This window comes from Streptomyces sp. NPDC002994 (genome assembly GCF_040611155.1).
Taxonomy (GTDB): domain Bacteria; phylum Actinomycetota; class Actinomycetes; order Streptomycetales; family Streptomycetaceae; genus Streptomyces.
Map to the genome: position 1 here is coordinate 1 of NZ_JBEXNQ010000011.1, position 57,407 is coordinate 57,407.

Sequence of the window (57,407 nt, forward strand, 5' to 3'; positions counted from 1 at the left end):
GTGGGCCGGGGCGGCGGGTCAAGGGTGGGCCGAAGGCACATCGCGCAGCGACGCGACCGTAGGGAGCGCCCTTGACGCGCCGCCACGGCCCACCGACACTCGAGCGCTCGGGACGGCCCGAAACCCCCAGAAGCAAGCCTTGCGTCGCGTCAACCCGGCTACGGCCGGTCGGCGGCTTTCCTCCGGGAGATAGGGGGGTTAGCACCACTGCCACAGGCCTTCCCCCCTCCGTAGCGTTGACACCATGGAAGCCCGCGACCCTGAGCTGAAGAAGGAACTCGACGCTACCTTGCAGGCGCGCAAGGAGCTGGGGGGCGACTACGAGTCCGCGCTCGTCGAGTCGTTCCTGGAGAAGGTCGAGCAGCGCCTCGACGATACGGTCGACCGCCGCGTCCGGCGCCAGCTGGCCGAGCAGCAGGTGGTTGTCGCCCGAGGCGGCACCAAGTCGCCGCAGGGCACGTCGAGCTTCGGCGAGCGGTTCGGGTTCGGCGCGGTGTCACTCGTCCTCGCCATCCCGCTGTCGGCGATCGGCGTCGCCAACGCGGGCATCGAAGGCCTGGTCGTCGCCTGGCTCGGCATCGTCGGCGTCAACGCCGTCCACGCCGCGCGTGGCCTGCCCTGGCAGCGGAGGAACCGTCAGAAATCCGACTGGGAGGACTGACCCAAACTGACCCAAAACTAACCCAAAATGTCGCGGGGACCGCCGCACCCCCGGTCACCCAGGGGGCGGGACGACGGCGGTCCCCGCGAGGGGCGCGGGCCGGGTTCAGGGCCTCGCGTCCAGGCGTCCGTGGAGGTCCGGGAGCCGCTCCGGTTGTCCTTGACGCCGACAACAACCAATGTGCCCCAGCCGTGTTAAGCCGGTGCTGCGCGAACGTGTCGCCCTCGTACCACTTTTGCGAAGCCGCGGCTAAGCCAGCACCACGCCACGACTACGGCACGACTGCGGCACGACTACGGCACCGCTAAGCCACCACTACGCCTGCGGCTTCGCCAGGAATGCCAGCAGGTCCTGCCGGCTCACCACACCCGTCGGCTTCCCCTCGACCAGCACAATCGCCGCGTCGTGCTGCCCCTTGCTGCCCAGCACAGCCATCAGGTCCTCCACCGGCTCCCCCGAACCGACCTGCGGCAGCGGCGCGCTCATGTGCTTCTCCAGCCTGTCGCCCAGCTGCGCCCGCTGCGCGAACAGGGCGTCCAGCAGCTCGCGTTCGACGACCGAGCCGATGACCTCCGCGGCCATGACGTCCGGGTGACCCGCGCCCGGCTTCACGATCGGCATCTGCGAGACGCCGTACTCGCGCAGTACGTCGATCGCCTGGCCCACCGTCTCCTCCGGGTGCATGTGCACCAGGTTCGGCATGTCGCCCTCCTTGTACCGCAGGACGTCCCCGACGCTCGCGTGCGGCCCCGACTCCTCCAGGAAGCCGTAGTCCGCCATCCACTCGTCGTTGAAGATCTTGCTGAGGTAGCCGCGGCCGCTGTCCGGCAGCAGTACGACGACCACGTCATCCGGGCCGAGGCGCTCCGCCACGCGCAGCGCGCCGACGACCGCCATGCCGCAGGAGCCTCCGACCAGCAGGCCCTCCTCCTTGGCGAGGCGCCGCGTCATCTGGAAGGAGTCCTTGTCCGAGACTGCGACGATCTCATCCGTCACGGTCGCGTCGTACGCCGACGGCCAGAAGTCCTCGCCGACGCCCTCGACGAGGTACGGCCGCCCCGAGCCACCCGAATACACCGAGCCCTCCGGGTCCGCACCGATGACCTTGACCTTGCCGTCGCTGACTTCCTTCAGGTAGCGCCCCGTACCCGTGATCGTGCCGCCGGTGCCGACGCCCGCCACGAAGTGCGTGATCTTCCCGTCCGTCTGCGTCCACAGTTCGGGACCGGTGGTCTCGTAGTGCGAGCGCGGGTTGTTCGGGTTGCTGTACTGGTCGGGCTTCCAGGCGCCCGGCGTCTCGGTGACCAGACGGTCGGAGACGTTGTAGTACGAGTCGGGGTGCTCGGGGTCGACTGCCGTGGGGCATACGACGACCTCGGCGCCGTACGCGCGCAGCACATTGATCTTGTCCGTGGACACCTTGTCCGGGCAGACGAAGATGCACTTGTAGCCCTTCTGCTGCGCCACGATGGCGAGACCGACACCGGTGTTGCCGGACGTCGGCTCGACGATCGTGCCGCCGGGCTTGAGGGCGCCGCTTTCCTCCGCCGCTTCGATCATGCGCAGGGCGATCCGGTCCTTCACGGATCCGCCGGGGTTGAAGTACTCGACCTTGGCCAGGACTGTTGCCTGGATGCCGGCCGTCACGCTGCCCAGCCTCACAAGCGGGGTGTTGCCGACGAGGGTGATCATCGAGTCGTGAAATTGCACGATGCGCTCCGGGGTCTCCGTAATGGTGCTGCCCAGCGTAGAGCGCCGACGACGGCGTGTTCACGTTCGGGCGCGATTGAAGAGAGGCCACTACCGGGCAGTAAGCACTTGAGCGGAGTGAGCGGGTGGCTCGAGGCCTGGAGGAGGTGGCTGCGACTGTGTCGAGAGCAAGGGTGGCACGGCGGATCGCCGCTGGCGCGGCGTACGGCGGGGGCGGGATCGGTCTGGTCGGCGCGGCGGCGGTGGGGATTTTCCTTGCCGAGGTCCAGCTGGCCAAACGGTCGGTGGGCGGCGGCCGGGCGCCGGTACCACCACTGGCGGACGGGCTGTACGGGATGCCGCTGGCCGGGTATCCCATGGACGCCCCGCTGCGGCTCGCCATGCTCGGCGACTCGACGGCGGCCGGACAGGGCGTACGCCGGGCCGGGCACACGCCTGGCGCGCTGCTCGCGTCCGGTCTCGCGGCGGTGGCGGAACGTCCGGTCGTACTCCGCAATGTGGCGCAGCCCGGGGCGCAGTCGGACGACCTGGAGCGCCAGGTCACGGCGCTGCTGGCGGACCGTGAGCGGCTGCCCGACGTCTGCGTGATCATGGTTGGCGCGAATGACGTGACGCACCGGATGCCGGCCACGCAGTCGGTCCGTTACCTCGCCTCGGCGGTACGCCGCCTCCGTACGGCGGGTGCGGAGGTGGTCGTCGGCACGTGCCCCGACCTCGGCACGATCGAGCCGGTCTACCAGCCGCTGCGGTGGCTGGCGCGGCGCGTCTCGCGGCAGCTCGCGGCGGCGCAGACGATCGGGACGGTGGAGCAGGGCGGGCGGACGGTGTCGCTGGGCGATCTGCTGGGGCCCGAGTTCCTGGCCAACCCCCGTGAGCTGTTCGGGCCGGACAATTACCACCCCTCGGCGGAGGGGTACGCGACTGCGGCGATGGCCGTACTGCCGACGGTTTGCGCGGCGCTGGGCCTGTGGCCGGAGTCGGACCGGCTGGACGCCTCGCGCGACGAGGACATGCTGCCGGTCGCCAAGGCGGCGGCGGAGGCCGCGTCGGCCGCCGGTACGGAGGTGACGGGCGCCCGGGCGCCCTGGGCCCTCCTGAAGCACCGCCGTCGCCGCCGCCTCCCGACCCCGGCGGAACCGGCCGCCCAGCGGGAGCCGCGCCGGGCGCTGTGAGGGGTGCGCTGTGAGGGGTGCGGGGGCGGGTGAACCGGGGCTCCGCCCCAGACCCCGCTCCTCAAACGCCGGAGGGGCTGGTTGTGCCGGTGGGGAGGGGTGGGTAGAAGGGAAGGAAAGACCACCGACTGAGCGGGCGCTTAGAAAAGAGGCCCGCATCACATCACCAGGTCGGTGACCCCGGGCATACGTGCGGGTAACTTCCCAGCTAGCCCTGCGTACCGCCTTCTCGCCCTCATGGAGCCGTCATGCCCGAAGCCGTGATCGTTTCCACCGCCCGTTCGCCCATCGGCCGCGCCTTCAAGGGCTCGCTGAAGGACCTGCGGCCCGACGACCTGACCGCCACCATCATTCAGGCCGCCCTCGCCAAGGTGCCCGAGCTCGACCCCCGTGACATCGACGACCTCATGCTCGGCTGCGGCCTCCCCGGCGGCGAGCAGGGACACAACCTCGGCCGCATCGTCGCCGTACAGATGGGGATGGACCACCTCCCGGGCTGCACCGTCACCCGCTACTGTTCCTCCTCCCTCCAGACCTCCCGCATGGCGCTGCACGCCATCAAGGCCGGCGAGGGTGACGTCTTCATCTCTGCCGGTGTCGAGATGGTGTCCCGCTCCGTGAAGGGCAGCTCCGACGGCATTCCCGACACCCACAACCCCCTCTTCGCCGACGCGGAGGCCCGTACCGCCGCCGTCGCGCAGACCGAGGGCGCCGAGTGGCACGACCCGCGCGAGGACGGCCTCGTCCCCGACGCGTACATCGCGATGGGCCAGACCGCCGAGAACCTCGCCCGCCTCAAGGGCATCTCCCGCGCCGAGATGGACGAGTTCGGCGTACGGTCGCAGAACCTCGCCGAGCAGGCCATCAAGAACGGCTTCTGGGAGCGCGAGATCACCCCGGTCACCACCCCCGACGGGACCGTGGTGAGCGCGGACGACGGCCCCCGCGCCGGCGTCACCCTCGAAGGCGTCCAGGGCCTCAAGCCCGTCTTCCGCCCCGACGGCCGCGTCACCGCCGCCAACTGCTGCCCGCTCAACGACGGCGCCGCGGCCCTCGTCATCATGAGCGACACCAAGGCCCGTGAGCTGGGGCTGACGCCGCTGGCGCGCATCGTTTCGACCGGTGTCTCCGGGCTCTCGCCCGAGATCATGGGTTACGGCCCGGTGGAGGCCAGCAAGCAGGCGCTGAAGCGCGCCGGGCTGAGCATCGGCGACATCGACCTCGCCGAGATCAACGAGGCCTTCGCCGCCCAGGTCATCCCGTCCTACCAGGACCTCGGCCTGGACCTGGACAAGCTCAACGTCAACGGTGGCGCCATCGCCGTCGGCCACCCCTTCGGTATGACCGGCGCCCGCATCACCGGCACGCTGATCAACAGCCTCCAGTTCCACGACAAGCAGTTCGGCCTGGAGACGATGTGCGTGGGTGGCGGCCAGGGCATGGCCATGGTCATCGAGCGCCTCAGCTGAACCTGAGCTGCACCTGAGCACGCCGACCGCACCCGGTTCGTAACCCAATCTCCCCCAGGATGTGATCTATCTCCTGGGGGAGAGGCATATCCCCAGGTCAACGGCGGTTACGGGGCGAACGAGCGGCGGAAAGAACTGTCCAATTCGTGACGTAATGCACTGACAGATGGCGCGCACTCACCTCAAGCTGATGTAGGAAGTCGGGGGATCGATGAAACCGGGAGTAAGTCAGTGAGCGCCATGCCTCTTGCCCTGCTGCTTACCACGGCCGCCGCCACGGCCGTGGGCGCCGCTGCCCTGCACGCAGTCCACGGACTGCGCAAGCAGGTCGCCGCTCTGCGCACCGAGCTGACGGCCGCAGCCGTCAGCCGTTCCGGGGCCGCCGTCCCCCAGCAGACCCGTGCCGCCGAAGCGGACGGGATACGGGCCGCGGTAGCCGAAGCCCTCGCCGAGGAGCGTGAGCGCGAGCTGGCCGAGGCGCGTGCGTTCTGGGCCGCGCAGGAGGCCCGCGACGCCGCCGACGCCCCGTCGCTGCTGGGCGGCCTGCCCGGTCTCGGCGACGAGTCGCCCCCGTTCTTCATCCCGCGCCAGGCGGACTTCACGGGCCTGGAGTCGTTCGACGCGTACGAGGCGCTCGAGGCACTTGACCGCGCCGACGGCGCCGACAGCATCAACGCTCTCCATGGGCTGGACGGACTGGACGGGCTGGACGGACTGGACGGTTTCGATGGGCTCGACGGCGTCGACGACCTCGATCAGGCCGACGCGTTCCCCGAGGACTCCCCCGAGCTGGCCGCCGCCCGCCGCCGCCACCCCTCGCACCCCGACTTCGTCCCGGTTCAGACCCCGGTCGTGGCCGACCACGAGCGCACCGTGACGCGCCTCCAGGAGCTCGCGGCCGCCCGCACCGCCCTCACCGACGTACGCCCGGGACCGCTCGGCACCCTCGACGTGTACGTCTTCATGGACGGTACGACGCTCTGCATGACCCCCGGCCACCGCGAGACCGCCGAACGCCTGGCCGAGTCACTGCGCGTCGGCGAGTCCCCGGTCCTGCTCGGCGGCTCCGGCATCTCCGGGGCGTACGCCCTGACCTTCTCCTGCGGCGAGGAAAGCGTCTACATCCTCGCCGACCGCGTCATCGCGTCGATCTAGCCCCGGGCGTCGATCCAGCCCCGGGCGTCGATCCAGCCCGCGCTCAGACCCCGGCCCGCGCCGCCGCCGCCTTCACCAGCTTCACGGCCTCGTCCAGCTCGGCCTCCACGGCCTCGACGGACGGGGCCGTTCCCCGTTGCCTCGCCCCCGCCATTTCCGGCGCCGCGACCATTTCCAGCGCCCCCGCCAGATCGTGGCCGGCCACCGCGAGCTGGTCGGCCACCGCGAACGCGCCCGCGTCCGGCATGATCCGCGGTTGCGCCTCCGGCTCCTCGATCCGCTGTGCCCGTACGGACAATTCCCTGGCCAGGGCGAGTCCTTCGGCGGCCGCGCCGCGTTGCAGGCGGCTCTGCGGGGCGGCGCGCAGCCGGTCGGCGAATCGGTCCACGGCGGCCGTCAGGGGCGTTGTATCAAGCACGCCGCGACCCTACGCGCCCTCCCGGGACTGTTGCCAACGGGCGAACACTCAGGCACGGTGACATGAAGGAGCACTCGCGCAATGCGTCCGGAGGCGCCGAATGTCCCAAGTTTTCTCCGAAGAGACCCATCAGAACCTGCTCTCCCGAATCCCTCACTGCACCGGTCGTGAAGTCTCCGACTGGCTCCGCGCCGTAGACGACGGCCCAGCCCTCTTCCGCTTCGAGGAGAAGGTCAGCTGGCTCCGGAGTGAACACAATCTCGCCTACGGCCATGCGAAAGCGATCATCCACGAGTACGACCTGAGGCGCGCCGCCCGGCGATTGCTCTAGACGTAGACATACGGGTAGACATGCGGAAGGGCCCGCCCGGCATACGCCGGGCGGGCCCTTCCGCATGTGCCCAGGGGCGACTGTCGTTCTAGTCGTCGCCGCTGAGGATGGAGACCAGTCGCAGCATCTCCAGGTAGATCCACACCAGGGTCAGGGTGAGGCCGAAGGCCGCCAGCCAGGACTCCTCGCGCGGAGCGCCGTACGCGACGCCGTCCTCGACCTGCTTGAAGTCCATGGCGAGGAAGAACGCGCCGAGCAGCACACCGACGACACCGAAGACGACGCCCATCCAGCCGCTGCGGAAGCCGAGGCCGTCACCGCCCGCGAACACCATGAACAGCAGGTTCACGGCGGTCAGCACCATGAAGCTGATCGCGGCGATCATCAGGTAGCGCGTGAAGCGCTGCGTGACCCGGATGATCCGGGTCTTGTACAGGAAGAGCATGGTGACGAAGACCGCCATCGTGCCCAGCACCGCCTGCATCGGCGCACCCGGCGACACCATCGTGTTCACGAAGTTGCTGAGCGCGCCGAGGAAGATGCCTTCGAAGCCCGCGTACGCCAGGATCAGCGCGGGGACGGGCGTCCGCTTGAAGGACTGGACCAGCGCGAGCACCATCGCCACGAGAGCGGCGCCGATGGCCAGGCCGAGGCCGATGTTCATGACCCAGGCGACGGTGGCGCCGGCGATCACGAGGCCGAGCGTGATGCCCGTCCGCGCGACGACGTCGTCCATCGTCATGACATCGCCGCGTACGGGCGCCTGCGGGGCGCCGTACTGCGTGTCCTGCTGGGCGTAAGGGTTGGTGGCGTACGGGTTCGCGGGGGCGCCCTGGGCGTACGGGTTGCCCTGCGCCGTACCGACGGCGGGGCCCCCGGCCTGCGGTGCCGCGGTGAAGCCCGCGGTGCCGTTGTCGCGGCTGAAGCCCCGTCGCGAGAAGACCGGGTTGCTGCTCCTCATCTCACTCCTCCATGGCCACCCTGCGTGGCCTTGGGTCAAGAGTAATGGGAAAGCAAAAGGAAGACCCTAGTGCCAGGGGAGGATCTTTGGTGACGGTTCGGGATCACTGGGGCTCGGGGGCTACAGCGCCACCAGCACCTTGCCCCGGTTTGCGGCCCGGTTGACATAGAGGCTGCGGTAGGCGCCCGGGATCGAGTCGAATCCCTGGTGCAGCGTCTGGTGGTGGGCGATGTCGCCGCGCCTGATCAGGCCCCCGACCTCCGTGCGCAGTGCCGCCAGATGCTCCTCGTCGTACCACTCCTGCGCGAAGATCCCCCGGATGGTCGTACGGGGAAACATGATGTGCGGCAGCAGGCGCGGCCCGACGGTCTCCCTGCCCACCTGGGTCGCCCACTGCCAGCAGACCGCCACCTGGCTGCCGACGTTGAGCATCGTGAACACCGCGTCGGTCACGGTGCCGCCCATGTTGTCGAAGTACTTGTCGACGCCGTCCGGCGCGGCCTGCGCCAGCGCCTCCCGTACCGCGTCCGCCTCGTCGCCCTGCCGGTAGAGCACCACGGCGTCGAAGCCGAGGCCGGTCAGGAACTCCGCCTTCTCGGGCGAGCCGGTGGTGCCGACAACCCGTGCGCCGGCGTGCTTGGCCAGCTGGCCGGCCAGGGTGCCGACGGAGCCCGACGCGCCGCTGATCACGACCGTGTCGCCGGGGCGCACGGTCAGGAACTTGGTCATCGTGCCCCAGGCCGTCAGGCCGGCCACGCCCATGACGCCGAGCACCGAGGAGAGCGGCAGCGCCTCGTCGTAGTGGGCCAGGTCCAGCCTGCGGAAGGCGGGAAACACCATCGGCAGGAGGCCGTCCCGCCACACCACCGGTCCGCCGTCGCCGACCAGGTGGCTGCGCCAGCCGCCGTAGCCCTGCACCACCTCGCCGACTCCGTACGCCGCGTCGGGTCCCGCCGCGACCACCTCCATGACGGAGTCCGCCGTCATGTGCGCGCCGATCGGCGTCTCCAGGGCGAGCCCGTGCAAGTAGGGGTCGACCGAGACGTACCGCGTCTTGAACAGCATCTCGTCGTCCTTGAGGGCGGCGACATCGACCTGGTCGACCACCTTCTCGTACATCCGGTCGACGTCCGGCACCCCGTCGACGTGCTCGCGCACCACCCACTTCTCGATCTTCATGCGAGAACCCCTGTCGTGGTCGGCCTGTCGGTGGATGTGGTGCCGGTGGATACGGGCACGGTCCGGTGCGTGGGCGGTGGTGCGCTGTCGTCGATGCTCGCCGTGAATTCACGGCCGTCGTCGCGGCAGATGAACTGCATGACGTGCCTGCCCGCCGCGGCCGCCCTGATCAGGCCGCCGATGGTGGCCCAGACGCCGGAGAGGTAGAAGTTCTCCAGGCCGGGCAGCACCGGCCCGTTCTTCTTGATCTCCTCCTCCAGCGTCTCGCTGCCCTCGACGAACGGCTGCCAGCCCGGGAACGCCCCGTCGTAGGTGCCGGTGTAGCGGACCTGAGTGAGCGGCGTTGATACGTCGGCCACCTTCACGGCGTGCTTGAGCCCCGGGTAGCGCTCGTCCAGGAAGCCCACGATGCCTTCGCGCACGCGGCGCTTGGCCACGCTGTACTCCCGGCCATGCCGCACCGGGAGGGTGTGCAGCTCCTGTCCGCGGCGCTGCCTGCTGGCCTGCTCGGGGCCGTCGCGCAGTGGCCGCCAGGAGTCGATGGTGGAGAAATACGTCGCGAAGACTACGGCCGTTCCGTCGGGCGACAGCTCCGGATAGTGCCTGCTGCGGAACTGGACGTTGATGCTCGGCGTACGCATCCCGGGCAGCCGGGCCGCTTCCGCGTCGGTGAGCAGGTACGTCGTACAGGGGTCCGCGTCCGGGAAGGGACGGCGCAGGCCGAGGAAGAGGCTGACGTAGCCGGGGGACAGCATGCCCGGCTCGTCGATGACTCTCGTGTAGAGGTCCCGGTAGGTGTCGTTCAGGTACTGGCCCTTGAGGAGCTTCATCGCCGTGGTGTGGCCGTCGGCGGCCGAGACGACGATGTCGGCGTAGAACTCCCGGCCGTCGCTCAGCCGGACACCCACCGCCCGGTCGTTCTCGACCAGCACCTCCTGGACCTTGGCGTTGTACTTCACTTCACCACCGAGCCGCTCGTAACGCTGCGCGACGGACTTCGCCAGGCCGAGCGAGCCGCCTTCCGGCACTCCGGCCGACTGGTTGGCGTGGGCGGCCAGCTGGAAGTAGAACGGCAGCACCGGGAACGCCGAGTGGTTCTCGTACAGGATGAAGTTGAAGGCCTCGCGCAGCAGCGGTTCCTTGAACCGCGCCGAGTAGTCCGACATCAGCTCCGTGATGGACTTGCGGATGGTGTTGAAGTACGGGAGGAACCCGGCCAGCATCCGCCAGCGCTCGACCGTCCCCATCAGGCCGACCGGCTTGAGGAACGGGTAGACGGCCAGGGCTCTCTGGAATTTCCGTACGCCGTCGCAGAAGTTGCGGATCGGGCGGGCGTCGGCCGGTGAGATGGCCAGTAAGTGGGCTTCGAGGCGGTCCGGGTCGGAGTAGAAGTGGACGGCTCGGCCGTCGCGGCCGCGCACGATGTTGAACGCGTCGAAGTGGCGCATCTCCTTGCCCTGGAGGGCGCCCAGTTCGAGCCAGATCTGGTACATCTGGTTGCCGGGTCCGTTGCCGAGCAGCCAGCTGATGCACCAGTCGAAGGTGAAGTCCCCACGGCCCCAGCCCGTGCAGGAGCCGCCGGGGATCTCGTGCATTTCCAGGACCTGCGAGCGGTAGCCGTTCATTTGCGCGTAACAGCCGGTGGACAGGCCGCCGAGGCCGCCACCGATGATGATCATCGTCTCTCTGGTCTGCTTCAACCGCGCCATCGTGGGGCCTCCTCGGGCTCGTGAGTTGCCTTGCCGTTCACCAGCTGACGGGCAGTGCGTTCAGGCCGATGATCATCGCGTCGGTCTTCCAGCTCAGTTCGTCCTCGGGGACGGCGAACCGAAGGCCCGGCATCCGGTGCAGTACGCGTTCCAGGGCCACTTGCAGTTCGAGCCGCGCCAAGTGCGCGCCGATGCAGTAGTGCACGCCGTGCCCGAATCCGACATGGGGGTTGACGGGGCGGTCGAGGACGAGCCGCTCCGGGTCCGGGAAGATCTCCGGGTCCCGGTTGGCCGCCGCCGTCGCGACCAGCACCGCGTCACCGGACCGGATCAGGACTCCGCCCAGCTCGACGTCCTCGGTGGCGTACCGGGGAAGGGTGAAGCCGACCAGCAGCGGCACGTACCGCATCAGCTCCTCGACCGCCTTGGGGATCGCCTCGGGGTTGTCCCGCAGGCGTACGAGGTCGGCGGGGTCGGCCAGCAGCTGGTAGAAGAAATTTCCGATCTGGTTCGTGGTGCTCACGAAGCCGGCGATGAGCAGGTCGGAGGTGAGGGCGAGCAGTTCCGTCTCGGTGATCTGTTCGTCCTCGTCGCAGGCCTGGACCAGTCCGCTCAGTACGTCGTCGCCCGGCTCGCGGCGGCGCAGTTCCAGCACGCCCGCGAGGTAGCCGAAGAGCTCCTTGCCGCGGGTCATCAGTTCCTGCTCGGAGGAGGTGTTGGAGAGGACGGACTGCGCCCAGCCCCAGAGCCGCCGGTGGTCGGCGCCGGGCACGCCGAGCAGTTCGCAGATGATGGTGGTCGGCAGCGGGATCGCGAAGTCGTCGACCAGGTCGGCGGGGGCTCCCTTCGCCTCCATGGCGTCCAGCAGCCCGTCGGCGACTTCCCTGGCGCGAATCCGCAGCCCTTCGACGCGGCGGGCGCCGAACTCCTTGGCCACCAGGGAGCGCAGCCGGGTGTGCTCGGGCGGCTCCTTGGAGAACAGCCCGCCGCCGTCGCGGGTCATCGACCGCAGCCGTGGCTGGTCCCGCCCCACAGCGGCGGCCAGGCTGAAGCGCGGGTCGGCGAGGACTGTCTTCACGTCGGCGTGCCGGGTGACGAGCCAGGCGCCCTCTCCGTAGGGCAGCCGGACACGGGCGAGCGGGAGGTCGCGCAACTCTCCGTATCGCGGATGGACCTCGAGTCTGGACGGGGGGAAGGGGTAGGGAATCGGCTGCTGCTGCGTCACCACGATGGGCACACCTCTCGCCGTAGGCCGCGACCGTACGACGGACGGTTCCCGTACGGTCACCCAGCGTTATCGAGAGTATGCAGTGCGTAGTCGCCATGTCATCGGCGCAGGCGCTCACGTGGGGGGCGCGCTCCGCCGGGGGTGCGTCACCGGGGCGCGATCGGCTCGCGGCAGCCGCCCTGGCGCCGGTCACTGGTCGGGCGGCCCCTCGGCCGTGCGTGGTGCCCGGAGCCGGACTTGAACCGGCACGCCCCGAGGGGCAGCGAGGTTTAAGCTCGCCGTGTCTGCATTCCACCATCCGGGCAAGGTGCGCGGCTCCACAATTCGCGGGTCAGAGCCTATCCGGACGCTTCCCCCGTACAGCGGAATGCCGGGCTGATGTTGTCTTATTTTATTGACGCCTGAGGGTGTGTCAGTGCGCGAATGCGCTGTCGGCACATGCCGGGAGGGGTGGACAGGCGTAAAGGACCGCGTACGGGAAAGGCGGAAACTCGACTGCCCGCGCCACTGTCTGCGGTCCTTGCCGGGCCCTGGGCGCGCCTGCCCCGACTCGGGGGCGGCCTCAGGGACGGCGTCATACCAAAGGAGGACGGGCATGCCCGGCGATGCGACTCAAGACGGCCCCGGGAACGGGCACGAGGGCTGATCCGCGGGCGCCGATCGGACGGGACCATGAAGGAGTCCCTTTAAACGTCCCCGACAGGAGTGCCCTCTCGTGACCACCACCCCCACCGCCACCGCCCACCGCGCCACCGCGGTGGCCGCACGCGCCACGGAGCTCTCAAAGGTTTACGGGCAGGGCGAGACGCAGGTGGTCGCTCTGGACCGGGTCACCGTGGACTTCCGCCAGGGTGAGTTCACCGCGATCATGGGCCCGTCGGGTTCCGGCAAGTCGACGCTGATGCACTGCGTCGCGGGTCTCGACTCGTTCAGCTCCGGCTCCGTACGGATCGGCGAGACCGAGCTGGGCACCCTCAAGGACAAGCAGCTCACGCAGCTGCGCCGGGACAAGATCGGCTTCATCTTCCAGGCGTTCAACCTGCTGCCGACGCTCACCGCCGCCGAGAACATCACCCTGCCGATGGACATCGCGGGCCGCAAGCCCGACAAGGAGTGGCTGGACACGGTCATCGGCATGGTCGGCCTGGCCGACCGGCTGAGCCACCGGCCCGCCCAGCTCTCCGGCGGCCAGCAGCAGCGCGTCGCCGTGGCCCGCGCCCTGGCGAGCCGGCCGGAGATCATGTTCGGCGACGAGCCGACCGGAAACCTGGACTCCCGCTCGGGCGCCGAGGTCCTCGGCTTCCTGCGCAACTCCGTGCGCGAGCTCGGCCAGACCGTCGTCATGGTCACGCACGACCCGGCAGCCGCGTCGTACGCGGACCGCGTGATCTTCCTGGCCGACGGCCGGATCGTCGACGAGATGCTGAACCCCACCGCGGACGGCGTCCTCGACCGGATGAAGGAGTTCGACGCCAGGGGCCGCACCAGCTGATCTCCGGCTGACCGCCCCGTTCGTTCCCCTCCGGCCGACCCCCACCCCAGGACTGACAGAAATGTTCCGTACCGCCCTGCGCAATGTGCTCGCGCACAAGGCCAGGCTGCTGATGACCGTGCTCGCCGTAATGCTCGGCGTGGCCTTCGTGTCCGGCACCCTGGTCTTCACCGACACCCTCTCCAACGCCTTCGGCAACCAGTCGGCGAAGAGCTACAAAGACGTCGCCGTAGCGGTCACGACGTACCCGGACTCCGAGAACAGCAAGAAGGAGCTGGGCATAGACGCCCGGACCCTGGAGAAGATCCAGGGCCTGGACGGTGTCGCCGCCGCCACCGGGCGCGTCTCCGGCTTCGCCGGTGTCGCCGACCCCGACGGCAAGCTCATCGGCAACGGCTGGTCCAACACCGGCGCCAACTTCGAGCCGGGCAAGGGCGGCAAGAATCCCAAGGATCCCGCGTACGACTTCACCGACGGCTCCGGCCCGGCGAAGGCCGGCGAGATCGCCCTCGACAAGGCCACGGCCGACAAGGGCAAGTACAAGACCGGTGACACCGTGCGGGTCGCGACCAACGGGCCGGTGAAGGAGTACACCCTCTCCGGTGTCTTCACCACCGAGGACGGCCAGGTCAACGCCGGCGGCTCGCTGGTGCTCTTCCAGACCCCCGTCGCCCAGAAGCTTTACCTGACGCCCGGTCACTTCAAGGACGTCACCATCACCGCCGCCTCCGGCACGTCCGAGCAGCAGCTGCTCGACGCCGTGAAGCCGCTGCTGCCCGAGGGCGCCGAGGCCCAGACCGGCAAGGAGCTCGCCGACGACCAGGCCGAGATGATCGAGGAGGGCCTGAGCGCGCTCAACCAGGTGCTGCTCGCCTTCGCCGCGATCGCGCTCTTCGTCGGCATCTTCCTGATCTCCAACACCTTCACCATGCTGGTCGCCCAGCGCACCAAGGAGCTCGCCCTGATGCGCGCCGTCGGCGCCTCCCGCCGTCAGGTCAAGCGCTCGGTGCTGCTCGAAGCGATGGTCGTCGGCGCGATCGCGTCGGTGGTCGGTTTCGCCCTCGGTCTGGGGCTCGCGACCGGGCTGCGCTCCGCGATGTCCGCCTTCGGCGCGAAGGTGCCGGCCGGTCCGCTGATCGTCTCGCCCACCGCCGTAGCCGCCGCCTTCGCGGTCGGTGTGCTGGTCACGATGCTCGCCGCCTGGCTGCCCGCCCGCCGGGCCGCCAAGATCCCGCCGGTGGCGGCGATGAGCAGCGTGCACGCGGTCGCCACCACCAAGTCCCTGGTCGTACGGAACTCCATCGGCGGCTTCATCACGCTGCTGGGCGCGGCCGGCATCCTCGGCGGCGCCGCGGTCGGCAAGGACGGCCGGATGCTCATCGGGGCCGGTGCCTTCTTCGCGCTGATCGGCATCATCGTGCTGATCCCGCTGCTGTCGCGGCCGGTGATCGCGCTCGTACGTCCGCTGATCAGCAAGCTCTTCGGGGTGTCCGGCACGCTGGCGGGCCAGAACGCGGTGCGCAACCCGCGGCGTACCGGAGCCACCGCCTCCGCGCTGGCGATCGGCCTCACCCTGGTCACCGGGCTGTCCGTGCTCGGCGTCACCATGGGCCGTGCCGTGGACAAGATGACCACGGACAACATCAAGGCCGACTACATGTTCACGATGGCGAACAGCGGTTCGCTGGACAGCTCGGCGCTCAGCGCGCTGGAGAAGGTGCCCGGCGTATCAGCGGTCTCTCCGCAGACGGCCGCGAACTTCGAGCTGAAGGGCGAGTGGGCCGCGGCTTCCGGGGTCACGCCGGGCGACATCGAGCGGGTCATCAACATCACGCCGGTCTCCGGCTCGCTGGACTCGCTGGCCAAGGGCGCCATCGCGGTCGACGACAAGACCGCGAAGAGCGGGGGCCTGAAGGTCGGCGACAGCGTGCCCGTGAAGTTCGCGGACGGCAAGAAGTCGAAGCTGACGGTCGGTGCGACGTACAAGGGCAATGAATTCCTCTCGCCGGTCCTGATCGACCAGAAGACCGTGGCCAAGCACGAGGCCAAGCCGTACATCCGCGAGATCTGGGTGAAGACGGACGGCGGCGCGAGCGCGGCGAACGAGAAGGCGCTCGTGGACGCGCTGGGGCAGAACCCGGCGATCAGCGTGATGGACCAGCAGGACATCCGCAACCAGTTCGGCGGCATGATCAACACGATGCTGAACATCATGTACGGGCTGCTGGGCATGGCCCTGCTGATCGCGGTGCTCGGTGTCATCAACACCCTGGCGATGTCCGTCTTCGAGCGTCAGCAGGAGATCGGCATGCTGCGGGCGATCGGCCTCGACCGCCGCAAGGTCAAGACCATGATCCGGCTGGAGGCCGTGGTCATCTCGGTGTTCGGCGCGGTGATCGGTGTCGGCCTCGGTACGTTCCTGGGCTGGGCCATCGGCCAGACGGTCAGGGACTCGGTCCCGGGTTACGCCCTGGTCGTGCCGTGGGACCGGATCGGCATCTTCCTGCTGCTGGCCGCGGTGGTCGGCGTACTCGCGGCGATGTGGCCGGCGCGCAGCGCGGCGAAGCTGAACATGCTCGACGCGATCAAGGCCGAGTAGTCGGCGGTACGCACCGATGCCTGCGTATGCCTGACGAAGGGCCGGTCCACCGGGGGCCGGCCCTTCGCCGTGGGTCAGGAGCCCTTGCAGTAGCTCATCAGCTGGGCGTGGTTCGTCCTGTACTGGCCGAAGAGCGTCGCGTTGTCGATCTTCAGCAGTGTCTCGTCGTTGGCCCGCAGCGCGGGGTACGTGTAGTTGTGGCTGCCGGTGAAGACGAGCTGCTGGTCCGCCGCACCGGCGTACGTGCCGTCGATCAGCAGGTACTTGGAGTGCAGGCCCACTTTGGGCAGGTCGGCCCCCCGGTCCTCGTGGCACTGCACGCGCTCGGTGAGTTTGCCGTAGACGGCCGACTCGACGGACGCGCTCATCGAGCCCGGCGCCCCGTCGTGTGCCAGAAGCACCGAACAGCCCGCAGTCTTCAGCGACACGAGCTTCTTGGCGACCTCGTCGCGCGTGAAGAGGTTCGCCGCCATCCGGACCTGGGTGCCGCCCGTGCAGCTGACGTTGTCGAGAATCAGGTTGATGGTGTCGGTCGAGGCGTCGTTGTTGTACTCGGCGCCCGAGGCTTCCCGGCGCGGGAAGAAGTAGGTCTTGTACGCGCCGCTCGACGGGGTCTTGTAGTAGTGGCTCAGTCCGCTCGCCGACGCCCCGTACTTCAGCAGATCGGTGAAGTACGCCTGGTAGATGCCGTAAAGCCCGGCGTCGACGATCGTCACCGCGTTGTTGAAGAGGTCGGTGCGCTGGGTGTTGGTCATGTTGGCCGAGGCCTGCACCACCACGTTCGCCGACCCTCCCACCGAGGAGAAGAGGAAGAACTTGTTGTGGTTGATCGGGCCGTCCGCGTCGCCGGGCAGCATCCGCGTGCCGATGCAGCCGCGCCCTGCCGGACAGGCCAGCACCCACGACGACTGCGTACGGTCGGTACCGAGCCCGGTGGCAAGGGTGTTGTACTCGCCGCCGGTCATGGTGGCGGAGGTGTGGTCGAGGATCACCTTGACCGAAACGCCGCGCTGCTTGGCGGCGACCAGGGCGTCGGCGACGGTGTCCTCGGTGAAGGTGTACATCGACACCGTGATCGTGGTGGCCGCCGCGGCCTGGTTGATCAGGCCTACGATGTGGTCACGGACCTTGCTCTGTTCGGCCGTGGTTCCAGCGGGGTTGTTGAAGGTGGCGCTCGTCGCGACGGCCGCCACGGCCGCCGGCCGGCTCTCCGGTTGCGCGGAGGAGGCTGCCGGGGCATTCAGTAGGGCCGTGGTCATGAGAGTGGCTGCCAGGACAGGCAGCCACGTCCTTCTGAGGCGGAACAAGTGGGTTCCCCTTGCTTCGTGATGCATTCATGACACTGTAGGCGCGCGAAAAAGGCGGGGCACAGGCTGGTCAGATTCCTGTGCTCCCGCCTCGCTCGCCGCGCCCGAAGTGCTGAACGTATCCAGCCACCAAAGGGGTTAGAAAGTCATAATCAGGCCGTTATCGGAGCGGCGGATTCCAGGTGCGGGCACGCAGTGGCATACCCGACGCGCCGTTCTCCCCCGGCCGTACGGCGAGAACCTGGTTGACGCCGATCCTGTTGCGCTCGAAGGAGAGCGCGGAGGCCGCCATGTAGAGCTGCCAGACGCGGGCCCGCCCCCGGGAGGTCGCCCGTACCGCCTGGGACCAGTTGGCCTCCAGGTTGGCGACCCACTGGCGCAGCGTCAGGGCGTAGTGCTCACGGATCGACTCGACGTCACGGACCTCGAAGCCCGCCTCCTCCAGCGTCCCCACGGTCCGGCCGAGCGGCGCGAGTTCGCCGTCCGGGAAGACGTACGCGTCAATGAACTCGTCGATGCGATACTCCTCTTCGTTCGGCTCCGGGCGCCGCGCGATCTGGTGGTTGAGCAGCCGCCCGCCGGGCTTGAGCAGGGCGAACAGGTCGTCGGCGTACGCCCGGTACTGGACCGAGCCGACATGCTCGGCCATCCCGATCGACGAGATGGCGTCGTACGGACCGTCCCTGACGTCCCGGTAGTCCTGCACCCGGATCTCGATGCGGTCGGTCAGCCCCTCGTCGGCGATGCGCTTGCGGGCGTAGGCCGCCTGCGCGGTGGAGAGCGTGATGCCGGTGACGTGGGCGCCGTACTCGCGCGCCGCGTGCATCGCCATCGAGCCCCAGCCGCAGCCCACGTCCAGCAGTCGCGTCCCTTCCTTGAGCGCCAGCTTGCGGCTGATGAGGTCGAGCTTGGCGTGCTGGGCCTCTTCGAGGGTCACCCCCCCAACGGACCCGGCGGAATCGTCGAAGTACGCGCACGAGTAGACCATCGACGGGCCGAGCACCAGCCCGTAGAAGTCGTTGCCCACGTCGTAGTGGTGGCTGATGCTTTCCTTGTCTCGGCGCTTGGTGTGCAGCGGCCCCGTGCGGCGTCTGACCTCTTCGGCGGGCGGGCGCGGCGGCGGCCAGGGGCCCGCGAGGGCGAGCAGGCCGCGGGCGGCGGCGCGCAGGCGGGGGTCGCGCACCGGGTGGATGGCGCTCTTGGTCTCGGCGCCGCGGTCCCAGAGCAGTCCGGCGATGCGGTCGAGGGCCTCGTACAGGTCGCCCTCGATGTCGATCTCACCGGCCACCCACGCACGGGCCAGGCCCAGTTCGCCGGGCTTCCACAGCAGGCGGCGCAGGGCGCGGCGGCTTCGGACGACGAGGACCGGGGCGTCGGCCGGGCCGGATTCGCTTCCGTCCCAGGCGCGGATACGGACAGGTAGTGGAGTCCCGAGGAGTTCCTCGGCAAGCGTGGTCAGCCGCAGGGCGGCGTCGGCCATGGTGCACACCTCCGTGACAGTGTTGCCCGGATTACTGAGCGTTCACCAGAGATAACACCGACGGGTGTCCCGCAACATCCCAATGGCGGGCAATGGATCAGCAAAGTGCATGGCGTGCACATGCATCAGGGTGCGGATACGCCGAAGGGGCCGCCCGCACCACGGATGGCGGGCGGCCCCTTCGGGCTGCGGCTACTGCTCTGCGTACTGCTGACGCTGGAGCGTCAGGACGCCTTGGCCTTCTCGCTGCCTGCGGGCGCGCCCGCCTTGGCGGCGGCCGGGGCCGGGGCCGGCTTGGCGGCCTCGTAGAACTCCTCGCGCGGAGTCTCCATGGCGCCGAGCGAGACGACCTCGCGCTTGAGGAACATGGCGAGGGTCCAGTCGGCGACGACACGGATCTTGCGGTTCCAGGTGGGCACGGCCAGACCGTGGTAGCCACGGTGCATGTACCAGGCGAGACGGCCCTTGAGCTTGATCTTCATCTTGCCCATGACGATCATCGCGACGCCCTTGTGCAGGCCGAGACCGGCGACCGCACCCTTGTTGGCGTGGCTGTACTCCTTCTGCGGGAAGCCCCGCATGCCGGAGACCACGTTGTCGCCGAGGACCTTGGCCTGACGCAGCGCGTGCTGGGCGTTCGGCGGGCACCAGGCGTTCTCGACGCCGGCCTTGCGGGCGGCGACGTCCGGGACCTGGGCGTTGTCGCCCGCGGCCCAGATGTAGTCCGAGCCCTGCACCTGGAGCGTCGTCTGGGTGTCCACGTGACCGCGCGGGCCGAGCGGCAGGCCGTAGCGGGCGAGGGCCGGGTTCGGCTTGACGCCGGCGGTCCACACGATGGTGTTGGAGTCGACCTCGAGGCCGTTGTTCAGCACCACGTGGCCGTCCACGCAGGAGTCCATGCCGGTCTTGAGGTAGACCTCGATGCCACGGCCCTCGAGGTGCTCCTTGCCCCACTTGCCGAGCTCGGGCCCGACCTCGGGGAGGATCTTGTCGGCCACGTCGACGAGCAGGAAGCGCATGTCTTCGCGCTTGACGCTGGTGTAGTACTTGGCCGCGTCGCGGGCCATGTCCTCCACCTCGCCGATGGTCTCGGCGCCGGCGAAGCCGCCACCCACGAAGACGAAGGTCAGCGCCTTGCGGCGGACGTTCTCGTCGGTCGTGGAGTCCGCCTTGTCGAGCTGCTCCAGGACGTGGTTGCGGAGGCCGATGGCCTCCTCCACGCCCTTCATGCCGATGCCCTGCTCGGCGAGGCCGGGGATCGGGAAGGTGCGGGAGACGGCGCCGAGCGCGACGACGAGGTAGTCGAAGGGCAGCTCGTAAGCCTCGCCGACGAGCGGCGCGATGGTGGCGACCTTGCGGTCCTGATCGATGGTCGTGACCCGACCGGTGAGCACCTCGGCCTTGGGCAGGACGCGTCGCAGGGGTACGACGACGTGCCTCGGCGAGATGCTGCCGGCGGCAGCTTCGGGGAGGAAGGGCTGGTACGTCATGTACGAGCGCGGGTCGACGACCGTGACGGTCGCTTCCGCATAACGCATCTTCTTGAGGATGCGTCGTGCTGCGTACAGGCCTACGTACCCACCGCCTACTACGAGGATCCTGGGACGCTCCGTGGTGCTCATGCCATCGAGTATCCACCCCTTGGAGGGGGGTGGCTCGTGAGCCCCTTCACAAGCTCCTTGGACACCTCTGCTACACTCCGCCGCCCACGTGACACAGGTCATGGCGCGGCGGGGGAACCACGGTGTACGGGCGGACGTTGGAAACCCCCCGTGAGCTGGACGCACGGGGGATTTCGGGGGGTGTACCACCGGTCGGCGCCGGGCCCGGTTCACACCGGCGTAACGCTCCCGGAGCGGTCCGAAATGCGATCGGCACCGCCTAGTTGAGGCTCCAAAGGGGCTCTGGACCCAGATTCGTAGGCCAAGAGGCCCCAATTCCTTGTGAAGAACTTCACGAAGTTCTTCGCCGAGGCGTCGCGCAGGCGCCTGTCAGGCGATGGACCAACCGATTCCGTCGAGGATGTCGTGCTCGCTGACCACGACTTCCCGGGCCCCGGTCCGCTCCATGATCTCCAGCAGTACGAGCGCCCCGGCCCCGATGACGTCGACCCGGCCCGGGTGCATGACGGGGATCGCGGCCCGCTCGTCGTGGGTCGCGGCGAGCAGCTCGCCGGTGATCTCCTTGACCCGCTCGTACGGGATGCGGGAGTGGTGGATCGCCTGCGAGTCGTACGCCTGGAGGCCCAGCGCGATCGCGCCCACGGTCGTCACCGAACCCGCGAGCCCGACGAGGGTGTGCGCCTCGCGGAGCGGCACCGTCTCCTCGGCGAGGTCGAGGGCGGCGCGGATGTCGGCGCGGATCGCGGTGATCTGGCCGGGGGTGGGCGGGTCGGTGACGACGCCGTCGCGCGTCAGGTGGCGCTCGGTCATCCGTACGCAGCCGATGTCGACGGAGCGGGCGGCCCGCACGTGGCCGTCGCCGACGACGAACTCGGTGGAGCCGCCCCCGATGTCCACGACGAGGTACGGCCCCGTCAGGTCCTCACGGCCCGCCAGCTCCTTCGTCGCGCCGGTGAAGGAGAACTCGGCCTCCTGGTCACCGGTGATCACCTCGGGCTCGACGCCCAGGATGTCGAGGACGCCGCGTACGAAGTCTTCGCGGTTCTCGGCGTCGCGGGAGGCGGAGGTGGCGACGAACCTGAGCTTCTCGGCGCCGTGCGCCTTGATGACCTCGGCGTACTCGCGGCAGGCGGCGAAGGTACGTTCCAGCGCCTCGGGGGCGAGGCGGCCGGTGCGGTCGACGTCCTGGCCGAGCCGGACGATCTGCATGCGGCGGTCGATCTCGACGAGCTCGCCGGTCTCAGGCTCGGCGTCGGCGACGAGCAGCCGGATGGAATTGGTACCGCAGTCGATGGCGGCGACGCGAGTCATGCGTGCTCCTGGTGTGGTGGTCGTGGGGTTCAGTCTGCCGCCGGGGCCTCGCACGGCGTCACGCACGGCCCCTTCGCCCACCACTCCGGCAGCAGCGCGAGCGCCTCGTCCCCGAAGGGGTTCACGCCGGGCCCGGCCGCGAGCGAGTGGCCGACCAGCACGTGCAGGCACTTCACACGGTCCGGCATGCCGCCCGCGCTCGGGAAGCCCTGAAGCACCTCGATCGCGTCGCGGCGCCGGATGTAGTCCTCGTGGGCCGCGCGATAGGCCGCGGCCAGCTCCGGGTCCTCGGCGAGCCGGTCCTGCATCTCCTTCATCAGGCCCGAGCCTTCGAGCGTGCCGATCGCACCGGACGCGCGCGGGCAGGTGAGGTAGTACAGCGTCGGGAACGGCGTGCCGTCCTCCAGACGCGGGGCCGTCTCGACCACGTCCGGCTGTCCGCACGGGCAGCGGTGCGCGATGGCGCGCAGTCCGCGCGGCGGGCGGCCCAGCTGCAGCTTGAACGCGGCGATGTCCGCCTCGGTGGGCTCGGTGCGCGGGGTGGTCGGGGGTGCGGCGTCCATGCGTGCGTTCGTGCCTTCGTGTTGGTGGTGACGGTGACTGGTGAACGGTACTTACTGGTTGCCCGTACGGTCGGCCTTGTCGACGCCGTCCCAGAGGTTGCTGTACCAGGGCCGGTCGGCGCCGCCCTGGTCGTCGCGGCGCCTGTCGCGGGCCTCGGGATCGTAGACGGTGAAGCCCGTCTCTCCCGGCCGTACGAGGTGAAGGTGCTCGCGGGCGAGGCGCTCGATGTACGCGTCGTCCTTGAGCCGGGCCTTCTCGTCGCGGAGCTCCTCGACGCGTTGGCCGGCCTCCCGCATCCGCTGCTGCTGGTCGGCGATCTCGCCGCGCTGCGACACGTACTGCCGCATCGGGTAGGCGAGGGCCACGACCAGCGAGCACAGCACCAGGACGAGGAGCGCCGCCCGGCCGGTGAGCCGGGAGCGGCGGGCCTGACGGCGGGTCTGCGAGCGGTAGACACGGGCGGCGGTCTGCTCGCCGAGCAGCCGAATCCTGGTCGCAGTGGAGAACCGGTCCCGGTCCTTCCCGGCCATGTATCCCGCCTCCCCTGCCGTTACGCACGTACGTCCCCGGACACGGTACGGGACCGCGGCCGGGGACGTACGTACGACTGGCTGTGCTGTGGTGTCAGGGCTTGCTGTCAGCCCTTGCTGTGCTTATCCCTTAAAGCGGGGGAAGGCGGAACGACCCGCGTACACCGCCGCGTCGTCGAGGATCTCCTCGATGCGCAGCAGCTGGTTGTACTTGGCGACGCGCTCGGAGCGGGCCGGGGCGCCGGTCTTGATCTGGCCGCAGTTGGTGGCGACGGCGAGGTCGGCGATGGTGACGTCCTCGGTCTCACCGGAGCGGTGCGACATCATGCACTTGAAGCCGTTGCGCTGCGCGAGCTCGACGGCGTCCAGGGTCTCGGTCAGCGAACCGATCTGGTTGACCTTCACGAGCAGCGAGTTGGCGGCGCCTTCCTCGATGCCGCGGGCCAGGCGCTCCGGGTTGGTGACGAAGAGGTCGTCGCCGACGATCTGGACCTTGGCGCCCAGCTTGTCGGTGAGGACCTTCCAGCCGGCCCAGTCGTCCTCGAAGAGCGGGTCCTCGATGGAGACGAGCGGGTACGCCGCCACGAGCTCCTCGTAGTACTCCGTCATCTCGGCGGCCGAGCGGGACTTGCCCTCGAACTCGTACGAGCCGTCCTTGTAGAACTCGGACGCGGCGACGTCGAGCGCGAGCGCGATCTGCTCGCCCGGGATGTAGCCGGCCTGCTGGATGGCCTCGAGGATGAGGTCGAGCGCGGCGCGGTTGGAGTCCAGGTTCGGGGCGAAGCCGCCCTCGTCGCCGAGGCCGGTGGACAGGCCCTTGGTCTTCAGGACGGACTTGAGGGTGTGGTAGACCTCCGTGCCCCAGCGCAGGGCCTCGGAGAACGACTCGGCGCCGATCGGCGCGATCATGAACTCCTGGATGTCGACGTTGGAGTCGGCGTGCGACCCACCGTTGAGGATGTTCATCATCGGAACGGGCAGCAGGTGCGCGTTCGGGCCGCCGAGGTAGCGGAAGAGCGGCAGGTCCGACGCCTCGGAGGCGGCGTGCGCGACGGCGAGGGAGACGCCGAGGATGGCGTTGGCGCCGAGGGAGGCCTTGTTCTCGGTGGCGTCCAGGTCGAACATGGCCTGGTCGATCAGGCGCTGCTCGGTGGCGTCGTAACCGACGAGCTCCGGGCCGATCTGCTCGATGACGGCGAGGACGGCCTTCTCGACACCCTTGCCCTGGTAGCGGTTCGGGTCACCGTCGCGAAGCTCAATGGCCTCGAACGCTCCGGTGGAGGCACCGGACGGAACAGCAGCACGACCGGTGCTGCCGTCGTCGAGGCCGACCTCGACCTCGACCGTGGGGTTGCCTCGGGAGTCCAGGATTTCCCGGGCTACGACGACGTCGATGGACGGCACGAGCATCTCCTTCTGGGATGTGACGCTAGGGGTGCAGGGTCACTTTGGCCTTGCGACAAGAGCCTAACCGGCTCGGGGGCATCGGTCGGCCGTTCGCCCGCCCCGTGGGACAAGAAGAGGTCCGAATACCCGCAATAGCGGACGTAACTCTTCTGGTCAGTACGGCAGAACCCCGGCCCGGCGCGTACGGGGGGAGCGCGCCGGGCCGGGGTGGTGTGGGGGTGTCGCCGGGTCAGCTCAGGTGCAGCTGCTGGCCCGGGTAGATGACATCGGCGTCGCTGACGATGTCCTTGTTCAGCTCGAAGAGCTTCTCCCAGCCGCCCTTGACCTTCTTCGCGTCGGCGATCTTGCCGAGGGTGTCGCCGGACTTGACCTTGTACTCGCCGTCACCCTTCTTGATCTCGGCGGGCGCGGCGGGCTTCGCGGTCTCGGCCTTGGGCTCGGCCTTGGGCTCGGAGCGGACCTCGCTGCGCGAGGCGGGCTGCTCGGCGGCGCGCGGGGCGGCCTGCTCCTGCTTCTTCTCCGTGGAACCGGAGGTGTCGACACCCGGGTCGACACCGTCGTTGGTCAGGCCGCCGGCACCGGCGCAGGCCCAGGCGCCCGGGCCCTGCATGTCGAGGAGCTTCTCGGCGGTGGCGATCTGCTGCGCCTTGGACGCCTTGTCGGCGGTCGGGGCGTACTGCGTGCCACCGGCCGCGGCCCAGCTGGACGCGGAGAACTGCAGGCCGCCGTAGTAGCCGTTGCCCGTGTTGATGGACCAGTTGCCGCCGGACTCGCACTGGGCGACAGCGTCCCAGGTCTCGACGGAAGCGGCGGAGGCCGAGGTCGCGCCCATCAGCGGGACGGCGACAGCGGCGCCGGTGATACCGGCGAACGCGGCGAAACGCATGGCCTTGGACGGGGCACGGTGCTTGGCCTTGCTGGAAAACAGCATGCGACATCTCCTCACCGACGCCTACGAGGTGAGCTGTCGGGTTCGGGCCAAGTGAGTGCCCGGCCGCACGACGACCTGCGTCGCGCGGCTTTACCCCAAGCCGGTTCCGTTCGTCTTTCGACGTCCGGGCCCGGCGCCTACCTGGGTCCCCCGCTCCTGCCTACGGCGCTTTACGCGTCAGTTCCCCCCGGCCGCCGGCAGGATTCGGCGTGACGGTCGACGGGGCCCGCGGTGGCGAGCGGTCTGACGGTAAACACATGAGCCCTTGATGTTCAAAGACGCACATCAGGGAGATATCGCCCTTCCCTGCCCTTACCTGACCCACATTCGCGCAGGTCAGGGGAGGAACGGGCGGATCGTCCGGGCCGCGCCCACCAGTTGAGGCAAAGAGACCCTTGTCTCACTTATGCCAAACTGGACATAGCGGCCCGAACTACCCCCCGAAATCAGCCCAGATCGAGGCTCTGGCCAGGGACGATGAGGTCCGGGTCGGAGCCGACGGTCTTCTCGTTCGCGGCATAGAGCGCGGCCCAGCCGCCGCTCACGTCGTGCGCGTCGGCGATGGCCCAGAGGTTGTCACCGGCGCGGACGGTGTACTCGCCGTCGGCGTTGGCGGCGTCACGTGTCGATCCGTCACCTCGGGAGGCGTGGCGGCCCGATTCGCGCCCGATGCCCGGATCACCGGATACGGCGCTGTCGGCTTCCCGCGCCTCTTCGCCGCGGTGCTTGCCCTTGGAGGTGCCCTCCTCGGGGGTGGGCGAGGCGGTCCCGGGGGAGGGGGCCTCGGGGTCGTCAGACGTCTTGGCGTCCTCGGACACCGGGGGCGCCGTCGGCTCAGCGGTTTCGTCCGCCTTGTCGGCCTTGTCAGCCTCGTCAGCCTTGTCGGCCTTCACGCTCTCGTCGCCGGTCCCGGCGGGCGCCTCGGTCGTCGGCTCGGACGGCTCCTGGGTCTCGGCGTTCTCCGGCGTCGCGGTCGACGTGTCGTCCTTCGGCTCGGCGGTCGCACCGTCATCCGGGGCGGCGTCGTCACCCTCCGTCAGGCCGGAGATGAGCGCGCAGCTCGGCCACGCCTGCGGTCCCTGGTCGGCCAGCACCTTCTCCGCCACCTGGATCTGCTGGGAGCGGCTGGCGAGGTCGGCGCGCGGCGCGTAGGCCGTACCGCCGAACTTCTGCCAGTTCTCCGGGGAGAACTGAAGCCCGCCGTAGTAGCCGTTACCGAGGTCGGCGCTCCACATGCCGCCGCTCTCGCAATCGGCGACTCGGTCCCAGGTCGTGGCTTCGGCAGCGTTCGCGCCGGTCGCGCCGAGCAGCGGGATGGCGATGGCCGATCCGGCGACTCCTGCCGCGACGACGAGAGCTGGAGCCTGACGGGGGCGGCGGTGCTTACCGTTCCCGGAGCGCATGCGGTGGCCTTTCGAGTGACGGCTGAGGTTGACGGTGAACGTAGCCCTACTCGAACGTTTGTTACAAGTCGATGCAGCGTAGATCACGTGAAGGTCTCGAATTGACGTAGCGTCACCTCGTTTCGGCGTCGAACTCCACGGGCAAGGTGCGCAGTCCGCGCATGATGAGGCCGCCGCGCCACCGCAAATCGTCAGGTTCCACCGCAAGCCGCAAGTCCGGCAGGCGTCGCAGCAACGTCGCGATCGCCGCCTGCCCTTCGAGCCGCGCCAGCGGCGCACCGAGGCAGTAGTGGATGCCGTGCCCGTAGCCGAGGTGCTGGTTGTCGCGGCGTGAGAGGTCGAGCGTGTCCGGCTCACCGAAGCGCTCGGGGTCCCGGTCCGCGGCGGCGAGTACGACGAGCACGGGGTCGCCGGCCGCGATGTCCTTGCCGCCCAGGGTCAGCGGCTCGGTGGCGTACCGCCAGGTGGCGAGCTCCACCGGCCCGTCGTAGCGCAGGAGTTCCTCCACCCCTGTGGCGAGCAGCTCCGTATCCCCCTCGGCGAGCGCGCGTTGGAGGCGTTCGCGCTGCTCCGGGTGGCGCAGGAGCGCGTACACGCCGTTGCCGATGAGATTGACGGTCGTCTCAAATCCGGCGAAGAGGAGAATGAAGGCCATCGCGGCCGCCTCGTTCTCGGTGAGGTGCTCGCCGTGGTCGCTGGCGCGGATGAGGCCCGAGATGAGGTCGTCGCCCGGTTCTTCCCTTTTACGGTGGATGAGTTCGGCGAGGTAGTTGCGCATCTTCTTCACCGACCGGGCCACTCCCCCACGCGGCCCGCCCCCGTGCCGGATCATCATGCCCGCCCAGTCGCGGAAGTCGTCCTGGTCCTCGCGCGGTACGCCGAGCAGGTCGCAGATCGCGTAGATGGGGAGCGGAAAGGCGAAGTCGTGGATGAGGTCCGCGCTGCCCTCCGCGATGAAGTTGTCGATGAGCTGGTCCGTAAGCTCCTGCACCCGCGGCGCGAACTCGGCCACCGTGCGCGGAGTGAACGCCTTCGACACGAGGCGCCGCAGGCGCGTGTGGTCCGGCGGGTCGATGTTCAGCAGATGCGTCATCAACTCGGCCTTGCGCTCGCCCGGAATGCCGGTCTTGCCCTTGGCGTGCGCGGAGCCGGCGTGATGGGCCGGATCCTTCGAGAGCCGCTGGTCGGCGAGAGCCTGCCGCGCGTCGGCGTACCGCGTCACCAGCCACGCCTCGACCCCGCTGGGAAGGGATGTCCGATGTACGGGCGAGTGCTCACGCAGCCAGGCGTACGCCGGATAGGGATCGGTGGCGAACTCCCAGGTGAAGAGTTCGGGCATGGGGGCGGGGTGAGGCTGGTCGGGCATGCCCCCGACAGTATCGGCCGCCCTCGAGAGGAATGCCGAGGCCAGGTCCCGGACCGAGCACTACGACGATGAGCAGGAACTACTCGGCGCGGCCCTCCGCTGCTCGGATCGCGTCCCGGTACGTGCGGGCCGCGGCACGCAGCGCCGCCTCCGGGTCCACGCCGGACGCCTCCGCCCGTACCGCCATCGCCAGCAGTTCGTAGCCGATGCCTTCGCCCGCCGGCAGGGGGACGTCGAGGTCCGCGGTGCGTACGCGGGAGGAGAGCTTCGCGGCCAGGGCGAGGCCCGGCTGGCCGAGGGGGACGCCGTCCGTGACCGAGTCGCGCTGCTTCTCGTCGGCCTTCGTCCGCAGCCAGTGCGCCTTGACCTCTTCGGGGGTCTCGGCGGTGTCGTCGCCGAAGACGTGCGGGTGGCGGTGGATGAGCTTGTCCACGATCGTCCCGGCGACGTCGTCGATGGAGAACGGCTCGTCCGGATCTTCCTGGGCGATACGCGCGTGGAAGACGACCTGGAGGAGTACGTCGCCGAGCTCCTCGCGCAGTTCCTCGCGGTCACCGTCCTCGATGGCCTCGACGAGTTCGTACGCCTCCTCGATGCCGTACTTCGCGAGTCCCTTGTGGGTCTGCTGCGAGGACCACGGGCATTCGAGGCGGATGCGGTCCATCACCTGGACCAGGTCGAGGAGGCGCGCACCCGGCAGGTCGTACGAGCCGGGCAGCAGCTCCAGGTCGGGCATCTGGACCCGGCCGGAGCCGGCCAGGCGGGCGAGACCGTCGGTGAGGGCCTGGTCGCCCTCGCCGGACGGGAGGACGACCACGGTGCGCCCGCCCTCGCACGCGTCCAGCAGCTCCTGGGCGGTCGGGGCGGCGTGCTCGACGGCGACCCCCGCCTCGCGCAGGTACGGCAGCTGCGGGTGCCCCGCGTCGGCGCACAGCACGAGGTCCGCCGCGCGCAGCGTCTGCCACGCGGGCCAGGACAGGAGCCCGGGCGCGACGCGGTGGCTGGCGGTGAGGAGGACGATACGGCCGGGGGCGGCGGGCTCGGATGCGGAGGCTTCGCTGGTCACATGTCGAACGTACCTCGGCGGTACGACAGCCCGGGGGCCAGCCCTCCTGCTACGCGCCCGCCTCCGGCGCCTCCGGGGCCGCTTCCTTCGTCACCTGGGTGATCCACGGCGCCTTGTAGTCGCCCAGCTGCATCTTCTCGTCGTCCCACGTGCCGTAGCGGGGGTTCACGTCGATGTCGAGCGCCTTCGACGCGGCGACGAACGCCTCGTTCACCTTCTGCTGGCCCTCGGGGGTGTTCGTCGCGCCGATCTTCGCGGCGAGCTTGCCGACCAGGACGTCCCGGCGCAGGGCGTCGTCGATCTGGTCCGGGGCGACACCGCGCTGCTGGAGGTACATCGCGGCCAGCTGCTCCTCGCCGCCCGCCTGCCCGGCCGCGTCCTCCCGCGCCTTCTGGATCTCCTTGCGGCTCACGCTCGCACCCGCGTCGTCCGCGGCCCGCTGCACGATCTTGTCCACGATGAGGTCGTAGAGCTTGGCGCGGCCGAGCTGCCCGGTCGAGCCGATGAGCTGGGCGGCCTGCGGCGAGGTCTGCTGGGCCTGGCGTACGTCCTTGACCTGTGCCTGGAGCGCGGAGACCTCGATACGGCCGCCGCCCACGACGGCCGCCGCTCCTGGATGCGCCTCATTGCCGCACGCGGCGAGAAGCGGCGCCGCGATCAGAAGCGCGGCGGAGACGGAGAGCGCGGTGCGACGGCGGCGGTGCAAAGGGTGCCTCCCGGCGGTGATCGTGCGGCATAGCAACGACAGTGCGACGAACGACCTTGCGGTGATCGATGTTAGGCAGTCGGAGTGGTCCGGGCCACTGATTCGCCCAACGATTCGTTCGTGTTCGTGGATGCGCTGTCCCGGGAGGGCCGGGAATCCCGGCGGGATTCCCGTGCGGGGCCGCCCAGCATGATCGTGCGGGAGACGACGAAAGTGACCGGGATCGCGGCCGACGCGGCGATCAGCGGGGCGTACGTGCTGTTGAGGCGCAGGACGTCCACCAGGAGATAGACGCCGCTCGTCGTGATCACGAAATTGGCGGCGTTGGTGAGCGGGAAGAGCAGGAATTTCCGCCACGTGGGCCGCGTGTTGTAGGTGAAGCGGCAGTTGAGGAAGAAAGAGCCCGTCATGCTGACGGCGAAGGCCAGGACGTGCGCGGCGACGTACGGCAGCCAGGGCAGGAGCAGCAGGTAGCAGGCGTAGTACGTCCCGGTGTTCACCACTCCCACCAGGGCGAACCTGACCAGCTGGCGGCGGATCACCGGCGTACCAGCTCGCGGCTCTCGGTCAGAGGCGGCGCGGCGGCGGGCGTGGGCTCCACATTCGTCGCCTGCACGAGGAAGTGCGGGCGGCGTTTCACCTCGTAATAAATGCGGCCGACGTATTCGCCGACTACGCCGATCATCAGCATCTGCACTCCGGCGAGCGCGGTGACGGCGACGAGCAGCGTCACATAGCCGGGGGTTTCCACTCCGTTCACGAGGGTGACACCGACAATCCACGTCGAATACGCCATGGCGACGGCGACCAGCAGCAGGCCGAGATAGAGCGCTGCCCGGAGCGGCTTGTCATTGAAGGAGATGAGACCGTCGAGTCCGTAGTTGAGCAGCTTCGAGAAGGTCCATTTCGAGCGGCCTTCCTCGCGTACGGCATTCTCGTACTCGAAGGTGACGGTGTTGAATCCGACCCAGGCGAAAAGTCCTTTGGAGAAGCGGTTGTACTCGGTGAGTTCGAGTACGGCGTCGACGCTGCGGCGCGACAGCATGCGGAAGTCACCGACGCCGTCGACGAGTTCGACGTCGACCAGGCGGTTGATGAGCCGGTAGTACGCACGGGCCGTGAGCGTACGCGTGACCCGGTCGCCCGCCCTGGTGCGGCGGGCGACTACCTGGTCGAAGCCCTGCTCGTGCAGCGCCACCATGCGGCGGACCAGGGCCGGCGGGTGCTGGAGGTCGGCGTCCATGATGACGACCGCGTCGCCCGAGGCGTTGCGCAGGCCGGCCAGCATCGCCGCCTCCTTGCCGAAGTTCCGGCTGAAGGAGACATAGCGCGTGCGCGGGTCGGACTCGGCGATCTCCTGGAGGATCGCGAGCGTACGGTCCGTGCTTCCGTCGTCGACATAGACCAGTTCCAGTGCGACCGGACTGCCCAAACTGCCGAGTTCCTCCGTCACGTGCTCGTGGAAGCGGCGGACGATCTCCTCTTCGTTGAAGCACGGGACGACAATTGAGATGAGCACAGCTCTCCCCCGATGGTCAGTCAGCTCAGCGAAGAACAGCCGCCGGATATGGCGGACTCCAACTCTCCACATGACGTGTCGGCAACCAATGCGTGAACTCACCGGGTTTTGTGCGTTTTTAGGCGGCCGCAGTGTCATTGAGATCTCTTTTTCCGTCACATGCTGGCTTATTGGGTATCGGGGGCAGTAGAAGGATCAACATGTCGATTACGGAAGCAGCCAGAGGCCGTGCGGCCGCATTGTCCGCGCTGTCCGCGCTGATAACGGTGGTCTCGGTGTGCGCCGGTGACGCGATCGCCCGCTCCTTCCCGTTCGGGCCGCGCACACGCGCCGTCAATGACCTCGGCAACCAGTTCGTGCCGTACCACGCCCGTCTGTGGGACGTGCTGCACGGGCGCGCGGACGGCGGGGCGCTGGTCAACTGGCAGTCCGGGTACGGCACGAGCTTCCTGCCCGACATCGGTACGTACGTCAGCAGCCCGTTCGCCCTGCTCGTCGCGCTCTTCCCGCGCGACGCGATCGACCTCGCGGTGTACGTCATCACCGTGCTGAAGATGGCAGCGGCGGCGGCCGCGATGACCGTGCTGCTGCGCGCGCTGAGGGAGGGCGGGAGCCGGTGGTGGGCCGCGGGGCTGCTCGGTTCGGCGTACGCGCTGTGCGGGTGGGCGGTCACCGAGGCCGTCTACAACCCGATGTGGATGGACGGGCTCGTCGCCTTCCCGCTGCTGTGCCTGGTGGGGGAATGGGCGCGTACGGGACGCCATCGCGTCCTGGGGCCGGTGATCGTGGCCGTGGCCTGGGCCGCGAACTTCTACACCGCGTACATGGCGACGCTCGGGGCCGGCCTTGTTCTGCTGCTTCGGCTGCTGACCGACGACGCTTCCCCTTCTGTACGGGCGCGACTGGGCGTACTGCTGCGCGCCGCCGGCACCACCCTGCTCGGCATCGGCCTTGCGGCGCCGGTGCTGGCCGTCGTCTTCCTCGGGTCGACGCACGCCTACCCGGGCTGGAGGCGGGAGTTCGCGCCGGCGGGGTGGGCCGATGTGCTCGCGCGGGCGCTCCCGGCGACGTACAGCTTCTTCACGCCCGCGGTTTTCCTCGGCACGGGTGGGCTGCTGCTCGCCGGCACGCTGCTCTTCAACCGGGCGGCGCCCCGGCGCGAGAGACGGGCGTGGACGCTGCTCGTCGTCGCGGTGGCGGTGTCGATGCAGTGGGGGCCGACGCACCTGGTCTGGCACGTCTTCGCCACGCCGAACGGCAGCCCGTACCGGCAGACGTTCGTGCTGGCCGGCGTGCTGGTGATCGCGGCCTGGATCTCGCTCTCGTACGGCTGGCCGGGGCGGCGGGCGCTGCTGGGCGGGACGGGGGTGGTCGCGCTGCTTGCCGTGGGTGCGGCGACGAGCTCCCGGATCACGTCGTGGACGTACCCGCTCGTGGTGGCGGGGGTGGCGGCGACGGTGGGCGCGGTGCTGCTGGCGAGGCGGGCGGAGGGCCGGTTTCCCAGCCGCGCGCGGCGAAATCCAGCCCGTCCGGCGTTTGAGGAGCGGGGTCTGGGGCGGAGCCCCAGTTTCGGGAAGGGGCGGGTAGGGGAAAGCCCCGCAGGGTTGGCTCGCGGAGTGCTCGTGCTGAGCGCCGCCCTCCTCCTCATCGGCGCCCAGGTCGCGCAAGCCGCCGTCACCACCGCCTACGCCGACCGCCAGCGGCTCGCCAAGCTCGACGACTACGCGCCGTGGGGCGACCGGCAGCAGGCCCAGGCGGACGCGGTGGCGGAAGCCGACGGGTGGCCCGCCTACCGGACCGAGCCCGGCCGTGAACAGACCACCGCCAACGACCCACTCACCGTGGGCGGCCAGGGCGCGGCGTACTACAGCAGCCACACACCCGACGTCCTCACCCGCACGCTCGCCGCGCTCGGCGCCGGCTGGACGTCCAACGGCCGCGCCGTCCAAAGCCTCGACAACCCGGTGACCGACGCCCTCTTCTCCGTCGGCGCGCGCGTGCGGATGCCGCGCGACCCGCATCACAGCTGGTCACGGCCCGACGCCCGCAAGGTGACGGTGACGCGCGCCGCGGTGCCGCAGCTGGTCACCGTGCGCCCGCCCGGCCCCGAGCCGCGCTTCGGCGCCTCCCCCTTCCACAACCAGGAGAAGCTCCTCGGCGCCCGCGTCTACTCCCTCCCGCGCACCGCACTGCGCGGCGCCACGCTGACCGCCGCCTGCCCCGCCGGCAGCGGGGTCTTCCTCTGGGCGCCCGGCTTCTCCGGTACGGCGCGACTCGGACGCGGCGGTACGCCGACCGAGCTGCGCGGCAGCGTCCCCGCGCGGCGGGCCGCGATGCAGCCGCTCGGGGCCGCCGGGGACGACGGCCGCGTCGTGATCAGGCTGAAGGGCGCGGGGGCCGGCAAGCTTCCGCGCGAGAGCGTCGGGTGCCTGGACCTGGACCGGCTGGCCGACGCGGTCGATGGCCTCCGCTCGGGCGGCGCGACCTCGGTACGCGTCACCGACAACGGCGTACGGGCCGCGCTGCCGCCCGGCGCGAGGGGAACGGCCGTCTTCGCCATGCCGCGCATCACCGGCTGGAGCTGCCGCACGGACGGCGCGAAGGCCCGCCCCGCCGACTCCTACCTGGGGCTGGTCGCCGTCCCCCTGGACGGCCGCACATCAGCTGTGACCTGCGACTTCACTCCGCCCGGGCTGCGCATCGGCGGGCTCGCGGGCGGACTGTCGCTGCTCGTGCTCATCGCGGTGGGCGTCCTGCCCCGGGTCCTGTCCCGGTTGCCGTCCCGGCGTCGCAGGAGCCACACGAAGACTTCACCCGAGGACCATCGGCTCGTGGCCCGCACGGCATGAGCTGCGGCGTACGGTCGGCCGCCTGACCCCCACTCACAGGACCGAAGCCAGAGGCGAACCGCATGCCATCTCCGCTGAGCAACCGGCTGACGAAGTGGGCCCTCGGCCCCGTCGCCGCGCTCGTCGACCAGCGCATCTCACGTCACACCGCGGGGCTCCGCCGCGAAGTCACCGAACTGCGGCGCACACAGCACGGCGTCGGCATGCTCCTCGACCGGACCGGCCGCGGCCAGCACCGGATGCCGACGCCCGAGCAGATCGACACGCTCGTGCGTGAGGTCGGCGCGGCGACGGACGCGGGCGAGCGCGCCCGCCGCAATGTGACCGTGGCCTACCGCAATGTGGTGGCTCTGGAGGCGCTGGGCGTCGGCCGGATGGCGGGCGGCACGTCCAACGTGTGCGGCAAGCTCGCCACCGTCCCGCTGCTCGCGCGGCCGCAGGGCAAGGACCGCAACGTACTCGAAGTGCTCGAAATCGGCACTCTGCACGGGCTGTTCGCGGCCGCCCTGATGCGGATGCTGCACCGCACGGGCGTCGAGGCGACGCTGACGATCGTCGATCCGCTGGCGGGCTCGCAGCTCCAGCCGGGCACCTCGGACTACGAGGAGCCGACGGGGACCCCGGTGCGCGAGGACGTCGTACGGGCCAACCTGGCACTCGGCGGCGGCCGCCCCGGCACCGGGGCGCGCATCCGGCAGGGCTTCTCGGGGGACCCGGAGGTACGGGCGGCGGTCTCGGACCGTGAGTACGGCGTGATCGTCGTCGACGGCGACCACTCCTTCGAGGGCGTCCTGGCCGACCTGGAGTGGGCGGAAACGATCGCCGCGCCCGGCGGGGTCGTCGTACTCGACGACTACGGCGACGGGCGCTGGCCCGGAGTCAAGGACGCCTTGGACAAGCACCTGGCGGGCGGCGACAGCCGGCTCACGATGGTCGGCCGAGTCGCCACGTCCGCCTTCTTGCGAGCACGCTGACCGGGCTCAGAGGTCCCGCATCCGCTGGTGGCGGTCGAGGGCTCGGCGGACGTCGGACGGCAAGGGGTGGTACGGGCCGTACGCGCGCTCGGCGTCGTACAGCAGGCTCTGCAACTGGGCGTGGGCGGCAGCGTGGTCGCCCATCGCCAGCAGCAGGTTCGCTATCCGGTGGCGGATGTCGAAGGCGCGGGCGGCGGCGTCGGTCGCGGTCGCTGCCGCTGCCGGTCCGCCGACCCCGTACTGGTTCTCGTAGTAGGGCAGCAGGCCGCGGTACTCGGCCAGGGCCGCGGCCGGTTCGCCCAGTTGCTCCAGGCACTGCGCCGCGTCATACCGGAACTGGAGCGCCTGCGGGTCGGCCAGGCCGGACTCGGCGGCGCGGTCGTCGGCGAGGCGGCGGAGCTCGGGAAGGGCGCGTCGGTACTGGCCGTCGTCCAGCAGCGTCGCGGCGTACTGCTTGCGCAGGATGCGCACGACCGGGGAGCGCTCGCCGTGCTGGGCGGCGGCCGCCGGGAGGATCCCGCCGAGGATGTCGACGGCCTGGGTGATGCGCCCCTCGCCGAGGAGTTGCTTGACCTCGTCGACGGCGCCCGCGACGTCCGGCTGCGCCTGCGCGGGGGTGGGCTGGGCGACGGGCGGGGTGGTGGCGCGGTCGGGCCAGGGGGCGTGCGGGCGCAGGAAGGGGCGGGTGGGGTCGAGCGGCCCCGACGGTACGCCACCGTGCGCGGGCAGCAGCGGGACCAGCGCCTCGTAGACCTCCTGGGCGGAGGACGGGCGGTGCTGCGGGTCCTTGGCGAGCAGTCGCAGGACCAGCGCTTCGAGCGGCTCGGGGATGTCCTGGCGGAGCTGGCGGACGGGGAGCGGCGGCTCGTACAGGTGACGGTGAAGGACCCCCAGGACGGTCGACCCGGCGAAGGGAACGTTGCCGCTGAGGAGTTCGTGCAGGAGGACGCCGAGGGCGTAGAGGTCGGTGTACGGGCCGACCGCGCCGCCCATCGCCTGCTCGGGCGCCATGTAGGCGGGGCTGCCGATGGGCGAGCCGGTGTGGGTGAGGCGGGTGGTGTCCATGTCGAGGACGGACGCGACGCCGAGGTCCAGGACGGTGACCGTGCCCTCGGGCTTGACCATGACGTTGCGCGGCTTGAGGTCGCGGTGGACGATCGGCACGGCGTGTACGGCGGACAGCACGGCGCAGAGCTGCGCGGCGACCGAAACGGCCCACGGCCAGGGGTACGGGTCGTGCTCGGCCAAGTGGTCGGCGAGGTCGGCGCCCTTGACGTACTGCATGACGAGGTACAGGTCGTCGTCGTCGCTGCCCGCGTCGTGGACGGTGACCAGGCCCGGGTGGTCGACCTGCGCGGTGACGCGGCACTCGCGCACGAAGCGGCGGCGCATCTCGTCGGCCGCGGTGGCGGCGGCCATGCGGTCGGGGCGCAGCAGCTTCACGGCGACGCGGCGGTCGAGGCGCTGGTCGTACGCCGTCCAGACCTGGCCCATGCCGCCCTGGCCGATGACGGTGGACAGCTCGTAACGCCCCGCGATGATCCGTCCGTTCACCGGTCCTGGTCACCCCGCTGGTCCTTGCGCAGGAGGTCGCTGAGCTCGTCGAGCTCGGCGCGGACCTGGTCCATGCGCTGGGGATTTTGCTGGCGCTGGGTCTGCGGCTGGGGCTGAGGCTGGAGCTGCGGCTCGTACGGCGTTTGGTGCAGATGTGGATGGGGGTGTTGCTGGTGTGCGTGTGGTGGCTGTTGCGGCAGCGGGGTCGGCGCCGGGTTGACCACCGGGGTGCTCGCGTACGGGTTCGGGTAGCCGTACTGCGGCGGGGCGGCCTGTGTCTGCTGGACGTACGGCCCGTAGGGGGCGCGTGGGCCGGTGACGGTGTGCCGGCCGCCGCCGGTCGCCTGGAGCCGCGCGTAGTGCCGGATGTCGAACGTCAGGAAGTACCCGGCGGTCGCCGCTCCGAGGAGCAGGACGAACGACAGGGCTATGTCGGTCTTCACGTCTCCTTCAGGCAGCGCGCCGACGACGGCGAAAGCCGAGATCGCCACCGGGATGCTCGCCCACGCGGCCACCCAGTCGAACCAGCGCCCGCTCAGGATCGCGATGCGGAACAGCGGAACGCAGGACAGCATGCCGCAGCTGAAAACGGCACAGAGGGGGAACAGCACACGCATGGTGATGACGACGCCGTCAGTGCGGACTGGCGGCGTGTTGCCGGAGCCGTGCATGGCTGCTCCTGAAGACCTGGTGAACGTATGTGGGGACACTCGGCGCGGTAAGCGCTTTGAGCGTATACACCGACACTGACAACGGCCCCCAGGTTGTACGGATCCGATGTGGCCCGCCTCACGCCTGCCTGACGCCCGCGGCCTCACGCCGCCCTCACTCCGGTCGTACGGTCCCGTCCGTCAGGCCGTCGTACAGCCCCTGCACGAGTTGTTCGCCCAGCCGTCCCGCCCGCCGCAGCGCGTCCTCGAACTCCGCCAGCGTGCGGAAACGTTCGCCGTACTGCCGCTGGTCGGCGAGCGGCAGCCTGGGCAGCTGGAGGCGGCGTACATCGAGCCGGGTCGAGGTGGAGGCGTAACTGCTGGCCTGCCGGTTGTTCGCGGTCCCGCGCAGGAAGCCCGCGAGGAACCAGGGGTCGAGGGCCGCCGGATCGGGGCGCAGCAGCTGGAGGCTGCGGCCCAGGGCGGCGCCCGCGGTGGCCTCGTCGACGACGCGCGCGACCGAGCCGCCGCCGAGCACGGGCACGACCACGTCGCCCGCCGCGACCAGCACCGGGTCCTCCGCCTCGCCTTCGGGGAGCGTGCCTGACGGCGCGCTTCCGGCGAGCACGTCCTGCTCGGTGAGGACGCGTTTCCCACAACCGGCTCCGGCGCCGCCCGCGCGCAGCACGAGTGCGCCCGCCCTGGCGAGTTCGCCGACGGTGGTGGTGGGCCAGCGGGACGGCTGCGCGGGCTCTCCGGTGGAGGGGGTGAGTTCGGCGGTCTGCCGCAGCGTGTCGGCCAGCCGCTCCCGTACGCGCGCGAGTTCGGCGGCGCCACCGCCCGCGGCCGGGGGCGGCAGATGGCGGGCGGGGGCGAGGTCCACGTCGTCGTCGAGGAGCTGGATGACGGACACCGAACGGCTGACGCCCGGGCGTTCCTCGACCCCGCCGTCGCGGTCGAAGGCCTGCCAGGTGTCGAGGACGGTGGTGTGCAGGGCCTGCCAGTCGAGTTTGTCGCGGCCGGCGGCGGAGAGGTCGGCGGTGTCCACGAGGAGGAGTTCGTGGGAGGGCCGGCCCTCGGCGCCGGGCTTGCGCAGGACCCACAGGTGGAGCGGGATGCCGTACGGGGGCGCGGCGCCCGCCGGCAGCGAGACGACGGCGCGCAGGGCGCCGCGGCGCAGCAGGTCGGCGCGGATGCGGCGCCCGGAGCGGCGGGAGGCGGCGGCGGGAGGCATCAGGAGGACCGCGGTGCCGCCCTCGCGGAGGCGGGCGAGTGCGTGCTGGACCCAGGCGAGTTCGGACTCCGTACGAGCCGGGAAGCCGTACTCCCAGCGGGCGTCGTACGCCAGCTCGTCGTGGCCCCAGTTGCGTTCGTTGAACGGCGGGTGGCAGAGCACGGCGTCGGCGGCGAGGTGCGGGAAGGCGTCGGCGCGCAGCGAATCGGCGGCGGCCACCCGCACTTCCGTTGTGCCGGATTCGGTCTGCAGGGCGAGGCGCAGCGCGGCGAGGGCGGCCAGGTCGGGGTCGGCCTCCTGACCGTGGAGGGCCCGCCCGTCCTGTACGCCGGTGGCCTGTGCGACGGCGCGCAGCAGCGTGCCGGTGCCGCAGGCCGGATCGAGGACGGTGCGGGGGCTGCCCGCGAGGGCGGCCATCAGGGCGGCCGGGCCGGGTGGGGTGAGCGTGTACTGGCGCGGGTTGGCGTCGAGATGGCGGCCGAGCAGGAACTCGTACGTCTGGCGGGCGCCGAGCTCGGCGGCGAGCTCGGCGGTCGCGCGCAACAGGGGTACGGAGGGACCCAGTTCCGGCGTACCCGGGGTGTGAACGGCGCGCTGCGGGCCGAAGCGCGGGGCGAGGATCTCCTCCAGGGCGGGCGGCAGCAGGAACGCGAGCTTCTCGTCGGAGACGGCTGAGAGCTGGAGCCAGGCGGTCGGCCTGTCGCGTACGAGCAGCAACACGCAACCCGCGTGGATGAGGGCCGGGACGGCGCCTGCCGGGTGGCCGGCGAGCTGCTGCCAGACCCGCTCGCGCAGGGGCACCTCGGCGATTTTGCCCTGGTCGCGCAGCCATTGCTCTACCTCGGCCAGGGCGAACGAGGGGCTCGTCTCGGTGCCGCCCACGGGCTTGGGGAAGTCGGGGTGCCGACGGCGCCAGTTGCTCACGGCGGCACGTCCGACCCCGGCGAGCCGGGCGATTCCGGCGGCGGTCACCTCTGCTGCGTTGTCCGACACCGGCCGGCTCCCCTCGTACACCTGCGCCTGCTTGTGGCCCCGAGCATACCCATGCGCGCAAGAGAGCCCGCTTCACGACGTGAATCGAAGTCCAGGTGTGAATCGTGTTGACTCGGTTCACAAGCTCTGCTGTGATTACGTCATCGCAGCAGAACGGGGCGGCAAGGCAGTCCCGAACACACCTTGTCCGGAGGACATCCATGTCTCAGTACACGCAGCAGCCGCAGCAGCCGCAGTTCCCGCAGGGGCCGACGCCCGCGGCACAGGCCCGCAACGGCCTGGGCACCGCCGCCCTGATCCTGGGCATCATCGGTGCGCTGTCGGGTCTGATCCCGTTCTTCTTCTGGCTCGCCGGCATCCTCGGCATCATCGCCCTGATCATGGGCCTGGCCGGCCGGGGCCGCGCCAAGCGCGGCGGAGCGACCAACAAGGGTGTCGCCCTGGCGGGCACCATCCTGGGCCTGATCTCCCTGATCATGTCGGTCGTCGGCGCGGTGATCCTGTTCAAGGCCGTGGACGACGCGGTGGACGACCTCAACAAGGCGACCAGCGGCTCGTCGGCGAGCAAGGAGTCGGGCGACGGCTCCTCAAAGGGCAAGGACAAGGGGAAGAGCAAGGGCAAGGGCGGCACCGCGGGCGGCGAGTCGGGCACGGACTCCGAGACGCTGGCAGCCGGCGACTCGGCCGTCTACGACGACAAGCTCACCCTCACCGCGTCGGCCCCCGAGCCGTACACCCCCGGTGAGTACGCGATCGGCCACACCAAGGGCAACAAGGCGTACAAGGTCACGGTCGTCATCGACAACGCCGGCAAGGAGAAGTTCGACGCCGCCCTCGTCACCGCCGAGGCCCGCGCCGGCAAGGACGGCGTGAACGCCGAGCAGATCTTCGACGAGAAGGTCGGCGAGGTCTTCACCGGCACGGTCATGCCGGGCAAGAAGGCCACCGTGGTGTACGCCTTCGACGCCCCGGCCGACGCCGAGAACCTGGTCGTCGAGATCTCCCCCGACTTCACCCACGACGCCTCGCAGTGGGACCTGAAGCTCTGATCACCAGCACCACGGAAGTACAGCAGGACCGCAGGACCGCAGCACCGTAGTACCGCAGTACCGGGGAGGCCGTCGGAGGGGGACGGCCTCCCAAGCTGCGTCACCTGCGTCACCTGCCTCAGCGATTCCCTCCGCACTGAGCGAGCATCATGCGCTTGTCCGCCGCGGTCACCGGCATCCCGTACTTGAGGGCGACCTGGCCGAACCGGACGACGTACGCGCACCGGATCTGCTTGTTCGGCGGGAGCCAGGACGCCGGACCCGAGTCACTCTTGGCCGAGTTGGTGCGCCCGTCCACGGGAAGCAGATTCAGCACATCGTTGGCCAGCTGCTCGCGCTTGCTCTCGGGCCAGCGGGAAGCGCCCATCTGCCAGCTGTACGAGAGCGGCACCACGTGATCGATCTGCACCTCGGTCGCCCGCCGCTTGCGCCACTCGATGGTCTTGCGGGTGTACGGATCGTGCAGCGTCATCGCGACGACGACACAGTCCGAACCGTCGCGATAGCGCAGATCATGCCCATCGCGTGCCAGGAGATCATTGCGCGTGTCGCAGCCATTGCGCGCGAGCGGCACCCCCTCGGCGGTGTCCATCCAGGCGTAGCCGAACTCGCGCCGGGCGTAACCGGTCCTGGGCCCCCGCCCCTTGGTGGACAGCTTGCCCAACAGCTCGCGCGCCTCGGCCCGGTCCCCGTCCGCCGTGACCGGTGCGAGCCCGGGCCTCGTCCCGTCGGGATTGTCCAGCGGGCCGGTCGCCCGCCCGTCGGAGGCGGCCGGTCCCGGCCCCGACGGAGAACCGCCCCCGCCGATCGCCTCGCATCCCGTCACCGCGAGAACGGCGGCGAGGGCGGCAAGGGGAAGGGCGATTCTGGGCGTACGTATCAAGGCGTTCCGTCCTGTGCGTCAGGGGCCGGCGGGTGAACGCCCACCACAATCTCACGGTCTCCCTCGAGGGCTGGTCCGACCTAGACCTTCCCGATACCCAGCGTGGTCTCGGACGGCAGCAGGCCCGAACCCAGCACCTCCACCCACAACGGCCCGAGCAACTCGGCCAGCCGCGCGGTTCCTTCCGCGCCGAGGGCCCGCCAGGGCGCGGCGGCCAGTTCGTCGGTGGCCCGCTCCACCTCCGCACGCAGCGCGCGCCCCGCCTCGGTAGCCACGCCGTCCGCGTCCAACATCCCGCGCACGACGAGCCGTTCGCGCCCCGCTGCCCACTCCTCGTCGCTCCAGCCACGGCTGCGGAACGTCTCGGCGGACGCCGCGCCGATGCCCGCGAAGCTGACCAGGGCCTCGACCGGGTCGAGCCCGGCGGTGAGCAGCGCCGCCAGATGCCCGTCGCCGCGGTGCTCGCGCAGGACGGTCGCCGCCTGCCACAGCACCAGGTGCGGGGCATCGGGCCAGGGCAGGGCGGCGTTGGCGGCGGCGAGCGGCCGGCCGGCGGTGTCGGCGGCCTCGGCGGCGCGACGGGCGAGGGCGGCGGCCTCGGTGATCTCAGGTCCGCCGACCCGCTCCCCGAAAAGCGCGCGGTAGACCCCGTCCATCCCGCGCAGCCGCGCGGCCAGGACCTGCGCCGGGCCGGCGGTTGCCCACCCGGCCGGGACGTACTCCGCGACCATGCGTGGGCTGAAGCTGTAGAAGGCCGCGGAGACGACCTCGGCGCCCACCGGCCCCAGCGGGGCGGGGCGCCAGGCGAAGTAGCTCGGCCAGCGGATGTCCGTGCCGTACCCGAGCTTCTCCGCTTCCGCGAAGACCTCGGGCGCGTAGTAGACGACGGCGTGCAGCGGCTCCAGCAGGTGCCACATCTGCCGTACGCGTCCCAGCTCGATTACTCCCTCAGCTTGTTCAGCTTGCTCAGCCATGGCTCCTCCTCCGACCGCGACACCCCATCTAGACACCGACTAGATTCCTCTTCCGCCCCAAACTTGTCAACGCCTAGATTCGGCGTAATCTGCTGACCATGACCAGCCGCGACACGTACCACCACGGCGACCTGCGGCAGGCTGTGCTCAGCGCCGCGCTCGACGTCATCCGCACAGACGGCCCGGCGGCCCTGTCCCTGCGCGACCTCGCCCGCCGCGCCGGCGTCTCACACGCCGCCCCTGCCCACCACTTCAAGGACCGGACGGGACTGCTGACCGCGATCGCCACCGAGGGCCACGACCTGCTGACGGCAGCGCTGTCGGACGCGGCGGACCTGCGCGACGCGGGCGTTCGCTACGTCCGTTTCGCGGTGGACCACCCGGCGCATTTCCAGGTCATGTTCCAGCCGGACCTGCTCCGCCCCGACGACCCGGAACTGCTGGCCGCCAAGGCACGCTCGTACGAACAACTGCGCACCGGCGTGGCCACCCTCCCCGCCGGCCGCACCACCGACCCGGAGATCACCGGCATCGCCGCCTGGTCGGCGGCCCACGGCTTCGCCACCCTCCTGCTGACGCACAACCTGGACCGCACACTGGGCGACCGAACCCCCGAGGAGGCGTTCCGGGCGCTGGCCGCGGCGATGTTCAAGAGCGGCGATTGACCGCGCCCCGGGAATAGCCGACGCCGATCCACGCTTGATCGCTTCGTGTGCACGTGACCGACACCGTGCACATCGGAACACGACAGGGGTGGGGAACATGAGCTTGAGGACATCAGCAACTTCCTTACGGCGTACGGGCATTGCCCTGCTGTCCGCAGCAGCGCTGGCGGCGCTGCCGGTTGTCGGCGGGGCCGGACCGGCCGGTTCAGCCGGTGCGGTGGCGGCCGAGCACAGCATCAAGTCCGGCCACAGCGACGGAGGTTGGCAGGGCGGCTGGGCGACGTCGCCGCAGCAGCCGACCGCCCCCTTCGCACCGAACTGGTCCCAGGAGGGCTTCTCCAACCACACCGTCCGCCAGGTGGTACGGGTCAGCAAGGGCGGCACCAAGGCCCGTATCGAACTGTCCAACCGCTACGGCAAGACGCCCCTGCGCATCACCGGGGCGACGGTGGCCCGTACGGACAAGGGCGCATCGGTGCGGGCCGGTTCGGCCCGTCAGCTGTCCTTCGGCAAGGCGCGGTCGCTGACGATCCCGGCTGGCGGCAAGGCGTACAGCGACGGTGTGCCGTTCAAGGTCAAGGCCCTGGAGTCGGTGACCGTCACGCTGTATCTGGCCGCCGAGACCGGCCCCGCCACCTTCCACACCTTCGCCTCGGCCACCAGCTACCGCGCCGACGGCGACCACCGCTCGGACCGCGACGGCGCCGCGTTCAAGGAGAGCAACGACTCCTGGTACTACCTCACCGGCGTCGAGGTCGGCGGCGGGGAGAGGCCTGGGCGCCGCGACGGTGTGGTGGCCTTCGGCGACTCCATCACCGACGGCGTCGGCTCCAGCCCGAACGCGAACAACCGCTACCCCGACGAACTCGCCGAGCGCTTCGCCGCCACCGGCAAGCCGCGCAGCGTCCTCAACCACGGGATCGCAGGCAACCAGGTCACCAACGACTGGTCCTGGGCCGGGGAGAAGGGCGTGGCCCGCTTCAAGACGGACGTGCTCAGCGAGCCGGGCGTAGGCACGGTCATCGTGCTGGAAGGCATCAACGACATCGGAGGGAGCCAGGAAGGCGTGCCGGACGGCCCCACCCCCGAGGTGTCGGTCAGCCGGCTGATCGACGGCCACCGCACGCTCATCCGCCAGGCGCACGCCAAGGGCATCAAGGTGGTCGGCGCGACCCTGACCCCCGTCAAGGGCTCGTTCTATTACAGCGAGGCCAACGAGACCAAGCGCGATGCGGTCAACCACTGGATCCGTACATCCGGTGAGTACGACGCGGTGGTCGACCTGGACCGCGCCCTGGCCGACCCGGACCCCGCCAAGAAGGACACCATGCTCCCCGCCTACGACTCGGGCGACCACCTGCACCCGAACGACGCCGGATACCGCGTGATGGCCGAGGCACTCGACCTCGACGCACTCTGACGGACCCCGCCCGGCCGTGCCCCCAACCCGGGCACGGCCGGCCACGCGCGCCTTACGACCCCAGGATCGTCGTAAGGAACTCGCCCGTCCACGCGAGCAGTTCCCGTCCGACCACCGGCTTGCCGCCGATCTGGCCCGTCGTCGGCCGCGGCACCAGGATCTGGTGGGTGGCCGGCTTCAGCACCGTACGGGGATACAGCCGCTTCAGCCTCAGCTCCTGGGACTCGCGCAGTTCCACCGGCCCGAAGCGGATGTTGGGCCCGGCCAGCGTGATGTCCGCGACGCCGCAGGCCCGCGCCAGCATGCGCAGGCCGGCGACCAGCAGCAGGTTCTCCACCGGCTCGGGCAGCTTGCCGTAGCGGTCGGTCAGCTCTTCGCGTACGGCCCTGATGTCGTCCTCGGAGTTCGCCGACGCGATTGCCCGGTACGCCTGGAGACGCAGCCGCTCGCCCGGCGCGTAGTCGTGCGGTACGTGCGCGTCCACCGGCAGCTCGATCTTGACCTCCAGCGCCGGCTCCTCCTCGACCGTGCCGTCCACCGCCGCGCGGTAATCGGCCACGGCCTCACCGACCATGCGGATGTACAGGTCGAAGCCGACGCCCGCGATGTGCCCGGACTGCTCGCCTCCCAGCAGGTTGCCCGCGCCCCGGATTTCGAGGTCCTTCATGGCGACGTACATGCCCGCGCCCATCTCGGTGTGCTGGGCGATCGTCGCCAGCCGCTCGTGCGCGGTCTCCGTCAGCGGCTTCTCCGGCGGGTAGAGGAAGTACGCGTACCCACGGTCGCGACCACGGCCCACACGGCCGCGCAGCTGGTGCAGCTGCGACAGACCGAAGTTGTCGCCGCGCTCTACGATCAGCGTGTTGGCGTTGGAGATGTCGATGCCCGACTCGACGATCGTCGTCGAGACCAGTACGTCGAACTTCTTCTCCCAGAAGTCGACGACCACCTGCTCCAGCGCGCTCTCCCCCATCTGCCCGTGTGCCGTGGCGATCCGGGCCTCCGGGACGATCTCGCGGAGCTTCGCGGCGGCCCGGTCGATCGACTCGACGCGGTTGTGGATGTAGAAGACCTGACCCTCGCGCAGCAGCTCACGGCGGATCGCGGCGCCGATCTGCTTCTGCTCGTACGGTCCGACGAAGGTCAGCACCGGGTGGCGCTCCTCCGGTGGCGTGGTGATCGTCGACATCTCACGGATGCCGGTGACCGCCATTTCGAGCGTGCGCGGAATGGGGGTGGCGGACATCGTCAGTACGTCGACGTTGGCGCGCAGCTTTTTCAGCTGCTCCTTGTGCTCGACGCCGAACCGCTGCTCCTCGTCGACGATGACCAGGCCCAGGTCCTTGAACTTCGTCTCGGAGGAGAAGAGCCGGTGCGTACCGATGACGAGGTCGACCGACCCCTCCTTGAGACCTTCCAGCGTCGCCTTCGCCTCGGAGTCCGACTGGAAGCGGCTCAGCGCCTTCACTACGACCGGGAACTGGGCGTACCGCTCCGAGAACGTCCCGAAGTGCTGCTGCACCAGCAGCGTGGTCGGCACGAGGACCGCGACCTGCTTGCCGTCCTGGACCGCCTTGAAGGCGGCGCGGACCGCGATCTCCGTCTTGCCGTAACCGACGTCGCCGCAGACCAGGCGGTCCATGGGGACAGACTTCTCCATGTCCTCCTTCACCTCGGCGATGGTGGACAGCTGGTCGGGCGTCTCGACGTACGGGAAGGCGTCCTCCAGCTCGCGCTGCCAGGGGGTGTCCGGGCCGAAGGTGTGGCCGGGCGCCGCCATGCGGGCCGAGTACAGCTTGATCAGATCAGCGGCGATCTCCTTGACCGCCTTCTTCGCGCGCGCCTTGGTCTTCGTCCAGTCCGCGCCGCCGAGCCGGTGCAGGGTCGGAGCCTCGCCGCCGACGTACTTCGTGACCTGCTCCAGCTGGTCGGTGGGGATGTAGAGGCGGTCGCCGGGCTGGCCGCGCTTGGCGGGGGCGTACTCGACGAGCAGGTACTCGCGGGTCGCGCCCTGGACCGTGCGCTGGACCATCTCGATGTAGCGGCCGACGCCGTGCTGCTCGTGGACGATGAAGTCGCCGGCCTGGAGCGTCAGCGGGTCGATGGTCTTGCGGCGGCGGGCCGGCATGCGGCCCAGTTCCTTGCTGGCGGTGCGCTGGCCGGTGAGGTCGGTCTCGGTGAGGACGGCGAGCTTGAGCCCCGGGTCGACGAAGCCGTAGTCGATCAGGCCGCACGCGACCTGGACGACGGAGGGCGTGATCTCGGCCAGGTCCACCTCCAGGCGGGCCGGGATGCCCTCGCTGCCGAGGACTTCGACCGTACGCGCCGCCGGGCCGTGGCCCTCCGTGACGTAGACCGTGCGCCAGCCGTCGGCCAGCCAGCCCTTGGTGTCGGCGAGCGCTCTCGCCGTGTCGCCCCGGTACGCCTCCGGGGCGTGCATGCCGAGCTTCAGCGTGTCCTCGGACAGCTCTTCGTCAGCGGCGAACGGCGCCACGGACCACCACAGCATGTCCAGCTCACGGGCCCGTTCCCGTACGTCCGCGATGCCGCGCAGCGAGGCCGCGCCCACGTCGATCGGGGCGTCGCCGCCCCCCGCCGTGGCCGCCCAGGACGCCTGGAGGAACTCCTGCGAGGTCGCCACCAGGTCCGCCGCCCTGGTCCGTACCCGCTCCGGGTCGCAGACCAGCGCCATGGACCCCTTGGGCAGGACGTCGAGCAGCAGCTCCATGTCGTCCACGAGGACGGGAGCGAGGGACTCCATGCCCTCCACGGCGATGCCCTCGGCGAGCTTGCCGAGCAGTTCGCCCAGCTCGGGGTGCGCCTCGGCGAGGGCGGCGGCACGCTCCCGCACGCTGTCGGTCAGCAGCAGCTCGCGGCAGGGCGGCGCCCACAGCCCGTGCTCGGCCACTTCGAGCGAACGCTGGTCGGCGACCTTGAAGTAACGGATCTCCTCGACGTCGTCGCCCCAGAACTCCACCCTGAGCGGGTGTTCCTCGGTCGGCGGGAAGACGTCGAGGATCCCGCCGCGCACCGCGAACTCGCCGCGCTTCTCGACCAGTTCGACGCGCTGGTACGCCGCTGCCGCGAGGGCCGCCGTGACGTCACCCAGGTCCGCGCTCTGCCCGGTCCGCAGCGCCACCGGCTCCAGGTCCCCCAGGCCCTTGACCTGCGGCTGGAGCACGGATCGTACGGGCGCGACGATCACGCTCACCGGGCCGGCCGACGGGTCGTCGGCGCGGGGGTGCGCGAGGCGGCGCAGGACGGCGAGGCGCCGGCCCATCGTGTCGCTGCGGGGCGACAGACGCTCGTGCGGCAGCGTCTCCCACGACGGGTAGTCGACGATCCCCTCCTCCGGCAGCAGCGTGCGCAGCGCAGCCGCCAAGTCCTCGGCCTCGCGGCCGGTCGCGGTCACGGCGAGCACCGTACGCCCGGTCTCGCGGGCCAGCGCGGCCACCGCGAAGGGGCGCGCGGCGGGCGGGCCGACCAGGTCGATGTGCATGCGGTTGCCGTCGGTGGCGGCCTTCACCGCTTCGGCGAGCGCCGGGTCTCGTACTACGGCATCGAGCAGACCGTGCAGGCTCATGAAGGGCTTCCGTCCGGGTAACGAGGTGACGAGGTGGGCAAACAGCTGTGGGCAACGCGAAGGACCCGACACGTCTCACGGGCCGGGGGATTTCTAGCCTACGGCCCGCCGCTGACAACCGCCCCGCGATCCGCACCCACAGAACCAGCGCGAAGTGTACAGTTCCTTACATGAATGACACGCTGCCCATCACCGAAGCCCGCGCCCGCTTCGGTTCGCTGGTCCGCCGGACGTCGCACGCCCGCGAGCGCATCTTGATCACCGATCACGGCCAGCCTGCGGCCGTGCTGATAAACCCGCAGGAGCTGGCCGACCTGGAGGACGCTCTGGCTCTCGCGGAGTACCGGGCGGAACAGGCGGCTGGCACGTTCGTCGGCGTACCGCACGAAGAAGTCCGTGCCCGGCTGGGCCTGGGGCGTGAGTGAGCTACGAGGTCATTTGGCGGCTTGGGGCAACCGATGCCGCCACGCGTTATCTCAAGGACGACCCCGAAGGCCTGCGCCAGGCCTTCGCCGCAGTTGATCTACTGGTCGACGACCCGAGGCCGACGGGCTCTGCCGCATACGGATCGCCGGACCTCCGCCGTATGCACGTGGGCCGTTACCGCATCCTGTACGAGATCACAGAGACCACCGTCACGATTGTGGTGATGAACGTTGGCCGGATCGCTTGAGAGCGCCGAACCACCGGAAGAAGCTGCTCCCACTGAACCTGCGCACGAGCACGAGGACGTTCAGGCTCAGCCCAAGGTCAATCGGACAGATCGTGGTTCACTCCGCGGAAAGATCCACATCGCCGACGACTTCGACGACATGCCTGAAGGCTGGGACGAATTCTTCGGCAAGGACGAATAAACAAGCCCGGCCCCGGGGTGTTCGCAGGAACACCCCGGGGCCGGGCCCGTCACCGCCCCCTCCCCGCCGCCACTACTCCGTAGCGATCGCGTTCAGTACGTTCATCCGGCCCGCCCGGAACGCCGGGACCAGCGCCGCGAACAGGCCCACGAAGGCCGAGCCCACGAAGACCGCGAGGATCGTGGTCCACGGGATCTCCAGCACGCCCAGACCCTCCAGCGCCAGCAGCTTCTGGGCCGAGGTCCCCCAGCCCATGCCGAGCCCGAGCCCGAGCAGCGCGCCGAAGAGGGCGATCACCACCGACTCCAGGCGGATCATGCGGCGCAACTGGCGGCGCGAGAGGCCGATGGCCCGCATCAGGCCGATCTCCCTGGTCCGCTCGACGACCGACAGGGCGAGCGTGTTCACCACACCCAGCACCGCGACGATGATCGCGAGGGCCAGCAGGCCGTAGACGATGTTGAGCAGCTGCCCGATCTCGTCCTTGAGGCCCTGCTTGAAGTCGGTCTGGTCCTGCACCGTGAACTGCGGGTACGCGGCCAGCGCCTTCTTGAGCCCGGCGTACGCGGCGTCTTCCTTGCCGTCCACCGCCTTCGCGAACATGATCAGGTTCGGCGGCACCCGGTCGGCAGGCAGGTACTGCGCGGCGGTCGTGACGTTGGTGTACATCGCGCCCTTGTCGACGTTCGACTCGTCCGACGTGATCGCCGCGATCTTCAGCTTCGCCGTCTCGCCGCCGTTGAACGCGACGGTCATCGTGTCGCCGACCTTGATGCCGTGGCGCCCGGCGTAATCGCTGCCGACCGACATCGCGTCCTTGCCGTACGCCGCGCTCAGCTCACCCGCGACAGTCTCGCGCCGCAGGTCCTCGGCGTACGTCGGATCGGCGGCGGCCAGCTCCTCGGTCTCCGTCTTCCCGTCGGGAGAGGTCAGCTCGGCCTTGATCATCTTGTAGCCGGTGACGTGCTCGATGCCGGGAGCCGCGCGCAGCGCCTTCTCGGCATCCGGCACGATCGGCGGCCCGTTGGGGCCGCTCTGGATGATGAAGTCCGCGCCGACCGACTTGTCGAGCTCCTGCGTGGCCGAGGCGACCATCGAGGACCCGACCACCGAGAGGCAGGCGACCAGCGCGAGGCCGATCATCAGTGCCGCGCCCGTCGCTCCCGTACGCCGAGGATTGCGCAGCGCGTTGCGCTCGGCCATCCGGCCGACCGGGCCGAACATCCGCAGCACGACGGCGCTGATCGCCTTGACCACGACTCCCGCGAGGAGCGGGCCGACGACTATGAAGCCGATCAGGGTCAGGACGACACCGCCGCCGAGGAACAGCGAGCCTTCGCTCGCCTTGTCCGCCTGCGTCGTCAGGAAGAGCAGCGCGCCGCCCGCACCGGTCAGCACCAGGCCGATCCCGGCCCGTATCCAGCCCGCCTTGCCGTCCGCCGGTGTCCCGGCGTCGCGCAGCGCGGCCATCGGGGAGACCTTGCCGGCCCGCCGGGCCGGGATGTAGGCGGCGACGACGGTGACGACGATGCCGAGCGCGAGGCCGACGACCGGGGTCGTCCAGGCCACGGTCAGGTCCTTGGTGGACAGCTCCATGCCCATGGAGCCCATGAGCTTCATCAGGCCGACGGCGAGGCCGACACCGGCGCCCACCCCGAGGATCGAGCCGACGACGCCGAGCAGCAGCGCCTCCACCAGCACGCCCCTGTTGACCTGCTTGCGGCTGGAGCCGATGGCCCGCATCAGGCCGATCTCGCGGGTGCGCTGGGTGACCAGCATCGAGAAGGTGTTGACGATGAGGAAGATGCCGACGAGGAAGGCGATTCCGGCGAAGCCGAGCATCGCGTACTTCATCACGTCGAGGAAGGAGCCGACTTCCTCGCGGCCCGAGTCCGCGGCTTCCTTCGCGGTCTGGAGCTTGTACGGGCCGTCGAGCGCACCCGCGAGCCGCTGCTTCAACTGAGTGTCGCTGACGCCCTCTTCGGCGGTTACGGACACGTGCGTGAAGAGGTCCGGCTTGCCCAGCAGCTTCTGCTGCGAGGTCGCGGTGTCGAAGAAGACGACGGTCGCGCCCGGGTTGGTCATCTTGAAGGCGGCGATGCCGGAGATTTTGGCCTTGATGTCGCCGGTGACGGCGATCGTGCGCAGCTCGTCGCCCAGCTTCAGGCCGTGCTTGTCGGCGGTGTCGGCGTCGACCATCACCTCGGTGGGCCCGCGCGGGGCGTGTCCGGAGGTGATGTCCATCGACTTGAGGTCGTTGCGCGTCCAGTTGCCGGCGATCGTGGGGGCGCCGCTGTCCGAGCCCATGTTCTTGTTGTCGCTGTTGACGACGGTCACGGACATGCTGACGACGGCGCCTTCGGCGGACTTCACGCCGTCCGCCTTCGTCACCTGCTGGACGAGGGACGCGGGGAGCGCCTCGGGCCTGCCGGTCCGCGGCCCGTTGTCGTCGTCGCCGCCCTCGGCCGCCTTGGGGCTGACGGTGACGTCGGCCGAGGTGGCGGCGAAGAGCTTGTCGAAGGTCGTGTTCATGGTGTCGGTGAAGACGAGCGTGCCGCACACGAACGCCACCGAGAGCAGGACCGCGACGGCGGAGAGCGCCATCCGTCCCTTGTGCGCCAGGAAGTTGCGCATGGAGGTCTTGACGACGGTCATGAGGTCCGCCCCCGCGCGTCGAAGTCCTTCATACGGTCGAGGACCTGGTCGGCGGTCGGCGAGAACATCTCGTCGACGATCCGGCCGTCCGCGAGATACAGCACCCGGTCCGCGTAAGAGGCGGCGACCGGATCGTGGGTGACCATCACGATGGTCTGGCCCAGCTCGTCGACGGACTTGCGAAGGAAGCTCAACACCTCGGCCCCGGCCCGCGAATCGAGGTTTCCGGTCGGCTCGTCACCAAAGATGATCTCGGGGCGTGCGGCAAGGGCCCGCGCCACGGCGACGCGCTGCTGCTGGCCACCGGACAGCTGGGTGGGCCGGTGCTTGAGCCGGTCCGCGAGGCCGACCGTCTCCACCACCTGGTTCAGCCACGGCGCGTCCGGCTTGCGGCCCGCGATGTCCATCGGCAGCGTGATGTTCTCCAGGGCGTTCAGCGTCGGCAGCAGGTTGAAGGCCTGGAAGATGAAGCCGATCCGGTCCCTGCGCAACTGCGTGAGCTTCTTGTCCTTCAGCTTGGTGATCTCGGTTTCGTCGAGGTAGATCTCGCCCGAGGTCACGGTGTCCAGGCCGGCGAGGCAGTGCATCAGCGTGGACTTGCCGGAGCCGGAGGGCCCCATGATGGCGGTGAACTGCCCCCGGTTGATGTCCACATCGACGTGGTCGAGCGCGACGACCCTGGTCTCCCCGGCCCCGTACGCCTTGACGACCTGCCGCGACCTCGCGGCAACGGCCGTACGCCCTCCAGTGCCCCCGTGCCTGGGAATGGTCATAGCCGTTGTCACGGTGAGTCTCCTAAGTGTGTGATCAAGTGCTTCGAGTCTGGCGGCCGGAAACCCCCCGCACACTGGTGCGCATCTCCGTATCCGCCCTGGGGCCAGCCCCCCCCCACCGACGTGCGGTGGCCCGTAAGACCAAGCTAAAGAACAGGCACGTTCTCCTCGTCCTCCACCGGGACGAACACCCCCTGGCCAGAAATAAGGAGAAGCCCCTAGGGGCTCTCCACCCGCGGGTGGACCCCGACTCGGGGCAGCCTGCACCCTCCCGCTGCGTGACCTGCAAGTGAGAAGGTGTCGAGGACCAGATACGTGCACGGTGAAGGGATCTTGGTGAGCGGCGCCGGAAACACGGACAGCACCAGCGCGATACCCGGAGGCGGGAACTCCGCCGGCCGGCCGGAGAAGGCAGCCGCAGGCGCCCCCGCCGACCCTGCCGGCCCCGCCGCCCCCGCCGGCCCCGCCGCCCCTGCCGCCCCTGCCGCCCCGAACGCCCGTCGCGGCCCCGTCGTCGCCGCGCTCATGCTCGGCATGGCCCTCGCCGCGCTCGACGGCACGATCGTCTCCACCGCCGTCCCCCAGATCGTCGGCGACCTCGGCGGCTTCGCCGTCTTCTCCTGGCTCTTCTCCGGCTACCTCCTCGCCGTCACCGTCACCCTCCCCGTGTACGGAAAGCTCTCCGACACCTTCGGCCGCAAGCCGGTCCTGATCGCGGGCATAGTCCTCTTCCTCATCGGCTCACTGCTCTGCGCCGCCGCCTGGAACATGGGCAGCCTGATCGCCTTCCGCATCGTCCAGGGCCTCGGCGGCGGCGCCATCCAGGGCACGGTCCAGACGATCGCCGCCGACCTCTACCCCCTGAAGCAACGCCCGAAGATCCAAGCCAAACTGTCGACCGTGTGGGCGGTGTCGGCCGTCGCGGGCCCGGGGCTCGGCGGGCTGCTCGCCGCGTACGCCGACTGGCGCTGGATCTTCCTCATCAACCTGCCGGTGGGCGCGATCGCCCTCTGGCTCATAGCCCGCCACCTGCACGAACCGTCCCGTCCCAGGACGACGCGCGCCCGCCCCCGTATCGACTGGGCAGGCGCGCTGGCCGTATTCGCCTGCGGCGGCCTGCTGCTCTTCGCGCTCGTCCAGGGCGGCGTCGCCTGGCCCTGGCTCTCGGCGCCCTCGCTCGCCCTCTTCGGCGCGAGCGCGCTCCTCGCCGCCGCCACCGTCGTCATCGAACGGCGCGCCGCCGAGCCGATCATCCCCGGCTGGGTGTGGCGCAGGCGCACCATCGCCGCCGTCAACCTCGCCCTCGGCGCGCTCGGCCTCCTCATGGTCGCGCCGACGGTCTTCCTCCCCACCTACGCCCAGGCGGTCCTCGGCCTCGGCCCGATCGCCGCCGGCTTCGTCATGTCGGTCATGACCCTGAGCTGGCCGGTCTCCGCCGCGCTCAGCCAGCACGCGTACAACCGCATCGGCTTCCGCCTCACCGCGATCATCGGCATCAGCTGCTCGGCGCTGATCCTGCTCGCCTTCCCTTTCCTCCCCTTCCCCGGCGCGGCCTGGCAGCCCGCCCTGATCATGCTGCTGCTCGGCGCGGCGCTCGGTCTCTTCCAACTCCCCCTGATCGTCGGCGTCCAGTCGACGGTCGGCTACGCGGAGCGCGGTACGACGACCGCGTCCGTACTCTTCTGCCGCCAGGTCGGCCAGTCCGTCGGCGCGGCCCTCTTCGGCGCGATAGCCAACGCCACGCTCGCCTCCAGGCTTTCCGCCGCCCCGGACGACATACGAGCCGGCCTCCCCGACGACCTCGACTCCGTATCCCACGCCCTCGCCGACCCGGGCTCGCTCACAACGGAGGCGGCCGACTACCTGCGCCGAGCGGTGGACACGGCCGTCGACCACGTCTACGTGGGAGCGGCGATCGCGGCGACCGCCGCCCTCCTCGTACTCGTCTTCGTGGCACCGCGCCGTTTCCCCGTCATCACCGAGGAAAAAACGGCCGACTGACGCCGACTGACTACGAGACGTTGCCTCGGACAGGATCCCCGAAGAGGCCGTCCGTATAGGTCACGTACTTCGCGGTGAACTCGCCTTCGCCGGTGACAACGCCCGTGATGTTCTCGCCGGGCGCGAGGTCGACGGTGTCGATCTGCCGTTCGTCCTTGGCCAGCTCGGCGGTGTGCTTCGTGCCGTTGGTGTCGGTGATGGAGAAGTACAGAGGGTTCACGTTGATGGGCTTGTCACCGTTGTTGGCGATGGTGATGCTGACGCTGGTGTACTTGCCGCCGTCGTGCAGAACGCCCGGCGTGAACGTCGCCTTCTTCGCGCTGACCTTGACGGGCCCTGCGGCGGCCGGCTCGGGCTTCGGCTTCGGGTCAGCCTTCTTCGGCTTCTCCGCTGCCTCTTCCTTCTCGGCCTTCTCGGCCTTCTCTGCGGCCTTGGTGGGCTTCTCCGAGGCGACGGCCGTCTTGCCGCCGGACTTGGCAGTGGTGTCACCGCCAGAGGAGACGAGAGAGCCGAGGATGGCCAGCAGGACGAATGCGCCCACGATGCCGAGGCAGCTGAAGCCGACGATCTTGCCGGCGTTGTTCTTGCGCGGCGGCATGGGCGGCTGCCCCCACCCCGGCGGCTGCATGGGCGGCTGCCCCCATCCCGGCGGCGGCTGCTGGGGCGGCTGCTGAGGCTGGTTCTGGTACGACACGGTTCCCTCCCCTGGGAGCACGGTGTCAGGGACCCCCCCCTGTAGCGCACCGCGCAGGACAGGAGCATAAGCGGACCGTGACACTCCTGTAGGAGCCGACCATTTTTGGACACTTCCACCACCCCCGCCGCCGTTACCTGAAGTGACGATCCATCAGCACCTCATTACCCAAGGTAACCGGCAGATCCCTTGCGCGACTTCGTACGAAAGACTCCCCGGCGCCGATACCGCTGGGTAACGTACGCGACCCGACCAGCGCCCCGCCGCCGCTCCCCCGGCCCCGGTCGCGCTCCTCCCTGCGGTCCGCCCGGGACCCAGCCGCGCAAGGAGCAGCCCGCACATGTCGCACTACCCGCAATACCCGCAATACCTGTACCCCTGGCAGAGTTCCCGGCCCGCACCGCCGCTGCCCCCACAGCCCGCACCCGCCCGCCAAACCGTCCCCGGCCACCACGGCGACCTGCGCAGACTCCGCGCGGCGTACCGACGCCTGCGCCGCGTGGCCACCCTCACCGCCCTCGGCTACTTCACGCTCTTCCTCATACTCTCCGGCTTCGCACCCGGCCTGATGGGCAGCGAACTCGCCGGCGGCCTCAACACCGGTCTCCTGCTCGGCCTGTGCCAGCTCCCCGTGACCCTCGTGGCCATCGCCGTGTACGAACAGTCCGCCCGCCACCGCGTCGACCCGCTCGCCGAACACCTCCGCGGGCAGGCCCGCACCGGGCGGACCCAGTGACCGGATTCAGCGACTCCGCCCAGGAGATGTCCCTGGTCGCCTTCATCGCGGTGGCCACCGTCACCCTCCTCCTGTGCGTCATGACCGGCCCCGACCGCGACGACCTCGACGAGTTCTACACCGGCTACCGCTCCCTGTCCCCCCTGCGCAACGGCCTCGCCATCGCCGGCGACTACATCTCCGCCGCCACCGTCCTCGGCACCATCGGCGTCATCTCCCTCACCGGCTACGACGGCGTCGTACTGGCCCTGAGCACGGCGCTCTCCCTCGTCCTGCTGATGTTCCTGCTCGCCGAACCCCTGCGCAACGCGGGCCGGTTCACCATGGGCGACGCCTTCGCCCGCCGGGCGCCGAGCCGCGCCGTACGCATCACCGCGAGCGCCGTCACCCTCGCCGCGCTGCTGCCGATGATGGTCGTGCAGCTGGCGGGCGCGGCCCATCTGCTCTCCTTCATCCTGGGCTTCGGGAGCTCGGGCTTCAGGACGGGCTGCATCATCGTCCTCGGCGTACTGATGATCAGTTACGCCGCCATCGGGGGCATGAAGGGCACCGCCCTCATCCAGATCATCAAGACCGTCTTCCTGCTCGGTACGGGCGTGATCCTCGCCGTACTGATCCTGAGCCGCTTCGACTGGAGTACGGCGCAGCTCCTCGGCGCGGCGAAGACCGGCAGCGGCGCGGGCGACGCCTTCCTCCAATCAGGGCTCCAGTTCGGCGGCAACGAGCTCGACATGATCAGCTCGGAGCTGACGGTCGTCCTCGGCGCCGCCTGTCTCCCCCACATCACGATGCGCATGTACAGCTCGCGCAGCGCGCTCGCCGTGCGCCGCTCGATGTCCTGGGCGGTCTCGGCCGTAGTCGTCTTCTGCCTGCTCATCACGGTGATCGGCTTCGGGGCGGCGGCCCTCGTCGGCCACGGGACGATCACCGCGTCCGACCCGCAGGGCGATACGTCGATCCTGCTGGTCAGCCAGGCGCTGCTGGGCGGCGACGCGTCCACCCTCGAAACCCTCGTCTTCACGTCCGTCACGACAGCGATCTTCCTCACCCTCCTCGCCTCGGTGGCCGGAATGATCCTGGCGTGCGCGAACTCGCTCGCCCACGACCTCTTCGCCCACGGCATCCGCAAGGCCCCGGCCGGCGACGCGACGGAGATGGCGCTGGCGAGAGCGGCGGCGATCGGCGTCGGCATTCCCGCGATCGTCCTCGCGGTGCTGGCCCGCCACTGGAACGTACAGCCGCTGGTCACCCTGTCGTTCTGCATCGGCGCATCCGCCCTCGCCCCGGCCCTGGTCTTCAGCCTCTTCTGGCGCCGCTTCACACGTACGGGCCTGATGTGCACCCTCATCGGCGGCACGCTGTGCGTGATGATCCTGATGACCGGCACCAACCTGGTATCCGGATCCCCGCAATCGGTCTTCCCCGCCGAGGACTTCAACTGGTACCCGTTCACCACGACGGGTCTGGTGTCGATCCCCTTCGGCTTCTTCATGGGCTGGCTGGGTACGGCCTTGAGCCACCGGGGTTCGGGCGAACGGCAGCGCCGTCAGTACGAGGCGGTGGAGGCGTG

At 70.0% G+C, this 57,407-nt stretch carries 47 protein-coding genes, 1 tRNA gene and 1 riboswitch (1 of these 49 running past the window's edge); of the genes, 18 read left to right on the forward strand and 30 right to left on the reverse strand.

Going from position 1 to position 57,407, the window contains the following annotated elements; genetic code table 11:
• Window positions 1-244 precede the first annotated feature (244 nt).
• Complete coding sequence (locus ABZX79_RS16465) at window positions 245-661, forward strand: hypothetical protein (RefSeq protein WP_355257131.1); 417 nt, start codon at window positions 245-247, stop codon at window positions 659-661.
• A 315-nt stretch (window positions 662-976) separates the two neighbouring features.
• On the opposite strand, the gene ABZX79_RS16470 is transcribed toward ABZX79_RS16465, so the two are convergent.
• Window positions 977-2,371 (reverse strand): cystathionine beta-synthase, encoded by a 1,395-nt coding sequence (locus ABZX79_RS16470; protein ID WP_355257134.1) that lies wholly within the window; start codon window positions 2,369-2,371, stop codon window positions 977-979.
• Window positions 2,372-2,544: 173 nt separating this feature from the next.
• Between ABZX79_RS16470 and ABZX79_RS16475 the strand changes: the two genes are divergently transcribed.
• From ABZX79_RS16475 to ABZX79_RS16485, 3 genes are all read left to right on the forward strand, one after another.
• Window positions 2,545-3,543, forward strand: coding sequence for an SGNH/GDSL hydrolase family protein (locus ABZX79_RS16475; protein ID WP_355257664.1), 999 nt, complete (start codon window positions 2,545-2,547; stop codon window positions 3,541-3,543).
• Window positions 3,544-3,791: 248 nt separating this feature from the next.
• Entirely contained in the window at window positions 3,792-5,012 is a 1,221-nt protein-coding gene (locus ABZX79_RS16480) for an acetyl-CoA C-acetyltransferase (protein ID WP_355257136.1), read from the forward strand.
• A gap of 240 nt (window positions 5,013-5,252) precedes the next feature.
• Complete coding sequence (locus ABZX79_RS16485; protein WP_355257667.1) at window positions 5,253-6,167, forward strand: hypothetical protein; 915 nt, start codon at window positions 5,253-5,255, stop codon at window positions 6,165-6,167.
• Window positions 6,168-6,210: 43 nt separating this feature from the next.
• On the opposite strand, the gene ABZX79_RS16490 is transcribed toward ABZX79_RS16485, so the two are convergent.
• On the reverse strand, window positions 6,211-6,585 hold the full coding sequence (locus ABZX79_RS16490) for a hypothetical protein (protein ID WP_355257139.1): 375 nt from the start codon (window positions 6,583-6,585) through the stop codon (window positions 6,211-6,213).
• A gap of 100 nt (window positions 6,586-6,685) precedes the next feature.
• Between ABZX79_RS16490 and ABZX79_RS16495 the strand changes: the two genes are divergently transcribed.
• On the forward strand, window positions 6,686-6,916 hold the full coding sequence (locus tag ABZX79_RS16495) for a DUF4287 domain-containing protein (RefSeq protein WP_138899329.1): 231 nt from the start codon (window positions 6,686-6,688) through the stop codon (window positions 6,914-6,916).
• A gap of 88 nt (window positions 6,917-7,004) precedes the next feature.
• Here the strand turns inward: ABZX79_RS16495 and ABZX79_RS16500 are convergent, their stop codons facing one another.
• The 5 genes from ABZX79_RS16500 to ABZX79_RS16520 all read right to left on the reverse strand — a co-directional run bounded on the left by ABZX79_RS16500 (window position 7,005) and on the right by ABZX79_RS16520 (window position 12,297).
• A complete protein-coding gene (locus tag ABZX79_RS16500; protein WP_355257143.1) occupies window positions 7,005-7,877 on the reverse strand; it encodes a Bax inhibitor-1/YccA family protein in 873 nt (290 codons plus the stop codon).
• A 120-nt stretch (window positions 7,878-7,997) separates the two neighbouring features.
• The gene (locus tag ABZX79_RS16505) at window positions 7,998-9,056 is read right to left on the reverse strand and encodes an NADP-dependent oxidoreductase (RefSeq protein ID WP_355257146.1); all 1,059 of its coding nucleotides are present in this window, start codon (window positions 9,054-9,056) and stop codon (window positions 7,998-8,000) included.
• On the reverse strand, window positions 9,053-10,735 hold the full coding sequence (locus tag ABZX79_RS16510) for an NAD(P)/FAD-dependent oxidoreductase (protein WP_355257670.1): 1,683 nt from the start codon (window positions 10,733-10,735) through the stop codon (window positions 9,053-9,055). The genes ABZX79_RS16505 and ABZX79_RS16510 overlap by 4 nt, the downstream gene beginning before the upstream one ends.
• 67 nt (window positions 10,736-10,802) lie before the next feature.
• The gene (locus ABZX79_RS16515; protein ID WP_355257149.1) at window positions 10,803-11,993 is read right to left on the reverse strand and encodes a cytochrome P450; all 1,191 of its coding nucleotides are present in this window, start codon (window positions 11,991-11,993) and stop codon (window positions 10,803-10,805) included.
• A gap of 219 nt (window positions 11,994-12,212) precedes the next feature.
• A tRNA-Leu gene (locus ABZX79_RS16520) sits at window positions 12,213-12,297 on the reverse strand.
• Between the two features lie 411 nt (window positions 12,298-12,708).
• Here ABZX79_RS16520 and ABZX79_RS16525 point away from each other — a divergent pair.
• Both ABZX79_RS16525 and ABZX79_RS16530 read left to right on the forward strand, forming a co-directional pair.
• Entirely contained in the window at window positions 12,709-13,485 is a 777-nt protein-coding gene (locus ABZX79_RS16525; protein WP_214971722.1) for an ABC transporter ATP-binding protein, read from the forward strand.
• A gap of 61 nt (window positions 13,486-13,546) precedes the next feature.
• Complete coding sequence (locus ABZX79_RS16530; protein WP_355257154.1) at window positions 13,547-16,084, forward strand: FtsX-like permease family protein; 2,538 nt, start codon at window positions 13,547-13,549, stop codon at window positions 16,082-16,084.
• Window positions 16,085-16,158: 74 nt separating this feature from the next.
• On the opposite strand, the gene ABZX79_RS16535 is transcribed toward ABZX79_RS16530, so the two are convergent.
• The 14 genes from ABZX79_RS16535 to ABZX79_RS16600 all read right to left on the reverse strand — a co-directional run bounded on the left by ABZX79_RS16535 (window position 16,159) and on the right by ABZX79_RS16600 (window position 31,296).
• Window positions 16,159-17,343, reverse strand: a complete 1,185-nt coding sequence (locus ABZX79_RS16535) for a phospholipase D-like domain-containing protein (protein WP_355257157.1) — start codon at window positions 17,341-17,343, stop codon at window positions 16,159-16,161.
• Window positions 17,344-17,551: 208 nt separating this feature from the next.
• Entirely contained in the window at window positions 17,552-18,871 is a 1,320-nt protein-coding gene (locus ABZX79_RS16540; RefSeq protein WP_355257160.1) for a cyclopropane-fatty-acyl-phospholipid synthase family protein, read from the reverse strand.
• A 224-nt stretch (window positions 18,872-19,095) separates the two neighbouring features.
• Window positions 19,096-20,493: an NAD(P)/FAD-dependent oxidoreductase gene (locus ABZX79_RS16545; RefSeq protein WP_215134224.1), complete on the reverse strand. Its 1,398-nt coding sequence runs from the start codon at window positions 20,491-20,493 to the stop codon at window positions 19,096-19,098.
• A 369-nt stretch (window positions 20,494-20,862) separates the two neighbouring features.
• Window positions 20,863-21,804, reverse strand: coding sequence for a Ppx/GppA phosphatase family protein (locus ABZX79_RS16550; protein ID WP_355257163.1), 942 nt, complete (start codon window positions 21,802-21,804; stop codon window positions 20,863-20,865).
• Window positions 21,805-21,833: 29 nt separating this feature from the next.
• The gene (locus ABZX79_RS16555) at window positions 21,834-22,367 is read right to left on the reverse strand and encodes a DUF501 domain-containing protein (RefSeq protein ID WP_215134220.1); all 534 of its coding nucleotides are present in this window, start codon (window positions 22,365-22,367) and stop codon (window positions 21,834-21,836) included.
• A 51-nt stretch (window positions 22,368-22,418) separates the two neighbouring features.
• Window positions 22,419-22,898, reverse strand: coding sequence for a septum formation initiator family protein (locus ABZX79_RS16560; RefSeq protein ID WP_355257166.1), 480 nt, complete (start codon window positions 22,896-22,898; stop codon window positions 22,419-22,421).
• A 123-nt stretch (window positions 22,899-23,021) separates the two neighbouring features.
• Window positions 23,022-24,308 carry a phosphopyruvate hydratase gene (gene eno, locus ABZX79_RS16565; RefSeq protein WP_355257169.1) on the reverse strand — a complete coding sequence of 429 codons (1,287 nt, stop codon included), beginning with the start codon at window positions 24,306-24,308 and terminating at the stop codon, window positions 23,022-23,024.
• A gap of 226 nt (window positions 24,309-24,534) precedes the next feature.
• Entirely contained in the window at window positions 24,535-25,236 is a 702-nt protein-coding gene (locus tag ABZX79_RS16570) for a transglycosylase family protein (RefSeq protein WP_355257172.1), read from the reverse strand.
• Between the two features lie 3 nt (window positions 25,237-25,239).
• A riboswitch (cyclic di-AMP (ydaO/yuaA leader) is annotated at window positions 25,240-25,414 on the reverse strand.
• A 268-nt stretch (window positions 25,415-25,682) separates the two neighbouring features.
• On the reverse strand, window positions 25,683-26,639 hold the full coding sequence (locus ABZX79_RS16575; RefSeq protein WP_355257175.1) for a transglycosylase family protein: 957 nt from the start codon (window positions 26,637-26,639) through the stop codon (window positions 25,683-25,685).
• Between the two features lie 112 nt (window positions 26,640-26,751).
• A complete protein-coding gene (locus ABZX79_RS16580; protein ID WP_355257178.1) occupies window positions 26,752-28,005 on the reverse strand; it encodes a cytochrome P450 in 1,254 nt (417 codons plus the stop codon).
• A 79-nt stretch (window positions 28,006-28,084) separates the two neighbouring features.
• Complete coding sequence (locus ABZX79_RS16585; RefSeq protein ID WP_355257181.1) at window positions 28,085-29,071, reverse strand: nucleoside triphosphate pyrophosphohydrolase; 987 nt, start codon at window positions 29,069-29,071, stop codon at window positions 28,085-28,087.
• A 49-nt stretch (window positions 29,072-29,120) separates the two neighbouring features.
• Entirely contained in the window at window positions 29,121-29,777 is a 657-nt protein-coding gene (locus ABZX79_RS16590; protein WP_355257184.1) for a SurA N-terminal domain-containing protein, read from the reverse strand.
• Between the two features lie 71 nt (window positions 29,778-29,848).
• Window positions 29,849-30,304, reverse strand: a complete 456-nt coding sequence (locus ABZX79_RS16595; protein ID WP_355257673.1) for a GtrA family protein — start codon at window positions 30,302-30,304, stop codon at window positions 29,849-29,851.
• Window positions 30,305-30,315: 11 nt separating this feature from the next.
• Window positions 30,316-31,296 (reverse strand): glycosyltransferase family 2 protein, encoded by a 981-nt coding sequence (locus tag ABZX79_RS16600; protein WP_355257187.1) that lies wholly within the window; start codon window positions 31,294-31,296, stop codon window positions 30,316-30,318.
• A 200-nt stretch (window positions 31,297-31,496) separates the two neighbouring features.
• Between ABZX79_RS16600 and ABZX79_RS16605 the strand changes: the two genes are divergently transcribed.
• Entirely contained in the window at window positions 31,497-34,145 is a 2,649-nt protein-coding gene (locus tag ABZX79_RS16605; protein ID WP_355257190.1) for a YfhO family protein, read from the forward strand.
• A gap of 62 nt (window positions 34,146-34,207) precedes the next feature.
• Window positions 34,208-35,119 carry a class I SAM-dependent methyltransferase gene (locus tag ABZX79_RS16610; RefSeq protein ID WP_355257193.1) on the forward strand — a complete coding sequence of 304 codons (912 nt, stop codon included), beginning with the start codon at window positions 34,208-34,210 and terminating at the stop codon, window positions 35,117-35,119.
• A gap of 6 nt (window positions 35,120-35,125) precedes the next feature.
• On the opposite strand, the gene ABZX79_RS16615 is transcribed toward ABZX79_RS16610, so the two are convergent.
• The 3 genes from ABZX79_RS16615 to ABZX79_RS16625 all read right to left on the reverse strand — a co-directional run bounded on the left by ABZX79_RS16615 (window position 35,126) and on the right by ABZX79_RS16625 (window position 39,550).
• Window positions 35,126-36,673, reverse strand: coding sequence for a serine/threonine-protein kinase (locus ABZX79_RS16615; protein ID WP_355257195.1), 1,548 nt, complete (start codon window positions 36,671-36,673; stop codon window positions 35,126-35,128).
• A complete protein-coding gene (locus tag ABZX79_RS16620) occupies window positions 36,670-37,344 on the reverse strand; it encodes a hypothetical protein (RefSeq protein WP_355257198.1) in 675 nt (224 codons plus the stop codon). The genes ABZX79_RS16615 and ABZX79_RS16620 overlap by 4 nt, the downstream gene beginning before the upstream one ends.
• Window positions 37,345-37,498: 154 nt before the next feature.
• Window positions 37,499-39,550: an N-6 DNA methylase gene (locus ABZX79_RS16625; RefSeq protein ID WP_355257201.1), complete on the reverse strand. Its 2,052-nt coding sequence runs from the start codon at window positions 39,548-39,550 to the stop codon at window positions 37,499-37,501.
• Window positions 39,551-39,750: 200 nt separating this feature from the next.
• Between ABZX79_RS16625 and ABZX79_RS16630 the strand changes: the two genes are divergently transcribed.
• Window positions 39,751-40,599 carry a DUF4190 domain-containing protein gene (locus ABZX79_RS16630; protein ID WP_355257204.1) on the forward strand — a complete coding sequence of 283 codons (849 nt, stop codon included), beginning with the start codon at window positions 39,751-39,753 and terminating at the stop codon, window positions 40,597-40,599.
• Between the two features lie 118 nt (window positions 40,600-40,717).
• On the opposite strand, the gene ABZX79_RS16635 is transcribed toward ABZX79_RS16630, so the two are convergent.
• Together ABZX79_RS16635 and ABZX79_RS16640 are read right to left on the reverse strand one after the other, a co-directional pair.
• Window positions 40,718-41,482 (reverse strand): HNH endonuclease family protein, encoded by a 765-nt coding sequence (locus ABZX79_RS16635; RefSeq protein ID WP_355257207.1) that lies wholly within the window; start codon window positions 41,480-41,482, stop codon window positions 40,718-40,720.
• A gap of 80 nt (window positions 41,483-41,562) precedes the next feature.
• The gene (locus ABZX79_RS16640; protein ID WP_355257210.1) at window positions 41,563-42,456 is read right to left on the reverse strand and encodes a hypothetical protein; all 894 of its coding nucleotides are present in this window, start codon (window positions 42,454-42,456) and stop codon (window positions 41,563-41,565) included.
• A 98-nt stretch (window positions 42,457-42,554) separates the two neighbouring features.
• On the opposite strand from ABZX79_RS16640, the gene ABZX79_RS16645 reads away from it, so the two are divergent.
• Window positions 42,555-43,121 (forward strand): TetR/AcrR family transcriptional regulator, encoded by a 567-nt coding sequence (locus ABZX79_RS16645; RefSeq protein ID WP_355257213.1) that lies wholly within the window; start codon window positions 42,555-42,557, stop codon window positions 43,119-43,121.
• A 97-nt stretch (window positions 43,122-43,218) separates the two neighbouring features.
• Window positions 43,219-44,541, forward strand: a complete 1,323-nt coding sequence (locus ABZX79_RS16650) for an SGNH/GDSL hydrolase family protein (RefSeq protein WP_355257216.1) — start codon at window positions 43,219-43,221, stop codon at window positions 44,539-44,541.
• A gap of 52 nt (window positions 44,542-44,593) precedes the next feature.
• Here ABZX79_RS16650 and mfd read toward each other — a convergent pair whose 3' ends face one another.
• Complete coding sequence (gene mfd, locus ABZX79_RS16655; RefSeq protein WP_355257219.1) at window positions 44,594-48,124, reverse strand: transcription-repair coupling factor; 3,531 nt, start codon at window positions 48,122-48,124, stop codon at window positions 44,594-44,596.
• Between the two features lie 170 nt (window positions 48,125-48,294).
• Here mfd and ABZX79_RS16660 point away from each other — a divergent pair, with 170 nt between their 5' ends.
• Genes ABZX79_RS16660 through ABZX79_RS16670 form a run of 3 tightly spaced genes read left to right on the forward strand, consistent with a single transcriptional unit; the run spans window position 48,295 to window position 48,978 of the window.
• Window positions 48,295-48,549: a type II toxin-antitoxin system Phd/YefM family antitoxin gene (locus ABZX79_RS16660; RefSeq protein WP_355257222.1), complete on the forward strand. Its 255-nt coding sequence runs from the start codon at window positions 48,295-48,297 to the stop codon at window positions 48,547-48,549.
• On the forward strand, window positions 48,546-48,797 hold the full coding sequence (locus tag ABZX79_RS16665) for a type II toxin-antitoxin system RelE/ParE family toxin (protein WP_355257225.1): 252 nt from the start codon (window positions 48,546-48,548) through the stop codon (window positions 48,795-48,797). The genes ABZX79_RS16660 and ABZX79_RS16665 overlap by 4 nt, the downstream gene beginning before the upstream one ends.
• Entirely contained in the window at window positions 48,781-48,978 is a 198-nt protein-coding gene (locus ABZX79_RS16670; protein WP_355257227.1) for a prevent-host-death protein, read from the forward strand. The genes ABZX79_RS16665 and ABZX79_RS16670 overlap by 17 nt, the downstream gene beginning before the upstream one ends.
• A gap of 72 nt (window positions 48,979-49,050) precedes the next feature.
• Here ABZX79_RS16670 and ABZX79_RS16675 read toward each other — a convergent pair whose 3' ends face one another.
• On the reverse strand, window positions 49,051-51,633 hold the full coding sequence (locus ABZX79_RS16675) for an FtsX-like permease family protein (RefSeq protein ID WP_355257229.1): 2,583 nt from the start codon (window positions 51,631-51,633) through the stop codon (window positions 49,051-49,053).
• A complete protein-coding gene (locus tag ABZX79_RS16680) occupies window positions 51,630-52,418 on the reverse strand; it encodes an ABC transporter ATP-binding protein (RefSeq protein WP_355257232.1) in 789 nt (262 codons plus the stop codon). The genes ABZX79_RS16675 and ABZX79_RS16680 overlap by 4 nt, the downstream gene beginning before the upstream one ends.
• Window positions 52,419-52,742: 324 nt before the next feature.
• On the opposite strand from ABZX79_RS16680, the gene ABZX79_RS16685 reads away from it, so the two are divergent.
• Window positions 52,743-54,407 carry an MFS transporter gene (locus tag ABZX79_RS16685; RefSeq protein ID WP_355257235.1) on the forward strand — a complete coding sequence of 555 codons (1,665 nt, stop codon included), beginning with the start codon at window positions 52,743-52,745 and terminating at the stop codon, window positions 54,405-54,407.
• Window positions 54,408-54,417: 10 nt separating this feature from the next.
• Here the strand turns inward: ABZX79_RS16685 and ABZX79_RS16690 are convergent, their stop codons facing one another.
• Window positions 54,418-55,101: a DUF4352 domain-containing protein gene (locus ABZX79_RS16690; RefSeq protein ID WP_355257238.1), complete on the reverse strand. Its 684-nt coding sequence runs from the start codon at window positions 55,099-55,101 to the stop codon at window positions 54,418-54,420.
• A gap of 340 nt (window positions 55,102-55,441) precedes the next feature.
• Here ABZX79_RS16690 and ABZX79_RS16695 point away from each other — a divergent pair, with 340 nt between their 5' ends.
• A complete protein-coding gene (locus ABZX79_RS16695; RefSeq protein ID WP_355257241.1) occupies window positions 55,442-55,837 on the forward strand; it encodes a DUF485 domain-containing protein in 396 nt (131 codons plus the stop codon).
• On the forward strand, window positions 55,834-57,407 hold the 5' portion of the coding sequence (locus tag ABZX79_RS16700; protein ID WP_355257244.1) for a cation acetate symporter. The gene runs 82 nt beyond the window's last position; 1,574 of the gene's 1,656 nt are visible here — the first part of the coding sequence; it begins with the start codon at window positions 55,834-55,836; its stop codon lies beyond the right edge, outside the window. The genes ABZX79_RS16695 and ABZX79_RS16700 overlap by 4 nt, the downstream gene beginning before the upstream one ends.

What these genes read in the sequence shown, in the direction of transcription:
- ABZX79_RS16465 (WP_355257131.1), top strand. Translation starts at nt 245, where the DNA reads ATGGAAGCCCGCGACCCTGAGCTGAAGAAGGAACTCGACGCTACCTTG.
- ABZX79_RS16480 (WP_355257136.1), top strand. Translation starts at nt 3,792, where the DNA reads ATGCCCGAAGCCGTGATCGTTTCCACCGCCCGTTCGCCCATCGGCCGC.
- ABZX79_RS16485 (WP_355257667.1), top strand. Translation starts at nt 5,253, where the DNA reads ATGCCTCTTGCCCTGCTGCTTACCACGGCCGCCGCCACGGCCGTGGGC.
- ABZX79_RS16495 (WP_138899329.1), top strand. Translation starts at nt 6,686, where the DNA reads ATGTCCCAAGTTTTCTCCGAAGAGACCCATCAGAACCTGCTCTCCCGA.
- ABZX79_RS16500 (WP_355257143.1), bottom strand. Translation starts at nt 7,877, where the DNA reads ATGAGGAGCAGCAACCCGGTCTTCTCGCGACGGGGCTTCAGCCGCGAC.
- ABZX79_RS16505 (WP_355257146.1), bottom strand. Translation starts at nt 9,056, where the DNA reads ATGAAGATCGAGAAGTGGGTGGTGCGCGAGCACGTCGACGGGGTGCCG.
- ABZX79_RS16510 (WP_355257670.1), bottom strand. Translation starts at nt 10,735, where the DNA reads ATGATCATCATCGGTGGCGGCCTCGGCGGCCTGTCCACCGGCTGTTAC.
- ABZX79_RS16530 (WP_355257154.1), top strand. Translation starts at nt 13,547, where the DNA reads ATGTTCCGTACCGCCCTGCGCAATGTGCTCGCGCACAAGGCCAGGCTG.
- ABZX79_RS16535 (WP_355257157.1), bottom strand. Translation starts at nt 17,343, where the DNA reads ATGACCACGGCCCTACTGAATGCCCCGGCAGCCTCCTCCGCGCAACCG.
- ABZX79_RS16540 (WP_355257160.1), bottom strand. Translation starts at nt 18,871, where the DNA reads ATGGCCGACGCCGCCCTGCGGCTGACCACGCTTGCCGAGGAACTCCTC.
- ABZX79_RS16545 (WP_215134224.1), bottom strand. Translation starts at nt 20,493, where the DNA reads ATGAGCACCACGGAGCGTCCCAGGATCCTCGTAGTAGGCGGTGGGTAC.
- ABZX79_RS16550 (WP_355257163.1), bottom strand. Translation starts at nt 21,804, where the DNA reads ATGACTCGCGTCGCCGCCATCGACTGCGGTACCAATTCCATCCGGCTG.
- ABZX79_RS16555 (WP_215134220.1), bottom strand. Translation starts at nt 22,367, where the DNA reads ATGGACGCCGCACCCCCGACCACCCCGCGCACCGAGCCCACCGAGGCG.
- ABZX79_RS16560 (WP_355257166.1), bottom strand. Translation starts at nt 22,898, where the DNA reads ATGGCCGGGAAGGACCGGGACCGGTTCTCCACTGCGACCAGGATTCGG.
- eno (WP_355257169.1), bottom strand. Translation starts at nt 24,308, where the DNA reads ATGCTCGTGCCGTCCATCGACGTCGTCGTAGCCCGGGAAATCCTGGAC.
- ABZX79_RS16570 (WP_355257172.1), bottom strand. Translation starts at nt 25,236, where the DNA reads ATGCTGTTTTCCAGCAAGGCCAAGCACCGTGCCCCGTCCAAGGCCATG.
- ABZX79_RS16575 (WP_355257175.1), bottom strand. Translation starts at nt 26,639, where the DNA reads ATGCGCTCCGGGAACGGTAAGCACCGCCGCCCCCGTCAGGCTCCAGCT.
- ABZX79_RS16580 (WP_355257178.1), bottom strand. Translation starts at nt 28,005, where the DNA reads ATGCCCGACCAGCCTCACCCCGCCCCCATGCCCGAACTCTTCACCTGG.
- ABZX79_RS16605 (WP_355257190.1), top strand. Translation starts at nt 31,497, where the DNA reads ATGTCGATTACGGAAGCAGCCAGAGGCCGTGCGGCCGCATTGTCCGCG.
- ABZX79_RS16610 (WP_355257193.1), top strand. Translation starts at nt 34,208, where the DNA reads ATGCCATCTCCGCTGAGCAACCGGCTGACGAAGTGGGCCCTCGGCCCC.
- ABZX79_RS16620 (WP_355257198.1), bottom strand. Translation starts at nt 37,344, where the DNA reads ATGCACGGCTCCGGCAACACGCCGCCAGTCCGCACTGACGGCGTCGTC.
- ABZX79_RS16630 (WP_355257204.1), top strand. Translation starts at nt 39,751, where the DNA reads ATGTCTCAGTACACGCAGCAGCCGCAGCAGCCGCAGTTCCCGCAGGGG.
- ABZX79_RS16640 (WP_355257210.1), bottom strand. Translation starts at nt 42,456, where the DNA reads ATGGCTGAGCAAGCTGAACAAGCTGAGGGAGTAATCGAGCTGGGACGC.
- ABZX79_RS16645 (WP_355257213.1), top strand. Translation starts at nt 42,555, where the DNA reads ATGACCAGCCGCGACACGTACCACCACGGCGACCTGCGGCAGGCTGTG.
- ABZX79_RS16650 (WP_355257216.1), top strand. Translation starts at nt 43,219, where the DNA reads ATGAGCTTGAGGACATCAGCAACTTCCTTACGGCGTACGGGCATTGCC.
- mfd (WP_355257219.1), bottom strand. Translation starts at nt 48,124, where the DNA reads ATGAGCCTGCACGGTCTGCTCGATGCCGTAGTACGAGACCCGGCGCTC.
- ABZX79_RS16660 (WP_355257222.1), top strand. Translation starts at nt 48,295, where the DNA reads ATGAATGACACGCTGCCCATCACCGAAGCCCGCGCCCGCTTCGGTTCG.
- ABZX79_RS16675 (WP_355257229.1), bottom strand. Translation starts at nt 51,633, where the DNA reads ATGACCGTCGTCAAGACCTCCATGCGCAACTTCCTGGCGCACAAGGGA.
- ABZX79_RS16695 (WP_355257241.1), top strand. Translation starts at nt 55,442, where the DNA reads ATGTCGCACTACCCGCAATACCCGCAATACCTGTACCCCTGGCAGAGT.